Origin of the sequence: Saccharopolyspora soli (genome assembly GCF_022678645.1) — a bacterium.
Taxonomy (GTDB): domain Bacteria; phylum Actinomycetota; class Actinomycetes; order Mycobacteriales; family Pseudonocardiaceae; genus Saccharopolyspora; species Saccharopolyspora soli.
Genome location: NZ_JALBWV010000047.1, coordinates 1 through 56,550, shown reverse-complemented (window position 1 = coordinate 56,550; position 56,550 = coordinate 1). Strand labels below are relative to the sequence as shown.

Below are 56,550 nucleotides of genomic sequence, written 5' to 3'. Positions count from 1 at the left end.
CTGCTGCTCACGCTGGCCCGCTACGGCATGCAGATCCGACGTCGAGGAGGGCGGCCCGAGCATGGCTGAACAGGTGCTGACCAGGTCGCGGCGGCTGCCCGGCATCGGGACGCTGATCCTGCTGCTGTTCACGATCGCGTTGGCCGCGGTGTGGCTGCTGCCCTTCGCGTGGACGCTGTTGACGTCGTTGAAGCCGGAGAGCGAGACGACGGATGTGCCCCTGCACTGGTTGCCGCGCGACGTCACCCTGGACGCCTACCGGAGCGTGCTGTCCACGAACGACATCTGGGTGTGGCTGTTCAACAGCGTGTTCACCGCCAGCGCCGTCACCTTCCTGGTCGTCCTGCTGTCGAGCACGGCAGCCTACGGCTTCGCCCGCACCGGATTCCGGGGCCGCAGGGTGCTTTTCGCGCTGGTGGTCGCGGGAATCCTGGTGCCGACGGAGGTGGTGGTCGTGCCGCTGTTCCAGGAGATGGTCTTCCTCGGCCTGGTGGACACGCCGTGGGGCGTCATCCTCCCGCAGGTGGTGCTGCCCGCGATGGTCTACATCCTAAAGATCTTCTTCGACGGCGTACCGCGCGAGCTCGAAGAGGCTGCCCTCATGGACGGCGCGAGTCGGTGGCGGATCTACTGGCAGATCATCCTGCCCCTGTCCCGCCCGGTGCTCGCCGCGGTCGCGATCTTCACGTTCATCACGACCTGGAACAACTTCCTCTGGCCATTCATCGTCACCGCCGATCCGGGGTCGATGACCCTGCCAGTCGGCCTGGCGACGGTCCAGGGCAGCTACGGCGTGCGGTACGCCGAGATCATGGCCACCGTGATCATCGCGGGTCTGCCGCTGCTGCTCGTCTTCGTGCTGTTCCAACGGCACATCGTCCGAGGTGTCGCCCACACCGGCATGGCCGGACGTTGAAAACCCGCAGCAAATGGAAGGACGCCATGAGCACCCACTTGGACCGAGCCGAAGCCAAGCTGACCGTCGACCCGGCTTTCGAGATCGGTGAGGTCAATCCGCGCCTGTTCGGTTCGTTCGTCGAGCACCTGGGCCGATGTGTCTACACCGGAGTTCACGAACCGGACCACCCCGCGGCGCGTGCCGACGGCCTGCGTCAGGACGTGCTGGACCTGGTGCGCGAACTGGGCGTGACGCTCATCCGGTATCCGGGCGGCAACTTCGTGTCCGGCTACCGGTGGGAGGACGGCGTCGGGCCGGTGGCCGAGCGGCCGCGCCGCCTGGATCCGGCGTGGTGCTCGATCGAGACCAACGAGTTCGGGCTCCACGAGTTCATGCGGTTCACCGAAGTCGCCGGGGTGGAGCCGATGATGGCGCTGAACCTGGGCACCCGCGGCCCGCAGGAGGCGCGCGAGCTGCTGGAGTACTGCAACCACCCCGGCGGCACTGCCTGGTCGGAGCTGCGCCGCTCGCACGGCGTGGACAAACCGCACGGAATCCGCTTGTGGTGCTTGGGAAACGAGCTGGACGGACCGTGGCAGATGGGCCACAAGACCGCCGACGAATACGGCCGGGTGGCCGCGGAGGCGGCGCGCGTCATGCGGATGACGGACCCGGACGTCCGGTTGGTCGCCTGCGGTAGCTCGAACTCGTCGATGCCGACCTTCGCGGCATGGGAAGGCACCGTGCTTGAGCACACGTACGAGCACGTGGACTACATCTCGTTGCACGCCTACTACGAAGAGATCGACGGCGATGTGGACAGCTTCCTCGCGGTGGCCGAGGACATGGAGCACTTCATCGACTCCGTGGTCGCCACCTGCGACCACGTCCGCGCCAAGCTGCGCGGTAAGAAGCGCATCGAGCTGTCCTTCGACGAGTGGAACGTCTGGTATCGCAGGCTGCGCGACCGGGCGACCGAGCCGGACTGGGAGATCGGGCCACGTCTGCTGGAGGACAACTACACGGTTACCGACGCGGTCGTGGTGGGGAGTCTGCTGGTGACCCTGCTGCGGCACTGCGACCGGGTAACCGCCGCCTGCCTCGCCCAACTGGTCAACGTGATCGCGCCGATCATGACCGAACCCGGCGGCCTGGCGTGGCGGCAAACCAGCTTCTACCCCTTCTCGGACGCGGCGCGGCACGGACGGGGTCGCGTCCTGCGGATCGAACCGCATTCCACCCGCCACCAGACCGCGGACTACGGCGAGGTGAATCTGCTGCACTCCGTTGCGGTGCAAGAAGACGAGGACACGATCACGCTGTTCGCGGTGAACCGCGACACTGACCGCCCGCTCGACCTGGTGGCCGACGTCCGAGCGACCGGTGCCGTGCGCGTGCTGGAGCACCGCGTGCTCGCGGACGCCGACCGACACGCCCGCAACACCGCGCAGCAACCCGACCGAGTCCAGCCGAGGCAGCACACCGGCGCGACCATCGACAGCGGCGTCCTCGCCGCAGAACTCCCGCCACTGTCCTGGAACGTCCTCCGCGTCACCGCAGCGAGCTGACAGATCCAGGGCGAGTTCATGTCGACTCACTCGACATGTCGAGTGAGTCGACATATACTGAAGTCATGTCTGAGGACCATGAACACGAACGCCTTGCGGCCCTCGCCGCGCTCATCTCCTGGGCTGACCGTCGAGAACGCCTCGCCGAGGAGCGTGCCGACCTCGTCGCTGCCGCGTGGCGCAGCGGCTCACGCAACGTCGCGGAACTCGCCCGGCTGGCACGGGTTTCGCGCGACACCATCTACGCGGACCTCAAGGCCCGCAGCATCAACACGTCGGCTCGGGTGCAGGATCCGATCGGCACGGAGGCGATCCCGCGCGAACAGCTGACAGCGGAGTCCGTGCGCCCGCTCGCGCGGCTGGTCGACGCGGTGGCCCGTCCGGCGTTCGGCCGCACCCCGAACGACCCGCTCACGCGAGTCACCACCAGTGCGGGCCGAGCGCTGGAGACGGTGGCGGACGTCCTGGACCCGCCCACCGACCAGGGGCCGGGCTGGACGAAGGAGGAATTGTTGCCCGGTTTGGCGGCAGAGGGCGCCGCGATCACCCACCACGCGCACCGGGAACTAGCTGCGAGCGCGGCGCCCGATGAGCTCGCGGCGCAGACGGATTACCTCCACCGCGCGATGTTGCATCGCGGCAGGCACGCGTCGGCGCAGCGAGTCGATGTGGTCGTCGCGTTGCCGATCGGCGGATCGCTCACCGTCCGGTTGGACCGCGACGAGCGGGGATGGACCACCCTCAGCGGCGACAGCCCGCTGCTCACCGGCGAGATCGACGGGCTGGACCACTTGGAAGTGCAGCACGCGCTCACCGTCCTGAGCCAGGTGATCACCCGCAACCTCGACGAAGGTGCCTTCGTCGAGAAGCGCAAAGACGCACTTCCCGGCGGGCCAGCGATCCGGCATCGCCTCGTTCCGTCCAATGAGGACTGATCTCACCCGCGCAGCGTGACCAGAGCCCGGTCCGGTGGCCGCAACCACCAGGAGGTGACGGTCAGTCCGAGGAGGGGAACCAGGAAGGCCAGTTCGCCGAGTCCGTAGCCGACGGTGAGGTGGGAGGCGATGGCCCCGGTGTAGGTGAAGATCACACCGGCGTAGGCCCACTCCTTGAGCAGGGGAAAGCGCGGGGCGAGCAGTGCGACGGCGCCGAGCAGCTTCCAGACGCCCAGGATGACGAGGAAGTACGACGGGTAGCCGAGGTGCTCGACGACCACTTGAACCTGCGTTATCCGCAGCACACCCCATATCCCGCCGACAGCTAGCTCGGCGGTGACGAGCACGGTGGTGACCCAGTAGCCGACTCTCATCCCTGCGGCCCTGCCGCCGCTGGTACCGGTCATGAAGTGCTCCTCCTCACTGCTGTCGGCCGCTTTCCAGGAGTTTCTTGAGATTGCGATAGCTGAGCTGAGCGCCCTTGGCCGCCTGCCTGCGCACCAGCGGCACGAGTGGCACACCGACGCCGTGGCCTTCGAAGTCGAGGGTGAAGGTGATGCGCGACCCGGCGCCGTCGTTCATCGGCTCGACCGTGACCGTGGCGTGCGGACGAAGCGGCCCGTCCGTGCCCCGCGCCGCCCAGCTGCGAGGCTGATCGTTGCGGACGATCTGCTGTGTCATCGTGCGTTCGGCGCCGCCGAACCGGCGGGTCGTGGCGAACTCGCGTTGTCCGAGCATCCGGACAGCTACCACGTCGCGTTGCCACTCGGCGAAGCGCAGCGGGTCGGTGACGAAGGCGAAGACCTCCTCCGGCGAGCGCGCGATCTCGATGGTGGATACCAGCGGTGCCACTCGGACCTCCTTGTTACCTCTGCGTGCCTTCACACGTCAGAGTTATGACGGAGGCTTGGGCAGAAAGGTAACCGTGGACGACTTCGAAGCGCACCGAGACCACCTGCGGGCAGTGGCCTACCGCATGCTCGGTTCGGCGAGCGAGGCCGACGACGCGGTCCAAGAGGCATGGCTGCGGCTGGCCCGCGCTCGCGACGCCGAAGACATCGAGAACACCCGCGCCTGGCTGACAACCGTGGTGGCCCGCGTGTGCCTGGACATGCTGCGCTCGCGCACGGCACGGCGCGAGGTGCAGCTCGACACCCCGCTGCCAGCGGACAGTCCCGACCCCGAGCAGGAGGCGATGCTGGCCGACTCCATCGGGCTCGCCCTGCTGGTCGTGCTCGACGCGCTAACTCCCGCCGAACGGATTGCCCTGGTCCTGCACGACATGTTCACCATGCCCTTCCAGGAGATCGCACCGATCCTCGGACGCTCCGTCCCGGCGACCAAGATGCTGGCCAGCCGCGCACGCCGCCGGGTGCGCGAGGCCCAGGCGTCCGACACCGATCAGGCCCGGAAGCGCAAAGTCGTGGACGCCTTCCTCGACGCCTCCCGCAACGGCAACTTCGCTGGCCTGCTCGATCTGCTGGATCCCGACGTCACAGTGCGCGCCGACGCCGCAGCCGCACCCGGCGGAGCCCCCGCGCTCCTGCGCGGTGCCCAGGCCGCCGCGCGACAGGCGATGGCGTTCTCCCAACGCGCCAAGCACGCTCGCGTCGGCGTCGCCGACGGGGCCCCCGCAATCCTGGTAATGCCAGGCGGAAGCCTTGTCACCGTGCTGACCTTCACCATCACCGACGGCAAGATCACGGCCGTCGACATCATCGCCGACCCCCAGCGGTTGAACCAACTCGTCGTCGAGTCCCCCGCCTAGGCGCACAGACACCGCCGTTGGCTTGTCCGCCGCTCAGCGGAGTTCGAAACCTCGCTCGTGGAACGCCTCCCGCAATCGGTCCCGACCGCGCAGTCCCGCGACGCTGCCGAAGCGGGCCGCGACCCGCTTCACCCAGCTCGACTCCAGCCCGACCTCGGCGTAGAAGTCGCTGATCAGCTCCTCGTAGCGTTCGACGTGCGACGGCTGGACGTCGAGGTCGTAGCGCTCGTGGTGCAGCACCACCTGCTGCGGCAACCGCGGCTTCACGGTTGTTTCCCGCGCCGGATCGGGATGGCCGACGACCAGCCCGAAAAGCGGGAACACGTTCGACGGCAGCCCCAGTTCCGCCGCGACTTCCAGCGGCCGGTTGCGCAACGCTCCGATGAACACCGTGCCCAGCCCCAGGGATTCTGCGGCGAGCGAGGCGTTCTGCGCGGCCAGCGCCGCATCCACCACCGCGACCAGCGCGCTCTCCAGGTAGTCCGCACCGTCGGTGGCCGACGCCAATTCCTCGGTGACCCGCCGCGCCCTGGCCAGATCCGCCAGCCAGACCAGCAGGACCGGGGCGTCCACGATGTGTTGCTGACCGCCAGCAACGTCCGCCAACCGCGCCCGCCGCTGCGCGTCGCGCACCACCACGACGCTCCACAGTTGCAGATTGCTGGAAGTTGGCGCCGACTGCGCGGCGGCCACCAAAGCCGTGATAGTCGCATCCGGAACCGGATCGGGCAGGTAGGACCGCACCGACCGGTGGGCGAGTTGGCGGGCGAGCACCTCGTTCCACGGCGCGAACGAGTCGGCGGCGACTTCCTGTCCGTAACGATTGCGATAGCCGACTTCGGGAGACGTCGTCATCCAGACTCCAAACAGATCCGCCAACACCGGGACACCCAGCGCCAACCGGCGCCCACCAAAGCCTATTCCACCGCCCACCAGCTGGGACGAACCGAAGCATCCGGCCCGCGCGATTCCGCGGTGGGCTACTCGCGGCGGAGCCGCGGCCTGGCCTGCTAGGCGGCAGGGCCCTGGAACTCGTCGGCGACGCCAGTCCGCTGCCCTGGATCACCGCGGCCCTCGCCTTCCTGGCCCTCGTGGTCACGGCGACCTCGACAGCACGCTGAGCCGCGGAAATCCTGTTGGGCGCCCAAACTCCTCCGGCTGGTGTTGAGGGCCTGGGCCAAGCCGGTTCGCAGCAGTTGGCCGTCCGGAGCTGCGATTCGGACCGCCCATCCGGCTGCGCCCGGCAGCGACGTGGCGGCGAGATAGGCAGGGGCGTCGTGTTCAAGGCGCGTCAGCTCCTCCCCCACTCGCCCGTCCGTCGGATCGGGGGTCACGACGAAGAGCGTGCCGAATGCGCGTAGTCCTGCCGTGCGGGGCAGCGCGGCGAGGGATTGGGCGTCGACGGCGCGTGGTGCCGTTTCGCCTGGGACGGAGATGACGACAGTCGAGGTGCAGCTGCCGAACGTCCCGTCGTCGCCGTCGGGGTGAATCACCACCGCGTCGACCAAGATCGCGATCGAACCCACCGCGACGGACACGTTGATGTGCTGGCGGAAGTTCGCGTTCGGCAGGAGCAGTCTCGGCTCGGGGCGGTGCACGAGCGTGCTGCCGGTGACCGCGTTCAGCTCGGTCTCCTCGCGCGCCGGTGGCCGACCGGGCCGCCCGGTCACCGGCATCGCACCCTGACCCACCACGTCCACCACTGCCCCGTCGGCCGCGGTGAGGCGCTGCCGGATGATGTCGCCGGGCTGCAGCGCGGCACCCGCGTTCTGCACGATCACCTGTCCGGCGAACTCGTCGCCGGTCGGGCGGAACATCCGCCCAACTGACTGCGGCCATCGAAAGCGCTTGCGGGCGAACACGGTTCGACCGCCATAGCGCGAGAATACGAGGTCCAGACACCGCCTGGGTTCGTCGGCAGCTGTCACACGAACAGCACCTCGCGGTCCAGAACGTCGATCAACTCGTCGGTGCCCAGTCCTGTTCGTGCGTTGGTGCACACCACCGGCCGTCCCGACCGGACCTGCCGCGCCTCCCGCAGCAGCCGATCCAGGTCCGCGCCCGCCAGCGGCGCCAGGTCGATCTTGTTCACCACCAGCAGGTCGCAGCGCACCACGCCCGGCCCGCGCTTGCGCGGGATGTCGTCGCCGCTGGCCGCGTCGATGACGAAGATCCAGTAGTCCACGAGGTCCCGCGAGAACGTCGAGGCCAGGTTGTCGCCGCCGCTTTCCAGCAGGATGACCTCGGTGTCCGGGAATTCGGCCTCCAACGCATCCATGGCGGCCAGGTTCAGCGACGGGTCCTCCCTGATGACGGTGTGCGGGCAGCCACCGGCCTCGACCGCGCGGACCCGTCGCGGATCGATCAGCCCGGAGCGGCGGATCCGCTCGGCGTCCTCAGCGGTGACCAGATCGTTGGTGATCACCGACACCGACCGGCCGCGCCCGCCGAGTCCGCTGATCAGCTGCTCGACCAGCGCGGTCTTGCCGGAACCCACCGGACCACCGACCCCGATCCGAGCTGTCCTCACCGTGGTCATCGCAACAGGTACCGCCGGGAGAAGGGAACCCGGGTGGCGGGCTCGCCGGTGAGCAGTTCACCATCCGCGCGCACCTCGAAGGTCCGCGGGTCGACCTCGACGTGCGGCAACGCCGTGTTGCGGACCATGTCGGCCTTGCGCAGCCCGCGCACCGAGTCGATCTGCCGCACCTGCTTGCGCAGCCCGAGCCGCTCGGCGATCCCCGCGCGCACCGCCAGCTCGGACATGAACACGAACCCCAGCTCGGCCGGGGCGGTGCCCCGCGCACCCCAGTTGGCGCGTTGCACCACCGGTTCGGAGGTGGCGATGCTGCCCGCCGCATCGCCCAGCGCCGCCCACGCGGGGAAACCGTTCTTGAGCACGAACTTCGGTTTGACACCGAAGAACGCGGGTGCCCAGACCACCAGGTCGGCGGTCTTGCCGACCTCGATCGAGCCGATGTGCCGGGCGGCGCCGATCGAGATCGCTGGGTTGATGGTCAGCTTCGCGATGTAGCGCTTGACGCGTTCGTTGTCGGACGTCGCGGTCTTCTCCTCCGGCAGCCGACCCACTCGCTGCTTCATGACCGCGGCGAGTTGCCAGCAGTTGGCGATGTTCTCGGCGACGCGGCCCATGCCCTGGGTGTCGCTGCCGAAGATCGAGATCGCCCCCATGTCGTGCAGGTGGTCCTCGGCGAGCATGGTCTGCGGGCGGATGCGCGCCTCGGCGAACGCGACGTCCTCCGGCGCTTCCCAGTTCATGTTGTGCGCCGTCATCGTCATCGGCACGCCCTCGTCGAGGGCGTGCGGGGTGAACGGGTTGGTCGGATTCGTGGAGGCCGGGATGACGTTGGCGCGGCCGACGCAGCGGATCAGGTCCGGCGCGTGCCCGCCACCGGCGCCTTCCACGTGGTACATGTGGATGGTCCGGTCCCCGATCGTTTCGAGGGTCCGTTCGGCGAAGCCGAATTCGTTGATCGAATCGGTGTGCAGGTGGACGGCGAAGTCAGCGGAATCGGCAGCGCGCAGGGTCGCGTCGATGACCGCCGGGGACGAACCGAAGTCCTCGTGGATCTTCACCGCCCCGGCGCCCGCCGCGACCGACTCCAGCACGGCGTCCACATCGGACGCTCCGCGGCCGAAGGCGACGTAGTTCATGGCGGCGTGCTCTCCACCGCGCAGGAACATCCCGAGGTTGCGGGCGCTACCGGTACCGACTTCGAACGCGGGTCCCAGCGAACCACCGATCAACGTCGTGGTGCCGGTCGACAGCGCGTGTTCGGTCTGCTGCGGGGAGATCAGGTGCGCGTGCGTTTCGATCGCACCAGCGGTGACGATCAGGCCCTCGGCCGGGATGGGTGTGGTCATGTGCCCCACGACCATTCCCGGCGCGACATCGGGCATGATGTCCGGGTTGCCCGCCTTGCCGATCCCGACGATTCGGCCGTCGCGAATTCCGATGTCGGCCTTGATGATGCCGGTGACGGCGTCGATGATCGTGGCGTTGGCCAGCACGTAGTCCAGGGCGCCGTCCGAGGACTTCGCGGTGGGGCGGTAACCCTCGCCGTCCCGAACGGTCTTCCCTGCCCCGGCGAGCAGTTCGTAGCCGGGGACGGTGCGGTCCTCCTCGACTTCGACGAACAGGTCGGAGTCGGCCAGTCGGATCCGGTCACCGACCGTCGGCCCGAAGACCCTGGCGTATGCCGCGCGATCGATGGAGGTCATTTCGACACCTCCTGTTCGGTCAGCGCGGTGACCGCGGCCTCCTGAACGCCGCGGTCGTCGAGCGGACCGTTCACCAGCCCGGCGAAGCCGCGGGCGATTCGATCTCCTGCCATCGGGACCAGTTCGACGGTCACCGGGATGCCGGGCTCGAAGCGCACCCCTGCCCCGGCGGCGACGGCCAACTTGTGCCCCCAGGCGGCGCGCCGGTCGAATTCCAGCGCTGGGTTGGCTTCGAAGAAGTGGGTTTGGCTGCGCACTTGGACGTCGCGATCGCCCTGGTTGACCACCTTGAGGGTCAACCGCTCAACGCTCGGGAACAGCTGGACCGGTTCATCGCCAACGGCGATCTCACCGGGGCGGATGTCGCCCGCCATCGGCGCGATCGGGTCGACGACGCTCACCAGCTTGGTGCCTTCGGCGAACGGCGCGTCGACCAGCAGCATGCGCAGCATCTCCGGAACCCCGCCCATCACCTGCTCGGCGGTGAGCAGGTGATGGGCATGGTCGACGAGCTCGTCGAACGGCATGTCCTTGCGGGCTGCCAGCATGATCTCGTCGGTCAGGTAGGCCACCGCCTCGGGATGGCTCAGCGGGACGCCTTCGCGGAGGTTCCGCCGTGCCAACTCCGCCGCCGTGAAGATGGTCAGGCGCTCCATTTCCGTGGGTGTGAGATTCACGATCAACCCTTCGTCCGACGGTAGGCGTTCTAACTCGCGAAAAGGCGGGGTTGGGAGGTGCGGCGTTGGGCGGCGATGTCGGCGTAGGCGGTGAACGAGGTCGGCTCGTCCGGCGGTCGCTGGGACAGGAGCGATTCGAGGGTGGGCTGCGCCGCACCGACGACCCGCTGGGCACCGAGGTGTCCGACCAGTCCGAGCCGCAGCGCCGCGCTGGCGACACCCGAGACGACCTGCCAGCCGCTGATCGCTTCGGCAGCCGCCGGGCTGAGGCCGCCGTCCCGGTAGCAGCAGGCCAGCACGACCGGCAGGTGCCCGGGTGCGGCACCGGCGAGCACCGCGCTGCGGTAGGTCTGCGCCGCGGTGCTGCCCAGCGCGGCGAACGTGCCGAGCACTGCCAGACCCGCCCGGCGGGATGCCTCGCGCAGCACCGACATCACCGCGAGCGCCTCGGCCAGCTGGTCCGCTCGCCGCGCCTCCTCCGGACCCGCCCAAGCCCGCCGCAGCAGCACCCGATCGCTGGTGTGCCAGCGGCAGCGCAGTTGTTCGCCGAGGAAGGCGAGCACGTCGGGCTCATCGGTCACCCAACCATCCCGGTGCGCGCCCTCCAGCCCGGAGGAGAACGCGAAACCTCCGTTGGGGAAACCGCTGTCTCCGAAGCGCAACGCGGCGACGAACTCCGCAACGTTCATGACGGCGGTACCGCCACGCACCGCACGTCGCCGGTGGCGATCAGGTCCGCGACCCGGTTGAGGTAATCCTGCTCTGGGCCTTCCAGCAACACCTCAAGCGCTTCCCCGTCGAACGTGCTTCGCCAATGCAGGTGCCCCGCCACGAAACCGAGCCGAAGCGCGGCTGGCACCGATGTCGCACCGAACCGGAGCACCCGACGCGCGCCCGCGCGCACGATCACCGCCCGGTCGCCGTCGAGCACCAGCACCGTTCCGTCGCGCAGCTTTTCGCCGCGCGGCAACGCGATCGCGTAGTCCCGACCCGCGTCCGAGGTCACCCGAAGCCGACTGCGGTCGAGGTCGGCCGAGGACAGGTGGACGTACTCCACCGCCTGGCCGTGGCGCAACGCGTCGAGCGCCGCGGCCAGGTCGGCGCTGGACTCGTGTCCGGCGACGACCTCGACCACGCGCGGCGAGCTGGTCACCGCGCACCAGCGATCGGCACGGGCGCGATCCGCCCCACCACCTCGGTCGCCTGCTCCAACGCGTAGCCGACCTGCAGGATTTCGGCCTCGCAGAAGGGCTTGCCGATGATCTGCACCCCGATCGGCAGGCCCGCGGCGGAGAAAGCAGCTGGAACCTGCAGGGCCGGTAGCCCGGTGACGTTGGCGGGTGCGCACATCCGGCTGTAGGCGCTGGTGGCGCCCTCGACGACACCGTCGTCCCACCGGAAGTGGGGATCTTCGCGCAGCGCCGCGACACCCGGCACCGTCGGGGCGAGCAGCACGTCGATGCCGTCGTACATGTCGCGCCAGGCTTCCTGGATGCGGGTGCGCAGCCGCAGTGCGTTGATGTAGTCGGTGGCGAGCTGGGCCTCGCCCGCCTCGATCAGCGTGCGGACCTCGTCGGTGAACAGCTCGGGCGACTCGCGCATGGCACCCATGTGGTAAGCGCTGGCTTCGGCCGACAGCAGCCCCCACTCGGTGGGCAGCAGGTATTCGGCGAGCGGGATCTCCACCTCGACCAGCTGCGCACCCAAGCCCTCCAGCAGCAGAGCGGTCCGCTTGGCCACGTCGAGGGTTTCCGGCTCGACGTGGTAGGTGAAGTAATTGGTGGGGATACCGATCTTCTTGCCCGCCACCCCGGCGTCGATACCGGTCAGGAAGTCCGGCGCCGGAAGGTCCACCGTGGCCGGATCGCGGCGGTCGTAACCGGACATCGCGGCCATCGCGATCCCGGCGTCGGTGACGTTGCGGGTCAGCGGACCGACGTGGTCCAGCGACCACGACAGCGACGCGACGCCAGCTCGCGAGGCCCGGCCGTAGGTGGGCTTGAGCCCCACCGTTCCGCAGACGCCCGCCGGGATCCGGATCGAGCCGCCCGTGTCGCTGCCCAACGCCACGTGCACGACACCCGCACCCACCGCGGCACCGGAGCCACCGCTGGAACCACCCGGCACCCGGTCGGGGTCCCACGGGTTGCCGGTGGTGGGAGTGGTTGCGCCGTAGGCGAATTCGTGGGTCTCCGTCTTCCCGATGAGCACCATGCCCGCCTCGTGCAGGCGTGCCACGGATGCGCTGTCGGTGCTGGGCACGTTGTCGGCGCGCTGCTTGGAGCTCGACGTGGTCGGCACGCCCGCGGTGTCGTAGAGGTCCTTCACCCCCAGCGGGATGCCGTGCAGCGGACCCCGGTAGTCGCCCGCGCCGATCTCCGACTCGGCCTTGGCGGCCTGGGCGCGCGCGATCTCCTCGGTCACCGTGACGAACGCCGTGATCGCCGGTTCGACCTCCTTGAGCCGGACGAGCGCGGAGTTGACGACCTCGACCGGCGAGATCTCCCTGGTGCGGATCTTCTCGGACACCTCGGCCAACGGCAGTTCATAGAGTTCCACGGTCATCGCCTTTCGTCGTCATCCGCCCGAACGTCACTCCCACGCCGCCTTGAACGCCGTGGCCGGGACGGTTTCGCCGAGTTCCCGAACGCTCGCCTGGCGGATGAGCGCCAGTATCGTGCTGTAGTCCTCGTACTTCTCCGCGAGCCGTTCCGGTGACATCTGCAGTTCCGCGTATTCGAAGACGGTCGCCAGTTGCTCCTGGGTGGGCTTGAAACCTTCCTGCGACATCACGAATCTCCCTTGCATTGGTGGTGTTCCGCCCACTTCAGCGGATCTTGCCGCGGTGGGTCAGCCGACGAATTCGGGTTCCAGGACCGCGTCGACGAGCTTGCGTGTGATGTCGGTGCGCGGTGCGCTCAGCAGCTCGTCCACCGGACCGGACTCCACCAACCGCCCGTGGTCCAGCACACCCGCGTGATCGCACATGTGCTCCACCAGCGCCAGGTTGTGGGTGATGAGCAGCAACGTGAGCCCGCGTTCGGCCTGCAAGTCCTTGAGCAGGTTGAGGATCTGCGCCTGCACCGAGACGTCGAGCGCGGCCGTCGGCTCGTCCAGCACCACGAAGTCCGGGTCGGTGATCAGGGCACGCGCGATGCCCAGGCGTTGCCGCTGGCCGCCGGAGAACTCGTGGATGTGGCGGTCGTAATGGGCGGGTTCCAGGCCGACGCGTTCGAGCATCTCGTTGACCCGCCCGCGAACCTGCTCCGCAGGAACGATCCGGAAGCGTTCCAGCGGGAAGCCGATCTGCGCGCCGACGCTGCGGCGCGGGTTGAACGCCGAGCCCGAATCCTGGAAGACGATCTGCATCCGCTTGCGGTACCGACGCATGTCCAATTCGGACAGCGTGGTCAGCTCGTTTCCCTCGAACTTCACCGATCCGGCGGTGGCCGTCTCGAGCACCAGCACCATGCGCCCGGTGGTGGTCTTGCCCGAACCCGATTCGCCGATGAGACCGTACGTCTGCCCACGGGCGATTTCGAAGCTGATGTCGTCGACTGCGGTGAATCCGGTCGCCTTGCGGCCCGAACCGCGTACCTTGAACACCTTCCGCAGGTCCTTTACGACCAGTAGTGGTTCAGAGTGCGACACGTTCCCTGCCTCCCCCCACCAGCGCGGACTCGCTGAACTCGGTCAACCGGCGCTCGGCGCGTGGTACGGCCCGGTCCTGCGCGCTGAGCCGCAGCCGCGGCACCGCCTTCATCAACCCCTGCGTGTACGGATGTTCGGGACTGGACAGAACCTGTTCGGCGGTGCCGGATTCGAGGACTTCGCCGCGGCGCATCACCGCGACATCGGTGCACAGGTGCGCCACCACACCGAAGTCGTGCGTGACGATGAGGATCGCGGTCCCCAGCTCGCGGTTGATCTCCAGCAGCAGGTCCAGGATCTGCTTCTGCACGGTCGCGTCCAACGCGGTGGTCGGCTCGTCGGCCAGCAGCAACTCCGGGCGGCAGGACAGCGCGATGGCGATCACCACGCGCTGCCGCTGCCCGCCGCTGAGCTCGTGCGGGTAGGACTTCATCCGCCGCTCGGCTTCCGGCAGCGCCACCAGTTCCAGCGCTTCCAGGGCGAGCTTGCGCGCGTTGGCCTTGTCCACCTTCTGGTGGCGCCGGATCACCTCGATCAGCTGCGCCCCGATGGTGAACGACGGGTCCAGGGCGCTGAGCGCGTTCTGCGACACCAGGCCGATGTGTCCGCCGCGGATCCGCCGCAGCTCGGCCTGGCCCTTGCGCAGCAGGTCCGCACCGCGGAACAGGATGCGCCCGCTGGTGATCTCGGCTCGGGTGGTGCCCAGCAGGCCGAGCACGCTCAACGACGTCACGCTCTTGCCGGAACCGGACTCCCCCACCAGCCCGAGGATTCCGCCGTCCCGGACGGTGATGTTCGCGTGCTTGACCGCGTGCACCACGCCACCGTCGGTGTGGAAGTCGACGCTCAGGTCTTCGATGCGCAGCAGATCGTCCGCCATTACCGCCTCCTAGTGGGTCAGCTCGTTCGCTTGCGCGGGTCGAGGGCGTCGCGCACGCCGTCGCCGACCAGGTTGAACGCGAGGGAAACGAGCAGGATCACCAATCCGGGAATGGTCGCGACGTGGTAGATCCCCTCGAGCAGCACGCTTGAGCCGTCCGCGGTCATGATTCCCCAGTCCGGGCTGGGCGGGATGACGCCGACGCCGAGGAAGCTCAGCCCGGCGGCGACCACGATCATCAGCCCGCACAACGTGGTCGCGTACACGGTGAGGTTGGCGACCACGTTCGGCGCGAGCTCCCGCAGCATCAGGTGTCCGGGGTGGGCGCCGTAGGCGCGGGCGGCCTCGATGTATTCCTTGCTGGACTCCTGCACCGTGGCGGTGTAGGCCACCCGAGCCATGTAGGGCACGAGGGTGACGCCGATCGACAACATCACGTTGCCCAGCCCCGCACCCAGCACCGCCGCCAACGCGATGGCCAGCAGCACCAGCGGGAACGCGAACAGCACGTCCAGGATTCGCATCAGCAGGTCGCCCGCCCGGCTGCGCCGGTACCCGGCGAACAGTCCGATCAGCAGCGCGATCGGGAACACCACGGCAACCGGAACCAGCGCCACCAGCAGCGAATTGCGGCCGCCGTAGAGCAGTCGGGTCAGGATGTCGCGGCCTTGCCCGTCCAAGCCCAGCGGGTGGCCGGGCGTGCCGATCCCGGCCAATCGGTTGACCGGATCTCCGCTGGTGGGGCTGTAGGGCGTCAGCAGCGGCGCGAAGATCGCCGCCAACGCCACCAGCAGCAGGAAGATCGCCGAGATCACCGCGCCCCTGTCCCGGGCGAAGGCCCGCAGGGCGAGGCGGAGCTGCGACCGCGGGGCCGGGGGTCGCCTGCTCGGGGTCAGCACCTCGCGGTGGCGCGGGGTCTGCGTGATGGCGCTCATGCGGTCCCTACCTTCTTCCTGGTACGCGGGTCGAGCAGTCCGACCGCGATGTCGGCGAGCAGGTTGATCAGCACGAACGCCGCCGCGATGAACAGCACCCCGGCCTGCACGATGGGCAGGTCGCGCTGCGTGATCGAGGTGTAGAGCTGCTGGCCGAGTCCCGGCCAGCCGAAGACCACCTCGACGAACACGACGCCGCCGAGCAGGTATCCGACCTGCAGGCCCAGCACGGTGACGATGGGCGGCAGGGCGTTGCGCAGTCCGTGCCGCCACAGCACCGAACCTTCCGACAGCCCGGCGGCGCGCAGCGTGCGGATGTAGTCCTGCTGCAGCACTTCCAGCAGCACGCTGCGCGCCATGCGCGCGACCACGGCGAGCGGGACGAGCGCGGCCGCCACCGCGGGCAGCAGCAGGTGCGTCAGCAGGTCCTCGATTCCGCCGGGGTGGCGCGGGTTGTACATGCCCGAGGTCGGGAACCAGCCGAGCTGGATCGAGAACAGGCCGATGAGCACCAGGCCGAACCAGAACACCGGTACGCTCGCCCCGGCCAGCCAGGAGAAGCCCACCACCCGGTCGAACACGCTGTTCGGCTTGCGCGCCGCCAGGATGCCCAGCGGCACGCCGATCACCACGCACAGCAGCAGCGCGGCCGCGGTGAGGATGATGGTGTTCCAGAACCGCGGCACCATGATCTCGGTGACCGGTTTGTTCACCGTCAGGGACCGGCCGAGGTCACCGTGCAGCAGACCGCCCAGGTAGTCCAGGAACTGCACCGGCAGCGGCTTGTCCAGCCCCAGCTCGGCGCGCACCGCGGCGACCGATTCCCCGGTGGCCCCCGAGCCGAGGATGGTTCGCGCCGGATCGCCGGGAACCAGCTGCAACAGCAGGAAGACGATCAGGCTGACCCCGAGGAGCACCAGGACCGTGGAAAGCAGTCTCCTGCCCAGGATGGCTGTCATCGTTCGAGCTTCACTTCCTTGAGGTCGTACCATTCCTCGCTCGCGGAGACGAAGCCAGCGACGTAGGGCGCCAGCACGTACGGCGCCTTGTCGTTGACCACCGGGGCGAGAGCGGCGTCTTCGGTGACGATGTCGTTGGCCTGCCGCCAGTACGCGTTCGCCTCGTCTTCGTCGGTCGCGCGGATGGCCTCGGCCATCACCGCGTCCAGTTGCGGGTTGGAGTAGTAGCCGACGTTGGAGCCCTCCGGCGCCTGCAGCGTCGAGGACGTGACGATGTAGAGCCAGTAGGGCGTCGTCATGCCCCACGACATCTGGGCCATCCCGACCCCCGGCTGCATGCCCTGCGCCCAGGTGCCGAGGTAGGAGATCCACTCCTGGGTCTCGATGTGCACCCGGACGCCGATCTCGGCGAGGTTCTGCTGGATGTACTCGGCCATCTGGGTCGGGATGATCTGACCGGAACCGTCCACTGAGGTGATCAGCGTGGTGTCGAACCCGTTCTGCAGGCCCACCGACGTCAGCAGCCGCTTCGCCTCGGCGACATCCCGGGCGTAGGCGTCGGTGCGCTCGACGTAAGCGTCGTTGGCCGGTGCCTGCACGCCATAGGCCGGGTTGGCGGTGCCGCGCAGCAGGTCCTTGGCCATGCCCTCGCGGTTGAGCGCGAGGTTGATCGCCTGCCGCACCTCCTTGCGGGAGGTGTAGGGGTCCTTCATGTTGAACGACAGGTACCAGACGTGCGGCGGCCGTCCTTCGGAGAGCTGGTAGCCCTCTTCGACGAGGTTGTCGATGCTGTCCGGGCTGGGCACAGCGATGATGTCGACGTCACCGCTGCGCAGCGCGGCGACGCGGGCCGAAGCATCCGGCATCGGGCGGAACACCACACCCCGCACCGAAGGGACCGTGCCCCAGTACTTCTCGTTGCGCACCAAGCTGATCCGCTCACCCCGGATGCGCTGCTCGAAGACGAACGGGCCGGTCCCCACCGGGTGGTCGGCGATGTCCTCGCCGTACTTCCGCAGCGCGGTGGGGCTGATGATCGCGGTCGATCCGTTCCCGCCCTGGGCGAGCATCCGCAGGAACGGGGAGAACGGTTGGGTCAGGTTCACCACCAGGGTGTACTGGTCGACCGTCTGGATCGAACTGGTGTACTGCCAGATGAAGTTGGTCTGACCGGCGGCCTTGGCCGAGTACTGGGGTGCGGCTTTGTCCCACATCCGCCGGAAGTTGTACTCGACCGCGGCCGCGTCCAGCGGGGTGCCGTCGTGGAAGGTCACGCCGCGTCGGATGTGGAAGGTGTAGCTCCGCCCGTCGGGGCTGATTTCCCACGACTCGGCGAGGGCGGGTTGCAGGGCGGGCACCGGGGCCTGCCTGGACGGGGTGCGCAGGTCTTCGGTCACCAGCGGCTCGAAGATCTGCTGGTTGATGCGCCAAGTCACCCATCCACCGGCGACCTGCGGATCGAGCACGTCGGCCTCGGACTCGATGGCGATGACGAGCGTGTTTCCCGTACCGGCGTTGCCGGTACCGCATCCGCTCAACGCCAGGGCCGCGGCTGCGCACAGCGACAACAACCTCCGGAGCCGACGTGATCTCGCGGCACGTGCGCTCGTCTTCCAGGCCCCAGCACGGCCCGCGTCTCGTCCGTCGTCAGGCATGAGTTCCCTTGCAAAATGGCGAATTGGGAGTAACCGAACCGCCGGTTCAGCATTGGACCCGCACGGGATTCCGCAACCCTAGGAAGTCCCGCATCGGCAGGGGAATACGTCGAACGACCCATTCGCGCCAACGGTTTTGCGGCCGCGGGCCGGCCCTAGCAGGCGGACTGGGATCAGCCGTGATATCGCCGTGAACGTCCTGTTACGACGCTCAGGCGGGGCAGGCTATGCCGTCCACGGTCCGTTCGTGGGATCCGAATCCCAGCTCGGTCGCGTAGACGGCCGCCATCACGCGATTGGGCACCCCGAGTTTGTGCAGCACGTTCTCCACGTGCCTGCTCACGGTGCGCGGCGAAAGCACCAGGAACTCGGCGATCTCCGCGTTGGACATGCCTTTGCGGATCAGGTCGAGGATTTGGACCTCGCGGGGGGTGAGCCGGAAATGCGCCTTGCGCCGTTGATCGCGTGCGTACGACGTGAACACCGGCCGCATCTTCTCGATGAGTTCCTTGCCTACGCGGGGGAATTCGCGGTGTTCGACGTTTCCGTGGCACATCCCGATGATTTCCCCGTTGTCATCGTGCAGGAGCATCATGATGCCGTTGTTGAAGCCCGCGGGCCGCAGCACCGATCGCGCGGTGTACGAGGTTTCGAAATCCGGTACTTCCGTCCAGTCGAAGACGTAGTCGAATCGGTTGAATTGCCGTTCGAACTCCGGCCGGAACTCGATGTCACCGGTGAGGAAGGATGCGGCGGCCTCCCCGTAGCCGCGTTCCGCGATCCGCACGAACGCGTCGGTAGCGGCATCCTTGTAGGCAACGAGGAAAGTGTCGCAACGCCCTTCTGCGCGAACGAAGTCGATGGCACCTTCGATGCGCTTGCTGGGGTTCGTCGATGCCATGTCCGCGGCGATCGACGCGAGTGTGCGTACGGACACGATTGCCTGCCTAACCTGCTAGCGAGCACTCGGTGAGCCACTGCGAGATCAGCCAAGTACAGCGCAGAACGCTTTCGGCCGTGTTGCACCGCAGTTTCCGACTGGAATCAGCGAGTCGGGCGGCGGATCGCGGCAGTCCTGGCAATGCTCATGCGTCCGTGGCCGCGGCGCATTGGCCGTCCGGTTCGGTGGGGCGGCCCTTGCGGCGCAGGTAGTCCGGGTTGAGCACGGCCCGCGCCATCGTCTCGATGGCCAGTTGAGCACCCAGTTGCGAGGTCACGTTGGACGCCACGTCGAGCATGGGGTTGATCTCCACGACGTCGAACCCGACGAGTTCGTGTTCCCGGACGATCGCGAAGATCGTCTGCCGCAGTTCCTCGTAGCTCATGCCGTCGGCTTCGGCCGACGCGCACCCGGGGACCAGCGGCATGTCGAGCACGTCGATGTCCACGCTGATGTAGACCTTCTGCCCCTTCGGGATACCGGCGAGCACCCGCTCGATGCCTGCCGCGCGGAACCGCTTCATGGTGTAGACGTCGTTGCCGTTGGCCAGGCTTTCGGCCAGGTCGTCCTGCGCCGCGCGCATGCCCCGGCTGCCGATCTGCACGATCCGATCGACGTGCGGCAGCTTGCCGATCTTGAGCATCGGGCTGCCGTTGCCGTACTCGGCGCCGTGCAGGAACGGCCGGTAGTCCAGGTGCGCGTCGAAATGCACGACGCAAACGGAATCCTGGTACGCGCGCACGACGCCGTAGGTCACCGAGTGCTCGCCGCCGAGCACGATCGGAACGGCCCCCGCCGCGAGGATCTGCGAGGTCGAGTGCGTGATGTTCTTGAACGTCTGCTCCGGGTTCGAGTAGATGATGTCGACGTCACCGCAGTCGACGATCCGCTCGTTCTCGGTTTCGTATTCGAGGAAGCGCCGTTCCTCCTCGATGTCGAAATAGCCGCCGCGGGCCTGCATGCGGCCGTAGCCCGCGTAGCGAACCGATTGCTCCCGGATCGCGCGTGGTGCCATGCGGGCACCGGGGTACCACGGCGCCCCTTCGTCGTTGGGCACCCCGAGGATCGCCAGGTCGGCGTCCAGTTTGGACAGATCCTGCACGATCGGCGATCGCAGGTACGTCGGGATTCCGACGAATGGCAGGTTGAGGCGCATTTCCGTCACGCTTCGCTTCCTTTCAACGATTTGGAATCAGACGTCCAGGCGGAGTTCGAGCCGCTTGGCGACCCGGCTGAGTGCGAAGTTGATGGCGAAATAGCAGAGCGCGGCGAAGCCGAGGACGGCGAAGGGCTCGGTGAGCACCCGCGCGTTGGTGACCTCCACCCGGTGGAAGAACTCGAAGACGCCGATGACGGAGACCAGCGAGGTGTCCTTGATCAGCTTGATGAGTTCCGAGACCAGCGCCGGGGCCATGCGGCGCAACGCCTGCGGCAGGATCACGTAGCGCAGCGTGCTCAGGCCGGACAAGCCGGACGCCCGCGCCGCCTCCCATTGTCCGGAAGGCACCGATGCGATGCCGCCGTGCACGATTTCCGCCAGGTAGGCGCTGGTGAACACGCCGAGGGCGAGCACCCCGGCCCAGTACGGAGTCAGATCGAGGCCGAGATCGGCGAGCACGAAGTAGCTGTACAGGATGAAGACGATCAGCGGTGCGCTGCGGATCAGCTGGATGTAGCCGATCGCCGGATAGCGGACGGTCCTGCGTTGCGCTGCCCGCATGGCGCCGACGCCGATCCCGAGCACCGCGCTCAACGAGATGGCGGCGATCGCCAACTGCGCCGTGTCCAACAGACCGGCCAGCATGAAGGGGAGGTTTTCCAGGACCGCGTTCATCGTGCCTCCAGAGCCTGCGCGCGAGCGATCGCGCGGGGCACCTTGTTGAACAGCAACCGCAGAACCAGTGCCAGCAATGCGGATTCGGCGAGGCACACCACCACGAAGATGACCAGTACCGCGGTGTACGCCTCGAAGGCACCGAACGTGGCCGCCTCGATCTGCTGCGCCTGGAACACCACGTCGGTGACACCGATGGCCATCACGACCGAGGTGTTCTTGGTCGCGCCGATGTACTGGTTGCCGATCGCGGGCAACGCCAGTCGGAACGCTTGCGGGAGGACCACCGTCCACATCGCCGCCCAGTAACCGAGGCCGGATGAACGAGCAGCCTCCAGCTGTCCCTTGGGGACCGACTGGATGCCGCTGCGCAACGCTTCCGCGACGTAGGCCGAGGTGTAGACGGTGAGTCCGAGCACACCGGCGAGGAACTGGTTGGTGTAGACGGAGTTCAGCGGAGCCGCAGCGGACCGCACGAGGTCCAGGCTGAACACGCCGAAGCTCCAGAAGAACAGTTGCACGAGCAGTGGCACGTTGCGGAAGAACTCCACGTATGCGGTGAGCAGCCAGCGCAGCGGCGCCAGTGTCGGCGCGACCGACACCCGGCCGAGCGCTACGAGCGTGCCGATGATGGTCGAGCCGACGATGGCCAGACCGGCCAGTTGCAGCGTCACGCGCAGGCCGAACAGCAGGAAGCTCCGGCCTGGCTCGGCGAGCACGAGGGACCAGTTCAGATCGTCGAGCATCGTCACGAACCCATCGGGATGACCGCGATCCGCAACGGCTCGGGGAGCACGCCGCTCCACCACTTCTGGTAGATCCGCTGGTACGTGCCGTCGTCGGCCATGCTCATCAGGGCGGCGTTGAGCTCGTCGCGCAGCGCGGAGTCGCCCTGCTTGACCGCCATCGCCGTCGGTCCCTGCGCGATGCCCGGAGCGACGATCTGCACCGCTGAGCCGGACTGATCGGCGGTTTGCTTGAGCCCGCTGAGGATGCCCACCGTGGTGCTCAACGCGTCGGCGTCCCCGCGCAGCAGCGCCTGCAACGCGTTCGGCCACGACTGGAAGGTGAGGATCTTCGCGCCAGGCGCGACTTTGCGGAGCACGGTCTCTTCCGTCGAGCCCTGGACGAGCGCGACCGTCTTGCCGTCGAGTTGGCCAACACCGGTGATGTCGGAGCCGCTGCGGACCAGCAACCGTTGGTCGTCTTCGAAGTACACAGCCGAGAAATCGACCTGCTTCTCGCGCGTCCGAGTGGCGATCATGGTCGCCGCGATCACGTCGATCTTCCCGCTGTCCAGATTGGCCACCCGGTTCGTGGCGTTGACCGCGACGAACTTCGGTGTCACGCCCATTCTCCGGGCGATCTCGGTGACCAGGTCGATCTCGAAGCCCTCGGGTTCGGTCCGGCCCTCGGCGATGAAACCGAACGGCGGGGTGTCGTACTTGACCCCGAAGGTGATCGCACCGCTGGCCCTGATCTTCTCCATCGAGTTCACGCCGCCGCCACCGGCCGCGTTGACCGCTGGGGAGAGGTTTCCGCTCGGTCTGTCGCCGCACGCGGTGGCGAGCAGCAGGATGAGCGTCGCGCAGCAGATCCTGTTGATCATCCTTCGCACGGCCGCACCTACCTTCGTGGTTCGTTGTCAGAGGTTCGAGACGCGCTGCAAGAAGTTCCGCGCTCGTTCGGTCTTCGGATCAGCGAAGAAATCGTCGGGTGCCGCACTTTCCAGGATGCGGCCTTCGTCCATGAAGAGGATCCGGTCGGCGACCTGTTGCGCGAACCGCATTTCATGGGTGACGACGACCATCGTCATGCCACCGCCTGCCAGGTCGACCATGACGTCGAGGACCTCCTGGATCATTTCCGGATCCAGGGCGCTGGTCGGCTCGTCGAAGAGCATGATCTTGGGGTCCATCGCCAACGCGCGAGCGATCGCGACCCGCTGCTGCTGACCGCCGGAGAGCTGCGCTGGCAGGCTTCCTGCCTTCTCCGGGATGCCCACCCGTGCGAGGAGTTCGGCCGCGCGCTTCGCGGCAGAACCGCGGGACATCTTCCGGACCCGCATCGGCGCCAGGGTGATGTTCTGCTCGACGGTCTTGTGCGGGTACAGGTTGAAGTGCTGGAAGACGAAGCCGATCTCACTGCGCAACGCGTTGATGTCGGTGTTCTTCGCGTGCAGATCTCGACCGTTGATCACGATGCGACCTGCGGAGATGCTCTCCAGGCCGTTGATGCAGCGCAGCAGGGTGCTTTTCCCGGAGCCGGAGGGCCCGAGCACGACGACGACCTCGCCCCGGCCCACGGACAGCTCGATTCCGTCGAGGACCCGCAGCGGGCCGTAGGACTTCGCCACGCCGGAGAATTCAATGAACGACATCTGGTGCACCTTTCGTCGCGACCGGCATTCCCCAGGTGAGCAACCGCTCCACGATCGGGGCGGTCTCCTCGGTGAGGAAGCGGCGCGCCTCGTCGAGCAACCGATCCAGATGCGTGCGCATCGACTCCTCCGCCGCGACCGCATCTCCGGCCGCGATCGCATCGGCGATCAACTGGTGCTCCGCGACCGCGAGTTCGCCGGAGCGGTGGGATGCGAGTACCACGTCGAGCGCCGCTTCGAGCCGATCCAGCGCCGGGTCGAGCACGACGTCGAGCATCGGCTTGACGATCGGGTTCCGGCTGCAGCGCGCGACCCGCCGGTGGAAGCGGAGCGAGATGTCCCGCGGCACGTCGTCGGCGACCAGGTAGTGCTGTCGGTGCTCGTCGACCAGCATCGACAGCGCTTCCCCAGCGGAGTCGTCGGCCGCCTCCGCGGCATCCCTGGCTGCCTCCGGCTCCACCGCCCGCCTGGCCCGCAGCAGTTGGATGAGACCTTCGGTCGTGCGAATTTCGGTCCCCTGCGCGAACCGCGTCGCAGTCACGCGGCCACGCAGCACCGACGCCACGTGATGACGGCCCGTCGCGGTGAGCATGCGGCCCTTCGCTCCCACCGAAACGGTCAGGCCGCGCCGATCCAGCGCACGCAACCGACGGGCCACGGTGGCTTCGCTGATGTCGAGATCGTCACCACGGAGCACCTGCCGGATCTGCCGTGCACCAAGTGGTTCGAGCACGCCCGCGAGCACTTCGAGGATCGCCTCCGTCGACCGCTCCTCCACATCGCCCTCCACCCTGATCAACGCGATTCATCGCCGACCGGGCACGAGTCAAACTTGACGGACGTCCATCATTGGTAATTGCGGGAAGGCGATCCGGTTACGAGGACATTTCCCAAGCAGGGCAACGTTTTGGACCAAACCCGGTCAGCACGGTGTCCGGTCGACCGGGCCAAGCGCATTTCGGCGAGGCGGTTGGCGAGGAGAGCTCGTTCGGCATCGTTGTCGGCCAGCGCGAACTACGGCCAACCAGACCACCGGTGATCGACACCGCGCACGACACGAATTTCGAGCACGGCCATGTCATCACCCATTTGGGTTATGCCTGATGAATGGTCATATACGCATCGTGTTCGGGTTCACGCTTCACGAGGTGGACAACTGCCCTGTCGCGCGTTGAGACTGGATGCCAGACAGCCGATGGTTACGTGCCGTGATTGCGCGCTGTCCATATTTTCGAGCTTCACTGTATCGATTCACATCCTGCCGCTCCCGCGCGGCGATCACCTACCGCAGCACCAATGCCCACCCGAGAGGAGAACTGTGCCCATCGCGCTGCTCGCACTGGCCATCGGCGCCTTCGGCATCGGCACCACCGAGTTCGTCATGATGGGCGTGCTGCCGCAGGCAGCCGCCGACTTCGGCGTGTCGATCCCCACTGCCGGGAACCTGATTTCGGGCTACGCGCTCGGCGTCGTCGTCGGGGCGCCGACGCTGACGGTGCTGGGCGCGAGGCTGCCCAGGAAGGCCGTGCTCATCGGGATGATGGGCCTGTTCGCCGTCGGCAACGTGCTCTTCGCGCTGTCGCCGAGCGCGGAGGTGGGCACCGTGTTGCGGTTCCTCGCCGGGTTGCCGCACGGCGCTTTCTTCGGTGCTGGCGCCGTCGTGGCCGCCAGTCTCGTCGGCGCGGGAAACCGCGCCAAGGCCGTCTCGATGATGTTCATGGGCCTGACCCTCGCCAACGTCGTCGGTGTGCCGCTGGGCACGCTGCTCGGCCAGCAGGTCGGCTGGCGGGTCACCTTCGCGGTCGTGGCGGCCATCGGCGTCGTCGCGGTCGCCGCCATCGCGTGGCTGGTGCCCGACCAGGGACGTCCGGAGCCGGAGCAGGCCACGGTGCGCGGGCAGTTCGCCGCGTTCCGCTACCCCCAGGTGCACCTGGCGCTGGCGATCGTCACCTTCGGCCTCGGCGGCACGTTCGCGTGCTTGAGCTACCTGACGCCGATCCTCACCGACGTTTCCGGGTACTCGCCGACCGGCGTGACGCTGCTGCTGGTGCTGGCCGGACTGGGCATGACGGTCGGCAACTTCCTGGGCGGCCGGGTCGCCGACAAGGCGCTCATGCCGGGCCTGTACGCCGCGCTGATCGGGACCGCCGCCGTGCTGGGCACCTTCACGATCACCTCCGGCGACAAGGTGGCCGCCGCCGTGACGGTGTTCGTGATCGGCGTCGTCGGCTTCATGGTCGCGCCGATCATGCAGTCGCTGGTGATGGCGAAGGCCGGTGGAGCACCGCTGCTGGTATCGGCGGCGGTGCAGTCCGCCTTCAACATCGCGAACTCGATCGGCGCCTACCTGGGCGGTCTGGTGATCGCCCAGGGACTCGGACTGCTGTCGCCGACCCTGGTCGGCGCCACACTCGCAGTCCTCGGCCTGGTGCTCGCCACCCTGTCCGGAGCCCTGGACCGCACGACGCGGCGCAGGTCGGCCGCCCGAAGCGCCATCGCCACCGAGACCGCACCCGAACCCGCAGCGGTCCCAGCCTGACGGAACTACCGTCCACATGGGACAGAAGAGCCCTATCGCCCAGCGCCAGTGCGGCGGTGTCCGCGTTTCCTCCGCTGTGCCGGGTCATCGATCGTCGGGCACTTCGCGGGTGCTGTGCCGGACGACCAGGTTCGGGATGAGCGCGATGTGCGCCGCGGCCTCCGCGGCTTCGGGGCTGCTCGCCGCGGCGAGCAGCCGGACCGCTTCGGAAGCGATCTTCTTCCGCGGCTGGTCCACTGTGGTCAGAGGTGGCTCGCCGAGCCGGGCGAACTCGATGTTGTCGTAGCCGGTCACCTGGACCTCGTCGGGCACCTTGATGCCGACGGCGCGGCACGCCCGGGTCACACCCAGCGCGATCAGGTCGTCAGCGCACACGATCACATCGGGCATCCGCCCCGTTCCGGTCAACCGCGCCAACGCCTCTTCGCCCCACGCGATGCTGTATTCGCCGAGCAGCAACCAGTCTTCGCGCACGGTCATGCGCAGCGCCGCAGCCCGCTGCTGGAAACCCGCCAGACGTCGTTCCGTCGAGGAATTCGTCAACAGCGACCCGACGAACGCCGCCGAGCGCGCCCCTGCCGCATGCACGTGGTCGACCACCAGCCGCATCGCCGCGATGTCGTCCACCCCCACCCAGTCGGTGCTGGTTCCGCCCACGTAGCGGTCGAGTTGGACCAGCGGAACCGCCCGAGCCGCTTCGAGCACGGCGGGGGCGCTGTCGACGCCGTGCGTGGGACTGACGATGATCCCGTCGACGTTGCGGGCGACCAGCGACCGGAGCCGCTCCGCCTCGATCACCGGATCCGATCGGGCGTCGCAGAGGAACAACTGCTTGCCCGATCCCCCGAGGGCGTGTTCGACGTTCTCCACCAGCGAGGTGAAGAACGGGTTCGAAATGCTCGGCACGACCATGCCGATGGTGTCCGTGCGGTTGCTGCGCAGCGCCCGACCGATCGAGTTCACCGAGTACCCGAGCTCGGCGGCGGCACGTTGAACCCGGCGGACCGTCTCGGCGGCGACCGGTCGGGACCCGGTCAGCGCGCGCGAGACGGTCGCGGTGGACACCCCCGCTCGCTCCGCGACATCGGCGATGGTCACCCCATGCAAACGTTTACCTCTCCCTAACCAACCAAGAACGCGGTTGTCACGATCCAGGGAAAGTCTCCCTTGACCGCCAACGATTTGATCCATACCGTACACCCTCACCATCGATGCAATCGATTACATCGATAACGCTTGGTTTCCGCGCCTCCTAGGGAGTTCCCGATGCCGTCAGCCCCTTCCGGGGTGTTCCCCCCGAAGCCGAACGCCGTGGCGGAGCTGTTCGGGACGAGCAAGGTCGTGATCGGGGTCGTCCACCTGCCAGCCCTGCCGGGCAGCCCGCACTACGCCGGGCAGCCCGTCGACGAGATCTCGGCGTTCGCCGTGGCTGAGGCGCGCGCCTACCTGGACGGCGGCTGCCACGGCGTGATCGTGGAGAACCACTGGGACATCCCGTTCCTCAAGCCCGGCGAACACGGTTACGAGACCGCCGCCGCTATGGCGGTCGTCACGGCCCGGGTGCGCGACGCGGCCGACCGCGCCGTCGGCGTGAGCGTGCTGTCCAACGCCGCCGAGTGCTCGATCGCCTCGGCGTGGTCCGGTGGGGCCGGGTTCGTCCGGGTCAACCAGTGGGCCAACGCCTACATCGCCAACGAGGGCTTCATCGAGGGGCAGGCGGCACGGGCCACCCGCTACCGCAGCCGGGTCGGCGCCAACCCGATCAAGGTGTTCGCCGACGTGCACGTCAAGCACGGCGCGCACGCCATCGTCGCGGACCGGTCCCTGGCGGAGCAGACCGAGGACGCGGAGTTCTTCGATGCCGACGTGCTCATCGCCACCGGGTCGCGCACCGGCGATGCGGCCGCGCTCGACGAGGTGGTGGGCATCAAGGAGCACACCCGGTTGCCGGTGGTGATCGGTTCCGGCATCACCGCGGCCAACATCGGCGAGCTGCTGCCCGCCTGCGACGGCGTGATCGTGGCTTCCTCGTTGAAGGACAACGGGCGCTGGTGGGGTCGGGTGGATCCGGCGAAGGTGCGCGAACTGACCGCCGCGGCACGGAAAGCCGGGGCGGAGCTGCCGTGATCGCCTTCTGCGGCTACGCCAACAGCGATCTCACGATCGGCGTTCCCGCCCTCCCCACCGCGGGCAACCGCGTGCAGGCCACCACCATCGATCGCGGCGACGGCGGGATGGCGGCGAACGCCGCCGTGGCTGCCGCTCGAATGGGCGCCGATGCCCGGTTCGCCGGAGTCGTCGGCAACGACCCGCTCAGCGATGCGTTCCTCGCCGCGCTCGTCGCCGACGGTGTCGACGTCGCTTGGACAGCCCGCACCGGAGGGCTCACGACCTCGGTCATCCTCGTGACGCCCGACGGCGAACGGTCGATCATCAGCCAAGACGACGCGATAACCGCGGAACATCTCGTGGCGGTCGCCACCCGCACCGCCGCGTGCGAGAACTCGTGGCTCTACCTCGACGGATACCGCTTCCCGTGGGCTGCGTCGATGGTGCGGGGCGTGCGCACCATCGTCGACCTCGACGGCTGCACCCGAGCCGAGGGCGCCCGAGCGGCGCTCGACGTCGCCGACCACGTCATCGCGGGTCGTGCCCTCGCCGGTGAACTGCTCGGCGACGACTCCGCACTGGCGCGAGCGGCCGTTCGGACCGCCACCCACCTCGTGGTCACCGACGGCGCACGCGGTTGGCAGATGTACGCACCCGACGGGGCCTGGCACGAGGGCGCGGCCCTGCCCGTGTCGGCGGTCGACGCGACCGGCGCCGGTGACTGCTTCGTCGGGGTCTACGCCGCAGAACTCGAACGCGGCGTCGCCCCGGCGGAGGCCGCCCGCTTCGCCGCCGTCGCAGCGGGCCTGTCCTGCACCGAACCCGGCGCCCGAGCGGGTCTGCCCAGCAGAGACGCCGTCACCAACCACCGCACTGCACCGGCCAATCCGAACCCGGCAGCAAGGAGTACCTGATGAGACGAATGTGCACGGTCCTCGTCTCGCTCGCCCTCGTCATCGCGCTCGGCGGCTGCGATGCGGCGGTGCGGCAACAACAAGCGGCCGAGCAGCGCGCCGCCGAGCAGGGGCCGCCGCCACCCGCGCGGATTCCGCAATCGTGCGCTGTGGACGGTCGGGCGCCGAAGATCGGCATCATCACGATCAACCTGCAGGCGCTGTTCTTCAACCAGATCAACACCGGCGCCCAGCGGGTGGCCGACCAGGCCGGGGTGCAGATCCAGATCGTCAACGGCAACGACGACTCCACGGTCCAGGCCAATGCGATCGACGACCTGGTGGCCAACGACTACGACGCCGTCATCGTCGACGCCGTCGACACCGACGGGATCAAGCCCGCGATCCGCCGGGCCAACGCGGCCGGTGTTCCGGTGGTCGCGGTCGACGCGACGGTCGACGACCCTGCGGTGTCCGCGCAAGTCGGCACGGCCAACGCCGCGGGCGGCAAGCAACTCGGCGAGGCACTGCTCGCAATCTCGGGCGGTCAGGGCGAAATCGGTGTCGTCAGCGCGCTCAACAGCACGATCCAACTGGAACGGCAGAAGGGTTTCGCGGACGAGGTGACCGCGCACGGGATGCGCATCGGCACCGTCGTCGACGGCCGCAACGTCCAGGAGAACGCGCAGGCCGCGGCCGAGAACCTGCTCACCGGCAACCCGAACCTGCCCTACGCGTACGCCACCGGGGAACCCGCCCTGATCGGCTTGGCCGCCGCCGTCGGCAGCCAGGGCCGGGCCGACCGGATCAAGGTCGTCGGCTGGGACCTGTCCGCGCAGGCCATGGACGGCCTGCGGGCGGGTTGGATCAGGGCCGTCGTGCAGCAGAACACCTTCCAGTTCGGCTACGAGTCGATGGCCGCGGCGATCGACCTCGCCTGCGGGCGCCCGGTGCCGCGCGACATCCCGGTGCCCACCCAGATCGTCACGCCCGAGAACGTGGCGCGATACGCGTACTACATGGAGCGCTGATGGCACAGGACACATTGGTCGAACTCCGCGGCATCACCAAGTCGTTCGGCGCGGTGCAGTCGCTGCGCGGCGTGGACCTGACCTTGCGGGCCGGGGAGGTGCTCGGGCTCGTCGGCGACAACGGCGCCGGGAAGTCGACCCTGATGAAGGTGCTCGCCGGGGCGCTCCAACACGACGGCGGCGAGATCACCGTGAACCGCCGCAAGGTCCGGTTCGCCAGCCCCGCCGACGCCCGGCAGGAGAAGATCGGGATCGTCTACCAAGACCTCGCGCTGTGCGACAGCCTCGACGTCGCGAGCAACCTGTTCCTGGGCCGGGAGCCCCGGCGCGGCCCGTTCCTGGACCGGCGCGCGATGCACCGGATGGCGGCCGAAACGCTGTCGAACCTGCACGTGCGGGTCAAGTCGACCTACCAGGAGATCGGCGCGCTCTCCGGCGGGCAGCGCCAGGCCGTCGCGATCGCCCGCGCGGTGTCGTTCGACCCCGCCGTGCTGATCCTGGACGAACCCACGGCGGCCCTCGCCGTCGCCGAGGTCCGCTCGGTGCTGGCGATGATCCGCGACGTCGCCAGCCGGGGCGTCGGCGTCATCCTGATCACCCACCGCCTGCAGGACCTGTTCGAGGTCTGCGACCGGATCACCGTCATGTACGAGGGTCGCAGCGTGGCGGACGCACCGATCTCCGAGCTAGACGTCGAGCGGCTCGTGGCCATGATCACCAGATCCGACACCGAGGAGGTGCCGCAACCTTGAGCGCGCCCGCCGATACGGCACCACGAGCGGTCACCGCCGACACCCCGTCCTGGTGGGAGCGGGTGAACAAGGCGACGTTGGCGATGTTCGGCGTCACCGTCGTGCTCTTCCTGGGCTTCGGGCTCGCCGCGCCCAACTTCCTCACCTTCGACAACCTGTCGAACCTGGCGACCCAGGTGGCCATCACGCTGATGGTCGCCGTCGCCATGACGTTCGTGATCACGACCGGTCAGATCGACCTCTCGGTCGGTTCCACCCTCGCCTTCGTCGCCGCCACCACCGCGCAACTGCTGGAGGCCGGTTGGGACTCCTCGATCGTGATCGTGATCGGGCTGGCCGCGGGACTGTTCTGGGGCGCGATCAACGGCTGGCTGTCGGCATACCAGAAGATCCCGCCGTTCATCGTCACGTTGGCCGCCATGTCGGTGATCCGCGGCCTCGCCCAGCTGTCCACCCAGGGTTTCTCCGTGCCGATCGACAAGCGGTTGTTCGTCGCGCGCATCGGCGAAGCCAAGTTCCTCGGGTTCTCCGCGCTCGCCTGGATCGCCGTGCTGACCGTCGTGATCGGGGTCGTGCTGCTGGCCAAGACCCGGTTCGGCAGCTACATCACCGGAATCGGCTCCCAGGAGGAGTCGGTGCGCCGCGCCGGGGTGAACACCAACCGGATCAAGATGATCGCGCTGATGCTCACCGGGCTCGCCGCCGGGGCGGCTGGCATCCTCACCGCCGCGCGGCTGGGTTCGGGATCCGCGAACTCCGGGGAAGGCTTCGAGCTCACCGTGATCGCCGCGGTCGTGCTCGGCGGCACCAACCTCTTCGGCGGCCGGGGCACCATCACCGGCACCATCGTCGGCGCGTTGATCACCGGGATGATCGCCAACGGGCTGACGCTGCTCGGGGTGAGCCCGTTCCTCACCCCGATCGTGACCGGACTGGTGCTCATCCTCGCGATCTGGGTCAACCTGCGGGGCCGGAGCCTGGCTCAGCTCGTCGGGCACCTGGCGGGTCGATCATGAGCACCGAGGTCATGACCGTCACCGGTCCGGTGCCCAGTAGCGAACTCGGGCTCACGCTCACCCACGAGCACCTGGTCAACGACATCCGGTCGGCGGTGGCCGAGCCGACCGACCCGGACCTCCGGTTCCTCCGGGAAGCGAAGACCTCGGCGGACATCGCGTGGTTGCTGCGCGAGCAGCCCTACTCGTGCCTGGACCACTGCGTGCTGGACGAGCCGGAGCCCATGCTCACCGACCTCATGGCCTTCGCGACCGTCGGCGGGAAGTCCATTGTGGACGTAACCCCCGCGGGCATCGGTCGGGATCCCCAGCGGTTGCGGATGTTCGCCGAACGCACCGGGCTGCGGATCGTCATGGGGTCGGGGTGGTACCTGCAACGGTTCCACCCGCGCCACTTGTCCTCGACCGGTGAGCGGGATTTGGCCGCCGAGCTGATCGGCGAGTTCACCTCGGGCGTGGGCGGAACCGGGATTCGGCCGGGCGTGATCGGGGAAATCGGCGTCTCCCCGGACTTCACCGCCGACGAGCGGAAGGCGCTGCGAGCGGCGGCCAGGGCGCAGCGGGACATCGGTGTGCCGCTCTACGTCCACCTGCCGGGCTGGCAACGCCGCGGTCACCAGGTGCTGGACATCGTCCTCGGCGAGTACGGCGTGCGTCCCGGTGCGGTCGTGCTCTGCCACCTGGATCCCTCCGGCTCCGACCCGGACTACCAGGGCTCGTTGGCGGATCGCGGTGTCCGGCTCGAATTCGACATGATCGGCATGCCGTTCCGGTACCCCGGCGAAGGGCAGTCCCCCGCGCCCGAGCAGACCGCCGTCGCGGTCGCCGACCTGATCCGGCGCGGGCACGCCGACCAGCTCCTGCTCAGCCACGACGTGTTCCTCAAGAGCATGCTGACCGCCTACGGGGGCAACGGGTTCTGCTACGTGCCCCAGTTGTTCGCCAAGCGGCTCGTCGAGCACGGCGTTGCCGAACACACCGCTTCCGAGCTGTTGCGCACCAACCCGGCCCGGCTGTTCGAGTCCGCGGCCGTTGGAAAGGAGTTCTCGTGAGCCGCGTCCTGATCGCAGGTGAGAGTTGGGTGACCCATGCCACGCACATCAAGGGCATGGACACCTTCACCACGAGTTCGTACCAGGTCGGGGTGGAGCAGCTGCGCCGGGCGCTCGAAGATCGCGGCCACGACGTGACGCACCTGCCCGCGCATTCGGTTCCAGCGGAATTCCCCGCGGACGACCGGGAATTGTCGCGGTACGACGTCGTGATCCTCTCCGACATCGGAGCGAACTCCATCCAGCTCGCCCCGGCCGTGTTCGAGCGCGCCCAGCGGGGTGCCGACCGGTTGGCGGCCCTGCGGGGGTGGATCGGTGGCGGCGGGGGCCTGCTCATGATCGGCGGGTACCTCTCGTTCACCGGATTCGAGGGAAAAGCCGCCTACCGCAACACCGTGCTGCACGACGTCCTGCCCGTCGAACTGCTCGCCGAGGACGACCGGGTGGAGCTCCCCGCCGGAGCGCGGGCCACCGTCGAAATCCCCGACCACCCCGCGCTCGGCGGGGCGAACACGCCGTGGCCGCACCTGCTCGGTTACAACCGGGTGCTCCCCCGACCCGGCGCGACGACGCTGGCCACCATCAACGGCGACCCGCTGGTGGTCGTCGGCGAGCACGGGAGCGGACGAGCCGCGGCATTCACCTCGGACTGCTCGCCGCACTGGGCGCCGACCGCTTTCTGCGAAGACTGGTCCGGGTACGGCCAGGTCTTCGGCGGCCTGATCGAGTGGTTGGCCCGGTGAAGCGTTCGTCCTGGCTCGTCGAATCTGGTGCCGACGCCCTTTCCGAAGCACTGGACGCGCGGTTCGTCCGCGAGGTCTCCAACGGCACCATCGGCGTTCAGTCCTACGCGAACTACCTGGAGATCGAAGAGTCCTTCGTGGCGAGCGCGTGCCGCCTGCACGGTCTGGCGGTGTGGCAGGCTCCGTCCTGGGCCGCGATGCAGCGGCACGCCCGAGCGGTCCACGGCCTGACCACCGAGCAGTCCCAGTACTTCCGAACCGCCCGAGCAGCGTGGCCGGTGGCGGCGCGGATGGACGACGCCGCCCGCCGCCGAGCTGACCGGCTGTCAGAATTCGCGCTGTCGGCTGCGGAAATCGGCGGCTACCCGGCCGTGGTGACCGTGATGTTCGCGGCCGAACACCTCTACCGCACCTGGTGTTCTCGCGCGGTCGCGGCACCGGCCGGACCGATCGCCGACTGGGTGGCGCTGCACACCCGCGCGCCGTTCACCACCCAGGTCGATGCACTCGCCGCCGAGGTCGACGACCTGCCCCGCTCGGTGCCCGACGAACAGCTGCACGAATGGTTCACCGGGATGCTAGGAGCCGAAATCCACTTCCACGACGCGATCTATTGAGTGCCTGTCGTTGTTCTTGTTCTTGTTTTGAAGCGCCGAAGGCGCTTAGCCCACGTACGGCGCTTGCACCGCCGCGGGTTCTCAGACTGCGCCCACTGGCGTTCTCCGCGAGGACCGCCACGACGTGGTGTATCGGACATACATGATGTCGGGGATCCCGGAGTCGAGACGGCGTCTGAGGTTCCGCCTGCACCGCCACGCGAAACGAGTTCGAAGACAGGCTCTGAGCGCGCTCGCGCACCTGGATCAGGCCCGTTCGTGCACGACCCGGCCGCCGACGATGGTCATGTCGACTCCGATGTCCCGGATCGACCGGGGCTCGACCGTCAACGGGTCGGCGTCCAGCACGACGAGGTCGGCGAGCTTGCCCGACTCGATCGTCCCGAGATCGCGTTCGGCGAACTGCGTTCGCGCGCTGCCGAGGGTGTAGAGGTGCAGGGCTTCGCGCGGGGTGATGCCCTGCTCAGGGCCGAGCACATCACCGCGCAGCGTCTCCCGCGTCACCATCCAGCCGAGCGACCACAGCGGGTTCGGCGGCACCACCGGCGCATCGGTGCCACCACCGGCGATCAAACCGGCGTCCAGGATTTCCCGGATCGGGATCGCGCGTGCCGCGCGTTCCTTCCCCCACCAGCGCACCTGGTTGGCACCGAGCAGGACCGGGTGGTCCTGCACGCTGGCGAGCAGCCCCATCTCGCGCATGCGCGCCATGTTGTGGCCGGTCGGCAGGAACAGGTGCATCAGCACCCAGCGCAAGGGCGCGAGCGGGGTGTCCCGGTTCACCGCGTCCAGCACATCCACGATGAAGTCCATCGCCGCGTCACCGACCACGTGCGTCTGCGCCTGGAACCCGTGCCGCGCGGCGCGCCGGTACATCTCCGCCAGCTCCTCCGCCCCGCCGGGCGGTAGCAGTTGGACGCCGTGGTAGCCCGGGCTGGGCTGCTCACCGGGCACGATCTGGTAGGGGTCGCGCAGGAACCCTCCCTCGACACCGCCGTCGGAGAGGTACTTCAGCCCGTCGAAGCGGAGCAGGTCGTCGCCCGCGCGCGGCTGGAACGCCCCGACGGCCGCGTCCACGTCGGCGAGGCTGGCGATCCGCCACAGCAGGTGCGCCCTGGTGGTCAGCTCGCCGTCGTGCCACAGCCCGGTGTAGATCTCGATCTGCTCGGGCGTCAGCCCCGGTTCGGTCAGGCTGGTGATGCCGAGCGCGTTGTGTTCGGCCATCTGCTCGCGCAACAGCCGCCGCTGTTCGTCGGCCGACGGCTGCGGGGGCAGCACGGCCTGCGCCAGCGAGCGGGCGCGTTCCAGCAGAACGCCGGTGGGTTCGCCGTTCGCGTCCCGGACGATGACCCCGCCGACGGGATCGGGCGTGTCCCGCGTGATGCCCGCCAGCGCCAGCGCACGCCCGTTGACGGTCGCCACGTGGCCGCCACGCGGGATGAAGACCGGATTGTCCGGTGAGACCGAATCGAGCTCGTTGCGGGTCGGCAACCGCCCCTCGGCGAGCAGGCTTTCGTGCCAGCCGGAACGCGCCTGGACCCACGCGCCGGAAGCGCTGGAAGCGACCCTTTCGCCGATGCGCGTGACCACCTCGGCGATGCTGCGCGCCTCCAGCAGCGACACGTTGGGCCGGTCGAGCGCGGCGTTGAACTGGTGGAAGTGGCTGTCGATGAGTCCGGGCACGACGGTGCGACCGCGCAGGTCGACCGTGCGCGTCCCGCGCCGACCGAGGCGCATGATCTGGTTCGTGCTGCCCACCGCCAGGATGCGCTTGCCGCTGATGGCCACGGCCTGCGCGGAGCGTCCGGGCAGCGCACGCGTGACGATGTGGCCGTTGTGGAGGATGAGGTCGACACCGTCACCGGGAAATGCCTCAGCCGCCGCTGGCGATCCCAGCACCGCGGGCGTCAGGGCAAGCCCGGCCGCGGCGGCGAACAGCACCCGGCGCGAGACCGCGGAGTCCTCGACCGTTGCAAACCGCGCCTCGGCACCGCATAGCTGGCACATGAACCGACCTCCCGGATGCGGGGAATCCTCGCGAAATGCAATCGCGCATTCGTAACGGTCGTAACAATATCAACATAAGACGCCGAAGAGCAGCTCGAAGATCCAACCCGCCCGGAATCGACATCTGTGGACTACGTCTACTCCTGCGACCCGACCGACCTCAAGCCCGGCGGCTGTCGCGCCCGATGTGGACAGCTGACCAGGAGTACGAGTGGAAGGCGGGCATCCCGCTGGCGCACGCCACGAAATCGCGCTCAATTCTTGACCTTCCGGGCGTTTCGTCGCCAAAAACCGATATGCCGATTTCGTTTTCGGGCATTCCGGGGCAAAGGCGTGATCGGTTGCCGGAATGCGCGTCGCGCGCCCCTTGACAGCCCAGGAGCGGGATTGCAGGCTTTCGAGCCACAGCTGGTTGAGTGGCTGAGCCAATGGAGGCTGCCATGCCGAACGGCACCAATTCCCATCGGACCCATCGTCGTCGCGCCGTGGTCGCCAGCACGGTCGGCACGACGATCGAGTGGTACGACTTCTTCCTCTACGGGACTGTGGCCGCGCTCGTGTTCCCCAAGCTCTTCTTCCCCGGCAGCTCGACGAGCGCCGGTGTGCTGGAATCCTTCAGCACCTTGTTCGTGGGCTTCGCCGCGCGGCCGGTCGGCGCCGCGATCTTCGGGCACTACGGCGACCGGATCGGACGCAAGGCCACCCTGGTCACCACGCTGATGCTGATGGGTGTGGCCACTGTGCTCATCGGTCTGCTGCCCGGCTACGCCACGCTCGGCGTCGGGGCACCACTGCTGCTGGTCGTGCTGCGCGTCGTCCAGGGCATCGGCGTCGGCGGCGAATGGGGCGGTTCGGTGCTGATGTCCATGGAGTGGGGATCGACGTCCCGCCGCGGTCTGATGGCGAGCATGCCGCAGCTCGGCGTGCCGCTCGGCTTGTTGCTGTCCACCGCCGCGGTGACGGTGTGCAGCTCGATGAGCGGCGACGCGTTCGAGTCCTGGGGATGGCGGGTGCCGTTCCTGCTCAGCGTCGTCCTGATCGCGATCGGGCTGTGGGTGCGCCTGCGGGTGTTGGAGAGCCCCGACTTCGCCGAGGTCAAGAAGCAGCAGGCCGTCGAACGGCAGCCGGTGTGGGCCGCCATCCGCAGCCACCCGAGGGAGATCCTGACCTCCGCCTTCGTGCGACTGTCCGAGCAGGCACCGTTCTACCTGTTCATCACGTTCGTGCTGACCTACGGCACGAAGCACCTGCAGATGTCGCGCGCCGACCTGCTCAACGACACGCTGATCGCCGCCGCGGTCGGCCTGATCACCGTTCCGCTGTTCGGCCACCTGTCGGACCGCTACGGCCGACGGCTCATCTACGGCATCGGCATCGTGTGCACCGGCTTGTACGCCTTCCCGTACTTCGCCTTGCTGGACACCAGATCTTCGGGCATGGCGCTGCTGGCCATCGTCGTGTCGCTGATCGTGCACGACATCCAGTACGGCCCGCAGGCGGCGCTGATCGCGGAGAGCTTCGGCACCAACATCCGCTACAGCGGCGCCGGACTCGGATACCAGCTCGCCTCGGTCATCGCCGGTGGTCCCGCACCGCTGATCGCCGCCGCCCTGCTGCAGTCCACCGGTTCGAGCACGGGGATCAGCTGGTACATCGTGCTCTGCTGCGTGATCTCGCTGATCGCCCTGGTGCTGATGCCCCGACAAACAGCGGCGGCAACAGCGCCCTCGAAGCCCGACGCACACCACATGGAGGCGTGAACCCCAGCGGTAGCGGATTCGTTTCTCGGGACGGTCTGGATCAGCGATGCTGATCGGGCTGCTTCGCGGTCGGGCGGTCGGCTGGTCGCGGGAAATGGCGCATGAGCAGCCGGTGGGCGGGTTGTTCCACCGCGCGGGTGAGCAGCCAGCCGAGCGCGGTGCCGCTCGCCAGTTCCTCTACCCGGCCGCGGTGACCGCGCTCATCCGCAGCTACCTCGACCGCGCCGAGCAGGGCGACGGTTTCCCGGCAAGGCCATCACCACGCGCGAGGAGGAAATCCTCAAACTCGTCGCCGAAGGGCACTCGTTCAAGGCGATCGCCGACCTGCTGGTCATCAGCGTCAAGACCGTCGAACGGCACCGGGCCAACCTGATGCAGAAACTCGGCCTGCGAGACCGCCTGGAGCTAACCCGCTACGCCATCCGCACCGGCCTGATCGAACCCTAACGGCCTGTCTTCGAACTAGTTTTGCGTGGCGGTTCGGATGGTGCCTAAGAACTGACCACGTCCCCGACATGCCGGGGACGGATTGAGGACAGGCGCTCAGATCGCGGGACGTTCCGCGGCCGGGTCGCGGAAACCCATCGCTCTGGAGGCTTCCGCCGCCGCTTCCTTGAGATGGCGGAGGTGGATGGGGCGTTCGGACTCGGGCAGGTGGGAGGACAGGCCGCTCAGGCTCAGGGCCGCGGTGATCTTGCCGAGGTGGTCGCGCACTCCGACGCTCAGCGCCGTGACGCCTTCCTCTACGTCGTCGCGGCTCACCGAATAGCCGTCGCGGTGGATTTCCCTTACCTGCTCCCGAAGTTGCGCTTCACCAGGCCCCCCGATACGCCGCTGGAACGGCCCCGCCAGGTAGCTCTCGAACTGGCCTTCCGGCAGGTGTGCCAGCAGCAGCCGGGGACCGGCACCCAGGTACAACGGCAAGGCGCCACCCACCCGCAGCGTGTGGGTCGCCGCATACCGGCCGTCGAGGCGTTCGAGGCATACCGCCTCGTCGCCGCGCAGCACGATCAGGAAAACCGTCTCCCCCGTCTTCCGGTAGACATCCCGCATCGCGGTCAGGGCTCGGTCGCGAATGCTGAGCCGCCGCGCCATCGCGCTGCCGATCCGGAACGCGCCGATGCCCAGCCGGTAGGACCCGGCGGCGGGCCGCTCCACGAAGTCACCGGCCGCGAGGGTGGTCAGGATCCGGTGGCAGGTGCTCTTGTTGAGGTCGAGCCGACTCGCGATCTCACCGAGGCCCAACTCGTCCGTCTCCTCGGCGAGCAGTTCGAGCACCGCCATCGCCTTCACCAGCACCCGAACGCCACCGGCGCCCGCCTTGTCCTCGTGCACTGTCTCGTCTGGCCCGGCCACAGTTGGCGACATCCTCCTAGTTCCGGCGAAGCCTTCAGACATCCGTTGCCAGCCGCGATTCGGGCAGGGTCGAACCGCCCAGCTCAGCCTGCCGCTCGGACCAGAAGCGTAACGTCCGGGCCAGATCGACGATTCCGGCATCGGAACCGAGGCCCTGCGCCACCAACGCCGACGCGGCGGTGCCGAGGCGGGCCGCGGACAGCAGATCCCAGCCGCGGCCCAGCCCGACGATGACCCCGGCCGTGTACCCGTCGCCGCACCCGGTGGTGTCGACGACCGGGATCCGGAACGCGGGGACCTCCTCGACCAGCGCCTCCCCCACGACCAGCGAACCTTCGCCGCCCCGGGTCACCAGGACGGTGCCCACGCCGTGCGCCCGCATCGTCTTGGCGGCCAGCCGAAGATCCTCGGTCCGCGTGATCGCACGGATCTGGTCGTCGTTGGGCAGCAAGTACTGCGTGTGCGCCCAGCACGGCCGCAAGACCTCGACGAGCTCCGGCTGCACGCTCGACCTGAGCAAGTCCATCGTGGTGACAGCGCCGTGCTCGCGCGCGAACCGGAGCAGCTCCGGCAGCACGGCGACGGCGAAGTCCCCGAGCGCGTCCGGTCCGCCGACGTGCAGCACATCCGCCCCGGCGATGAGTTCCCAGTCGATGTCGTCCGCGGTGAGCGCGTCCATCGCGCCGGAAGCGTGCAGCGAGGGGCGTTCCCCGTTGGGCCTGATCGGCAGGATCGTCGACGGCGTCGCCCGGCCCGGCTTGACCGCGAGGCGTTCGTCGACACCGTGCTCGGCGAGCAGGAGCCGCAGCACGCGCCCAGCCGTGTCATCGCCGATCGCGCCGATGCTGACCACTTCGGCGCCCAGCTTGGCGAGATCGACCGCGGTGCCACCGGCGGTGCCCGCCGCTGTCACCCTGATCTCCTCCAGCTCCAACCGCCCCTGACCGGGCGGGATCTCGGCCACGGGACGGCCGAGCACGTCGAAGATGTGCGCGCCGACGCAGACGACCTTCATCGTGCCGCCCTCTCCGCCTTGTGCCGGGTGACGTCCGCCAGCTCCGCAGCTGTGAGCACCCGCGGTCTGCCCAGCTGGTGGGCCTGGATGTGCAAGGCGCACAACCATTCGAGCAACCGCGCCCGGTCGTAGGCGCGGTCGAGGGTGTCGCCGTACGCGACGGCGCCGTGGTTCTGCATCAGCGCCGCCGTGCGGTCTTCGAGCGCGTCGTGAACGGACCGGGCGAGCTCGTCGGTCCCGAACGTGGCGTACTCGGCGACGCGCGTCGGGCCGCCGAGTTGCAGCGCGTAGTAGTGCAGCGGCGGGAGCTCATCGACCACTGTGGACACCGCAGCGCTGCTGAGGCCGTGGTGGTGCACCACGGCTGCCGCGTGGGTATCGGCGTAGATGGCCAGATGCATCGGGGTTTCGGACGAGGGCGGCGGGGTTTCGAGGTCGGCGAGCGGTTCGCCCGTCAGGTCGACCACGCAGACGTCGTCGGCGTTCACCAGGTGGTACGGGATGCTCGACGGCGAGATGGCGACCAGTTCGCCGACGCGGACGCTGACGTTGCCAGCGGTGCCGAGCACCAGACCGTCGGCGACCATGCGGCGACCGGCCTCGGCGACTTGGCGGCGTGCAGCTTCGAGTTCGCCGTTCATCGCGCGGTCACCGGCGAAGCCGCCACCTGTGTTTCGGCCACCCCGTCACTCGGTACGAGCACACCGGCGTCGCCAGGCCAGTGCACCTCGATTCGCTGTCCCGTGGTCACCGGCGTGGTCGAGGTGGTGTCCCGGATCTGGCCGGTGGTGCCGCCGTCGAACTCGACGAGCACCCGGCGGAACGCGCCCTGGTACACGACGTCCGTCACACTCGCGGAGAGCACGTTGGCGCCCGGCTCGGTCGGCGCGCCGATGCGGAGCCGCTCCGGGCGCACCACGAGCGCGACCGGCCCGGTTCGGGCTTTGTCCGCCGCGCGCAGTTCGCACCAGCCGGTGTCGATGACGCCGTCGCGGGCGTGCCCGGCGAACACGTTGGAGTCGCCGAGGAAGGTGGCCACGAAATGGGAAGCCGGTGTCTCGTAGAGCTCATCCGGTGTCCCGACCTGCTCGATCCGGCCGTCGCGGAAGACGGCGATGCGATCGGAGAGCGCGAGCGCCTCCTCCTGGTCGTGGGTGACGAACACGAAGGTGATCCCGAGTTCCTTGTGCAGCCGGGAAATCTCCAGTTGCAGCGACTCGCGCAGCTTCTTGTCCAGCGCGCCGAGCGGTTCGTCGAGCAGCAGGGCCCGCGGCGCGAACACGACAGCGCGGGCCAGGGCGACGCGCTGCTGCTGGCCGCCGGAGAGCTGGGACGGCAGCCGGTTCCCGTGCTCGCCGAGGTGGACCAGTTCCAGCGCCTCGGCGACGCGCCGAGTGATCTCCTTCTTGCCCACTTTGCGCTGGCGCAACGGGAAAGCGATGTTGTCAGCCGCGGTCATGTGCGGGAACAGCGCGTAGTTCTGGAACACCATGCCGAGATTGCGCCGGTACGGCGGCACCCGTGCGATGTCGGCGTCGTCGAGCAGGATCTGGCCCGAAGTCACGTCTTCGAACCCGGCGATCATGTTGAGCGTGGTGGTCTTGCCCGAGCCGCTGGGCCCGAGCAGCGTCATGAACTCGCCCGCCTCGATCATCAGGTCGGCGGCGTCGACCGCCGGTCGGGACGAGCCCCGGAACACCTTGCACAGGTCGCGGGTCTCGATGCGCGCACCACCGTGGCGGTCAGGCTGCACTGCGGTTCCTCCTCGTGATGGTGGCGAGTCCCAGCAACGCGGTGGAGACCACGAGCACGACGGTCGAGGCCGCCGCGATGGTCGGGTCGACCTCGTTGGTCACCGAGGTGAACATCCGGACCGGCAGGGTCTGCAGCGTCGGGGACTGGATGAACAGGGACACGACGACCTCGTCGAACGAGGTGACGAACGCGAACAGGGCCCCGGCCAGCACGCCGGGCCGGATCAGCGGGAACGTGACAGACCGGAACGTCGTCCACGGGGACGCGCCCAAACTCGCCGAGGCGCGCTCCAGCACGCGGTCGAAGCCAGCCAGCGCAGCGGTCACGTTGATCGTCACGAAAGGCAGGGCGAGCACGGTGTGCGCCGCGACGAACCCCGCTGGCGTGCCGATCAGTCCCCAACCGAGGAAAGCCGCGTACATCGCCACGGCGACCACGATCCCCGGCACGATCAGCGGCGCCATGAACAGCCCGTCGATGGCTCCCTTACCGACGAATTTCCTCCTGGCGAGGGCGAATGCGGCCATCGTGCCGAGCACGGTCGCCACCGCGGTCACGATCAGCGCGAGCTGGACCGACACGAGCAGCGCGGTCAGCCAGCTGGACTCGGTGAAGAACGTGACGTAGTGCTGGAGGCTCCACGATCTCGGCGGGAACGCGAAGCTGTCCTCACCGGAGAAGCTGATCGGCACCACGATCAGGGTCGGCACGACGAGCCACGCCCCGATCAGGACGCCCAACGCGATCAGCACGGCGCGCAGGCCGCGTCCAGTTCTCACAGCGGCGCACCTCCGGTCATGGCGGCGCCGGTCACCCGCGCGCCCCTCGTCCGCGTGGCGAACTGGACACCGCCGACCAGCAGGAGGGTGAGCACCAGCAACGCGACCGCGAGCGCACCGGCCCCGCCGAAGTCCACGAGTTGGTTGACCTGCACGGAGATGAACTGGGCGAGCATGGACTGCTGGGGCGACCCGACCAGCGACGGCGTCACGTAGAAACCGAGGGACAGCACCATCACCAAGGTCGCGCCCGCGGCGACGCCCGGCAGGGACAGCGGGAGGTAGACCCGTAGGAAGGCGATGGCGGGGCGAGCACCGAGCGAGAGCGCCGCGTCGACCAGGCGGCGGTCGATCCCGCGCATCGTCGTGTACACGGGAAGCACCACGAACGGCAGCATGACCTGGGCCATCGCCAGCGTGACGCCAGCCGTGGTGCCCAGCAGGCGGACCTGCCCGAGCCCCACCGAGCGCAGCAGTTCGTTGACGATCCCGTTGTCCTGCAACAGAACCACCCACGCGAAGGTGCGGGCCATCAGCGAGGTCCAGAACGGGAGGAGGACCACGCCGAGCAGGACCGCGCGCCAGCGAGGTGCGGCGATCGTCATCAGATACGCGTAGGGATAGGCGAAAACCAGGCAGACGACCGTCACGATCGCTGCCATGCCGAGGGTGCGCAGCACGACGGTGAGCGCCACGTCGTCGGTGACGATCGCCGCGTAGTTGCCGAAGCCGGGCTCCGGGTCGGTCACCGACAGCCAGAGCAGCCGCAGCGCGGGCACGACGAAGAACACGACGAGCACCACCACCGCGGGCGCCGCGAAGAGCAGGCCCAGGCGGCGGGCGTTTCTCCCACTGGGAGGCGATGTTTGGCGGGCCGTGGAGCGGTTGGTCGCGCTCGGCGGGGACGTCACGACCATCGGCGACGGCTCCTTCCGATCGGTCGAACCTCAGAGGCGATGTCTCGCCAATCGATACTCATTTCACGAAGTGAAATGAACAATGCCGCCCGAGAAGCCCGGTGTCAACCGTCGTTTTCAGCTTTTACGGTCGAGAAACATCTGAGTTTGCTTCCCGGTGGGACTTGACTCGGATGGAATCCGCACTCAATGCTGTTCCTCAATACGCCTTTCGTTTCACATCACGAAATCTCAAATCGCCGATCGCGGTGGCGAGAGAGGTGGTTCCCGGTGCGGCACAACAGACATCTCGGTACGGCACTTGCGCTGGCCAGCCTGGTGGGGCTGACGACGACGGCATGTTTCGGGCCGGTCGGCAATTCCGCCGGTGGTGGCGGGCAGTCCGTGGTGTTCAGCAACACCGGAGGGGCGCTGGCGGAGGTGTTCAAGCAGAACGCGTACGCCGAGCTGTCCGCCAAGGGCATCACGGTGTCCGAGGAATCGCCGAACAACGAGGCGAAGCTGACCGCGATGGTGCAGGGCGGCAAGCCCACCTGGGACGTCTTCTACTCCACGCCGTACACCGCGATGGGCAAGTGCGGCACGCTCTTCGAGAAGATCGACTACACGAAGATCGACACCACCGGGCTCGACAAGGCGCAGCTGTCCGACTGCGGTGTCCCGGTGCTGAACTCCTACTTCGTGCTCGTCTACAACAAGGACAAGTACGGCGCGAATCCGCCCACGAGCTGGGCGGACTTCTACGACCCGGTGAAGTTCCCCGGCACCCGCGGCATCATGAACTCCCCGAAGGACGCCGGCATGGAAACCGCGCTGCTGGCCAGCGGAACACCGGGCGACCAGCTCTACCCGCTGGACTACGACAAGGCGTTCGCGACGCTGGACAAGATCCGCCCGAACGTCCGGTTCTACGACACCGGCGCGCAGCAGACCCAGGGCCTGCAGTCGGGCGAGATCGACATGATGCTCGCGTGGCCCGGCCGCGCCTACGACGCCGCCAAGAGCGGCGCGCACCTCGGTGTGGTCTACGACAAACCGCTGAAGTACTACGACGTGCTGACGATCGTCAAGGGCGCCCAGCACCGGGACCAGGCTTACGCCCTGATCAACGCCCTGATCGGGGCCAAGAACCAGCAGGCCATCGTCGACCGGCTGCCCTACGGTGCGACCAACTCGCAGATTCCGAGGAGCAGCAATCCCGATATCGACGCCTTCGTCGCCGATGACGCCAAGGCGAAGGGCACGATCGTGGTGCGGGACAACGACTGGTGGGCGAAGAACCTCGACGACGCCACGCGGCGGTGGACGAAGTGGGTCAACGGATGAGGCTGGTCGGATACGCCGACCGGCTTTCGGTCCGGGCTGGCGAACGCGTGACCTTCCACCTGAGCTCCGAGCACGCCGAGGTTCGACCGCAGATCGTCCGCCTGCGCAAGCCCGGTTCACCGCGGCACGGCGCACCACTGGTCGAGGAGCCGGTGGACGCGGACCTCCCGGATGTCCGCGAAGGGCGGAGGCAGGTCACGACGTCTGGTTCGCACGCCGTTGCCTCGGTACAGCGGAACTTCGACTCGGTCGGCCTGGCGGTGTGGTTCCAGCCGACCCTGCCTGGGTCTGATCCGCGCCCGCTGCTGGCTCTCGGAGATCTCGCCCTCGATGTGTCGGCCGGAGGTCTGATGTTGCGGCGGGGCGAGCACGTCCTCGCCGAGCTGGCCACTCCGGTCGAGGAACGCAGCTGGGCGTTCGCGGCCGCGACCATCGACCAGGCTGGCGCGGTGCGGTTGTCCCTGCACCGGCCTGGTCGGCAGGAGCTCTCCGCGTCGCGCTGGGCAGAGCCGATCCACCTGGATCGCCCAGCGCTGCGCTTGGGCAGCGACGGCCGGAGCACTGGCGGTCTCGGGCACACGTTCAACGGCAAGGTGGCTCGCCCGGTCGTGTCCGCGATGGCGTGGCCGGAGAGCACGACCATCGCGCTCGCGGAAAGCGCCGATCCCCTCGTGCTGCTCTCCGCCGCCACCAGCAGCGTGCTCGACCTCGCGGCTGATCCCGCCGGTACCTGGGTTCCCGATCGCGGCGGTCTCACCGCCGGGGCGGAGATCCGCCACCTGCCCGGACGTGGCGTTCCCGGTCCATTTTGGACCGGCGGCGAGACCGACTTCCGCCGGGCACCGGCCGAGTTCGACGCGCTGCACCTGCACGACGACGATCTCGCCGACGCCGGATGGGAACCCGACCTCACCTGGACCATCCCAGCCGACCTGCCCAGCGGCGTCTACGCGCTGAAGGTCACCGCCGACGACGACGTGGACCGCATCCCGTTCGTCGTCACCCCGGCCGCGCACCGGGCTCCCGTGCTGGTCGTCCTGCCGACCTGGACCTACCTCGCGTACGCGAACTGGCGCACCTACGCGGAGTACCAGGAAGAGCGGCTCGCCCTCTACGGGGAGCGGCGCGGCTTCGACGAGCGCGACCAGTGGCTGGTCGAGCATCCCGAGTTCGGCCGTTCGCTCTACGACGTCCACACCGACGGCAGCGGCGTGTGCTGCTCGACGCGCCTCCGTCCGATCATCAACATCCGCCCCGACTACTACACGCCCACCACACGGGGCTTCCGGCACTTCGCCCAGGACCTGCTGCTGCTCGCGTGGCTCGACGAGCGCGGCGAGCGCTACGCGGTGGTGACCGACGACGAGGTCGAACGCGAGGGCACCGCGCTGCTCAGCCAATACCGGGTGGTGCTGACCGGCTCGCATCCCGAGTACTGCTCGGCGGGGATGCTCGACTCCTACCTCGCCCACACCCGCTCCGGCGGACGGCTGATGTACCTGGGCGGCAACGGTTTCTACCAGGTCACCGCGAGGCATCCAGGACATCCCGACGCGATCGAGATCCGCCGCGGGCACGCGGGCGTCGCCACCTGGGTGTCCGATCCGGGTGAGGAGAACCTGTCCGCGACCGGCGAACCGGGCGGGCTGTGGCGGCTGCGCGGGCGGGCGCCGAACGTGCTGGCCGGTGTCGGTTTCACGGCGCAGGGACACGACCGCGCGAGTGGCTACCGCCGGTCCGAGGCCAGTGCCAGCCCCGCCGTGTCCTGGGTGTTCGACGGCATCGACGTCGGCGTCGGCGAGGTGTTCGGCGACGAGGGGCCCGGTCTCGGCGGTGCTGCTGGCGACGAGCTCGACCGGGCCGATGTCACCCTCGGCACTCCGCCCGATGCGGTCGTGCTCGCCTCCTCGGTGGGGCATTCGGAGAAGATCGTGCTGGTGCCGGAGGAGGTCGACCACGGCTACGCCGCACCGCCGCCCGGCATCCACCCCAAGGTCCGGGCGGACATCGTCCTCTTCGGACGGCCCGGTGGTGGCGCGGTCTTCTCGGTCGGCTCCATCGCCTGGTCGACAGCCATGACCCACAACGGCGGCGACAACGACACCGCCCGCGTTACGGCCAACGTCCTGGACCGCTTCAGAGACACCGACGGTCCTGTCCTCGAACCCGGCGCATGACTAGCCCTGTGTCAACCCCAGTGGCCGTCAACCGCACCTCAGGGGACCGTGACGCAAACCAGCCACAAGAAACCACGAAACGCGAGATTCGTGTGGACGCACCACAACTGTGAATCGCGGAGAGGCGGAACTGGCATGAGCAGCCCTGTGTCAACCCGAGTCCTCCTAAACCGCACCTCAGGGGACCGTGACGCAAACCAGCCACAAGCAACGACGAAACGCAAGATTCGTGCTCGACGCAACCACCACTGAAAAACACGGAGAGGCGGTACAGCGGAACAGTGCAGCTCAGACAGCTCGCCGACCGCGCGAAGTTCGTGCGCACCGAGACCGTGCGGCTCACCCGCATCGCGGGCGCAGGCCACTACAGCGCGGTGTTCTCCTGCGCCGAGCTCTTCGCCGTCCTCTACTACGGCCAGCTCCGCATCGACCCGACCCGGCCGGACTGGCCCGAGCGCGACCGGTTCGTGCTGAGCAAGGGCCACGCCGCGATCGGCCTCTACCCGTTGCTGGCCGACCTGGGCTATTTCGATCCGTCCGAATTGGACGCCTACACGCGGCTGGGCAGCCCGTTCGGCGACCACCCCGACATGAAGAAGATCCCGGGCGTCGACTTCTCCTCCGGCTCGCTGGGGCACGGCCTGTCGGTGTCCGTGGGGATGGCGCTGGCCGGTCGGATGTCCGAGCTGGACTACCGCACCTACTGCATGCTCGGCGACGGCGAGCTCGCCGAGGGGCAGGTCTGGGAAGCCGCGATGTCCGCGGGCCATTTCGGGCTCGGCAACCTCGTCGCGATCGTCGACGCGAACCAGCTCGGCATCGACGGGTTCGTCCGGGACGTCATGCCCGCCGAGCCGATCGAGAACCGGTTCGCGGCCTTCGGCTGGCAGACCCACCGCGTGGACGGTCACGACCTGGCGGCATTGCTCGACGTGTTCGCGGCGCTGCCCGCTCCGGATGGACGGCGCCCGCAGCTGATCGTCGCCGACACGGTGAAGGGCAAGGGCGTCCAGCGCATGGAGCTGAGTCCGGACTGGCACGTGGGCAACCTCGTCGGCACCGACTACGACGATGTGATGGCGGAGCTCGGTCGCGAGGAGGCGAAATGACCACGCAGGCGCAGGACCAGTCCGAGATCTTCAACGGGACCGCGAGTGCCGGACTCAAGGACGCGCGCTCGGTCGACGGCACCGACACGCGGGCGATCCCGGCGTTCGTCTTCGGGGAGGAACTGGCCGAGCTGGCCGAGGGCGACCCGCGGATCGTCGTGCTCACCGCCGATCTCGGCCGCTCGAACCGCGCGTTGGACTTCGCGGCGCGCCACCCCGGTCGCTTCGTCAACGTCGGCATCGCCGAGAAGAACATGATCACGATCGCAGCGGGTATGGCGTCGTGCGGGTACCTGCCGTTCGCCGCCACGTTCGGCTCGTTCGCCGCGCTGCTGTGCGCCGAGCAGATCCGCACCGACTGCGCGTACCCGGACCTCCCGGTGCGGATCGTGGGCCACCACTCCGGCATGTCGATGGGGTTCTACGGCACCAGCCACCACAGTCTCGAAGACCTCGGCATGATGCGGACCATCGCGGGCCTCACCGTCGTGTGCGCGACCGACGCCAACCACCTGCGCGCCCTGCTGCGCCTGTCCCTGCACCATCCGGGCGCGATGTACCTGCGCTTGGGCCGCGGGCGGGACCCCGAGGTCTACGACGCGGTCCCGGACCTGGTGGCCGGACGCGCCCAGACCGTCCGCGACGGCACGGATCTGACGATCATCGCCACCGGCTCCGAGGTGCACCCAGCACTCGGGGCGGCCGAACTCCTCGCCGAGCAAGGGTTTTCTACCCGAGTCGTGGACATGTGGACGATCTCACCGCTCGACCGCGACGCCGTGCTCGACGCGGCGAACGCGACAGGCGCGATCCTCACCGTCGAGGAGGGGAACATCACTGGCGGCCTCGGCACCGCCGTCGCGGAAGTGCTGTTCGAGGCCGGTGCCCACATTGCGTTCCGGCGCCACGGCGTGCCGGACGAGCACGTGCCCGTCGGACCGCCCGCAGGCCTCTACGCCCACTACCGGCTCGACGCGCCCGGCATCGCCGCCGTCGCCCGGGAACTGCTCACCAACAAGGGGAACCGAGCATGACCACAGCACCGACCGCCGTACTCGGAGAGCGGGAGCTCGCCCTGCGCGACCGCGCCCGCCAGGTCATCCCCGGCGGCATGTACGGCCACATGCGCGTGGAATCCTTCAGCAGCGCCCACCCGCAGTTCATGGTGTCCGGCAACGGATGCCGCATCACCGACGCCGATGGCCGCGAGTACCTCGACCTCATGTGCGGCTGGGGACCGGTCGTGCTGGGCCACCGGCATCCCGGTGTCACCGCGGCGATCCTGGACCAGCTCGAACGCGGCGACTGCCTCGACGGCACGAGTCCCATCGCGGTCGACTACGCCGAACTGCTCGTGGACACGGTGCCGTCCGCGGACTGGGCCGTGTTCTGCAAGAACGGCACCGACGCCACCACCACCTGCGTCACCACCGCGCGGGCGGCCACCGGCAAGCGGAAGGTCCTGGTCGCAACCGGCGCCTACCACGGCTCGGCGCCCTGGTGTTCGCTGCGTGGCGCCGGTGTCACCGCGGAGGACCAAGCCCACCTGATCCACTACGAGTACAACGACCTGGCTTCGGCGCAGCGGGCTGCGGCCGAGGCGGGCGACGACCTCGCCGCGATCATCGTCTGCCCGATGCGCCACGACGTGCGGCGCGATCAGGAGCTCGCCGACCCGGCGTTCGCCCGCGGCCTGCGCGCGCTGGCCGATCGCACCGGCGCCGTGCTGATCCTCGACGACGTCCGCTGCGGACACCGACTGGACCTCGCGGGGAGCTGGGAGCCGCTCGGCGTCCGCCCCGACCTGACGGCCTGGTCCAAGGCGCTGGCCAACGGGCAACCGCTCGGCGCCGTCACGGGCATTGACGCCCTGCGCGAGGCCGCGCGCTCGATCTACGTCACCGGATCGTTCTGGTACGCCGCGGTGCCGCTCGCGGCAGGTCTGGCCACCCTGCGCGAATTGCGCAAGGGACAGGCGCTGCCGGACATGCTCCGCACCGGCACCCGGCTGCGGGAGGGGCTGGCGGCCCAGGCGGCCGCGCACGGGTACGAGGTCCGCCAGACCGGCCCGGTGCAGATGCCCGTCCTGTACTTCGCAGGCGACGACGACCTGAGCCTGGGCACCGCGTGGGCGCAGGCCGCAGTCCAGCGAGGCGTGTACCTGCACCCGTGGCACAACTGGTTCCTCTCCGCCGCGCACACCGACGCCGATATCGACGCCATCCTCGACCGCACCGACGAGGCGTTCGCGGACCTGCGCCGCGCTGGCCGCTGACGGCCCGTTCCGGTTCGGGTGGCGCTGATACCTCCTTTGGTTCGGCGCTGACCGATGCTTTTCGACTCGGAATCCGGTCTGTACGTGTGACGGGCGGAGTCGAGCCGAGGAGTGGTCATGTCGGACAGCGGGGAGTTCGCGCGCGTCGCCGAGCCTTTCCGGCGCGAGTTGCTGGCGCATTGCTACCGCATGCTCGGCTCGGTGGACGACGCAGAAGACCTGGTCCAGGAGACGTACCTGCGGGCCTGGCGTTCCTTCGCCGGGTTCGAGGGCCGCGCTTCGCTGCGCACCTGGCTGTACCGGATCGCGACCAATGCCTGTCTAACCGTGCTTGAGCAGCGTGAACGGCGTCCGCTGCCCGCTGGACTCGGCGGCCCGAGCGACGACCCGGCCGTGTCCGTGGCCGAGCCGCCTGGAATCGCGTGGTTGCAGCCGATGCCCGACGCGCTGGTGGACTCGTCGAAGACCGACCCCGCGGCGATCGTGACGTCGCGCAGCAGCATGCGGCTCGCGTTCGTCGCCGCACTCCAGCACCTGCCAGCGCGACAACGAGCGGTGTTGATCCTGCGGGATGTCCTGGGCTGGCGGGCGCGGGAGGTCGCTGATCTGCTCGGCACCACCAGCATGGCTGTCAAGAGCACGCTGCAGCGCGCCCGTGCCCAAATAGCACAGGTCGCGCCGGTCGAGGAGGAACTCGTCGAGCCCACCGGTCCCGATCTTCGCAGACTCCTCGACCAGTACATCACCGCCTTCGAAAACGCCGACGCCACCGCCCTGATGCGGCTGCTGCGGGAGGACGCCACCTTGGAGATGCCGCCGCTGGCGACCTGGTTCACCGGACGCGAGGCCATCGGCAGCTTCGCCGCCGCACGGATCTTCGGCCCGCCAGGCGGGGTGCGGATGATTCCAACCGGCGCCAACGGTCAACCGGCGATGGCGGCGTACCGGCGCGACGACGACGGCCGCTACTGGGCGCACGCCATCCACGTGCTCACCGCCGCCACCACCGGGATCGTCCGAATCGTCGCCTTCCTCGACCCGGACCTGTTCGCCGCGTTCGGTCTCCCCCAGGTTCATGCCGCCGCCGAGTCGGCGCTCGCCGCCGGGCTGGACGGGCGCCCGTGACCTTCCCCGCCAACGGATTCGACCTGCTGGACCGGGCGATCAGCTATGCACTCGTCCAGGTCGCGGCCGTTCGCCCGAGGTTCCTCTCGCGTCCGACTCCCTGTGCGGACTGGGACCTGCGGACGTTGCTGAACCACGTCAACGACTCCCTCGCGGCGCTCGACGAAGGAATCGGGACCGGGTGCATCGGCGCAGCGCTGGAGCCCACCGCTGATCGGGCGGCGGATCTCGTGCGGATCTTCCGCGATCGGGCCAACCGGCTCCGCAGCGCGAGGACGACCGGTCGAATGATCAGCATCGGAGACCTCCCGTTGCTGGCGGACCTGGTTGCCGCTACCGGAGCGGTCGAGATCGCCGTGCACGGCTGGGACATCGGCAAGTCATGCGGCACCGCCCCACCGATCCCGCCTCCGCTGGCCAGCGAAATGCTGCGGGCCGTCCCGTTCGTGGTCCCCGAATCAACCCGACACCCGCAGTTCGCCGCCCCGGTCGCCGTGCCACCGCAAGCGAGCCCCGGTGACCGGTTGGTCGCCTTCCTGGGTCGCGTCCCCGATGCGGTGATGTAGTTCGCCGGACCGGATCGCGTTGTGGGGCCACATGATCTATCAGGTCCGCGATTCCTTTCCAGTTCCTGCCGGGTCTGTATTCATATGCGGAGACAGCCAGCTTCGCCCGACCGGGTCCGGATCGTGGACCGCCCGATTCCACCGGGCTGGAATGAAACATTCGAAAGGCACAACATGACCGAGGCAGCCAAGAGCAAGGCGCTCAAAATCATCTTGCGCGTGTGGGGAGCAGGATCGATCGCGATATTCGGAACCATCTTCACCGGCTACGCGATCCAGGCTCCCGCTTTCCGGATGGGCGGAGTCCTGCACTGGCTGGTGTGGGACGACCTGCCCGGCCACGTGGCCCTGATGCTCTCCGGGATGTACCTCGTGTGGGCCGTTTACGTCCTGGTGGCCTCCCGACGCCCCGAGGAGTACAGGTCGTTCCTCGACTTCTCGATGTGGGTCAACCTCATCCACGCGCTGATCATGATCCCCGGGGCTTTCGAGTCGCCGTACCACAGCAAATTCTTCACGGACATTCCATGGATCTTGCTGCTCGCCGGTGCGGTGTACTTCCTGCGGCCGTCCGCGAAAATCGCAAGCCACCCCTGATCGCCCTCCGCGACAGATTCCCCGAACAACAACGACGAAAAACGCAACAGGCCGGTAGCCGTTGCCGTCCCTGGAGGAGCAAGAATGTCAACCGATGCGGCAGAACCACTCCCAGGATCAACAGCGCTCGTAACCGGCGCCAGCCGAGGATTCGGCCGCAGCATCGCCGCCGCATTGTCCGAGGCTGGTGCCAACGTCATCGGAGTCGCCCGCGACCGCGCCCAACTCGAAGACGTGCAGGCACAGCTGGGCACGGCATTCGAACCGGTAGTCGCCGATGCGGCCGACCCCACCGCGGTCGCGCGGCTCATCGACACCTACCGCCCGCGCACGCTGGTCCTCAACGCCGGAGCGATCCCGGTGACCCAGCCGATCCAACACCACACCTGGCGGACGTTCAGCCGCAATTGGGAGGTCGATGTCCAGCACGTCTTCCACTGGACGCGAGAAGCTCTGGTGCGTCCGCTTTCCCCGGGCAGCGTCGTCGTGGCGTTGTCCAGCGGAGCAGCGTTGGGCGGTTCACCGCTCAGCGGCGGTTACGCGGGAGCCAAGGCCACCATTCGGTTCCTCACCTCCTACGCCGCCCACGAGGCGGCCCGAGAGGCACTCGGCATCAGGTTCACCTCGGTGCTCCCCACGCTGACGCCGACCACTGACCTCGGTTCGGCTGCCGTGACCGCATACGCCAACCGGCAGGGCGTGGACATCGCCACGTTCTTGGAAGGTCTCGGCCCGGCGCTCACCCCGGAGCGAGTAGGAAAGGCCATCGTCGAGCTCGCCAGCGACCCCGGTCACGACGAGGACGCCTACCTGCTCACCGCAGCTGGCCTGACCCCGGTCGAATAGTCCAACCACCCGGACCATGCCCTCGAACACGGCGAACGTGATCGAGGGCATGGCACGTCAGTTTCGCGTCTGCACCGTCACGACGTCTTCGGCCGAGTCCGTGACGGTCAGGCGAATCCGGGTCCGGCCCGACAACCCGTCGCTGATCGTGGGGAACTCGGCTTCCAGTTCGGCTGTGGGTGCGGCCTGTTCCGCAGGTGTCGTCGGATGCTGGAGGCCGTGCACGGCCTCCAGCACGGCGTCCACAACGGACCGAATCCGGGCAGCCTGGCAGACGAACCGCAATGACCGCGAACCGTTGACGTGGGCGACGTGCAATTCGATGGCCTCGTTGCGGTATCCGGCCGAAACGAACTCCTGCACGTCACCGTGCGCCAGCGTCAGCGGCGTCTCGAAGATCAGGTCGTACTCCGGCAATTGCAGCACCGCGCGCACCATCCCGTACCGGCCGAGACGGTGGCCCTGGAGGAACAGGTCGGCGCCCTTGCGCCGGATCAGCTCGTCGAGGCCGTCGAGGTCCCGGCGCATCTGGCCGGACAGGCACAGCAGGATCGCGGGCCTACCGGTCACCCCGACGTAGAGCGGCGAGTCGTACCTGTCCCGCAGCAGCTCGGGGTACGAAAAGACCTGGGTGTGCGTCCAGTGCTCGTCCGCCGGGCGGTGCTGGCGCGCGAACTCCTCGAACTGCGCGGTCTTGCTGGGCTCGGTGACCGGCGGCAGCCGCGCCAGCACATCGGAGTCGCTGGGACTTGCCGAGCGCTTCGTGCGGAACCATGCCATGCGCAGCACGCTAGACGAGCGGCTGGGGACCCCTCCCGGCTCAACCGGTGACCGGACCAGAACGTCTTGGTCGGCGGGTTCGGGCGTCGCTTGGTCGAAGCCGCCTCAGAACCAGAACACGATCGGGACGCCAGCGGCATCGCCGAACACGCCGACATCTTCGCCGAGAGCACCTTGCTCGTCGCCTGGGAAGTGTTAGCTCTCCTCGGTTGGGTTGGCCGGTGCTTCGGAGGTGAACCCCGACAGGGTCGCCGTCAGTATCCGGATCAGTCGGGGACCGACCTCGACGACCGCGTGCGCGAGGCGCGGGTCGCTGCGGTAGAGCGCCTGCACCTGGGGGCCCGGCGTCGCCATCTGCCACAGCGCCCCGGCGAGACTCGTCGCGGTTGCGATCACGTCAACGCATTCCCGCTCGGCGAGCGGGAGCAGGCGCTGCAGCCCGGCACTGATCGCGACAACCTCGTCGAGGGTGACCAACTTGAAGGCGCGCACCGATTCAAGTGACACGTTGCGCTCCAGGTTGAGCGGTGCCTGGGCGAGCAGATCGCAGAACATGGGGCGCGCGACGAGCGAATCGGCGAAGGCCCGAGCGATGACCGCAGCCGAGGCGCCCGGCCGCAGTCGACCCAGTCGCGCACGCAACTCCGCCGACCAATCGCGCCAGCCCGCGGCAGTGAGTTTGAGGAAGATCTGCTCGCGCGTCTCGAAGTAGCGCAACATCGCCGACTTGTGCATGCCGACCGCCTCGGCGATGTCGGTCAGCGTGACCTGGCGGATGCCGCGCTCCGCACCCAGCCGCGTCGCAGCATCCAGGATGGCCTGCTCACGCTGCTGCTTCGCCTCGGCAGAGCGAGCGCGTTGGAATCCCGACGTCACACCACGATCATAGCGCAACCAGGTTGCACAAATAACACAACCGTGTTTCACTAGAAACCATGCAACAGGTTTGGTTCATCACCGGTTCCTCGCGCGGCTTCGGCCGCGCCCTCGTCCAGACCGCCCTCGACGTGGGCGATCAGGTCGTCGCCACCGCGCGGAAGCCCGAGCAACTCACCGAATTCACCGAGCGGTACGGCGACCAGGTGCTGACGCTCGCGCTCGACGTGACCGACGCCGACGGCGTGCGCGCGGCTGTCGCAGCTGGCGTCGAGCGGTTCGGACGGCTCGACGTCGTCGTCAACAACGCTGGCTACGCGAACCTCGCGCCGATCGAGACAGGCGACGAAGCCGACTTCCGCACCCAGTTCGAGACCAACTTCTGGGGCGTGCACCACGTGTCGAAAGCGGTCATCCCCCAGTTGCGCGCCCAAGGCGGCGGCACCATCGTGCAGTTCTCCTCGGTCGGCGGCCGCGTCGGCGGGTCACCGGGAATCGCCAGCTACCAGGCGGCCAAGTTCGCCGTCGACGGGTTCAGCCGGGTGCTCGCCGTCGAAACCGCACCCTTCGGCGTCAAGGTCGTAGTCGTCGAGCCCAGCGGCTTCGCCACCGACTGGGCCGGATCCTCCATGACCATCCACGACATCCCGGCTGACTACGACGCCACGATCGGAGCCATGCACCGGGTCGTCCGCGCCAACGAAGCCGTTGCCGCAGGAGACCCGGTCCGCGCAGCCGAGATCATCGTGCGAGCGGTCAAGCGGGACAACCCGCCTTCCCACCTGCTGCTGGGCGTGAACGCTGTCGAGATGTCACTCGCCTACTCCCAGCAGCAGATCGCCGAAGCGACTTCCTGGGAAGACGTCAGCAGGTCAGCCGACTACAACCAGCCGTATCCGGCCAACTTCCCAGCCGACGAACCCCTGGCACAACCCGCTTCGTAAGCGATCACAACGGAACTGCGCGAGCGGCACCGCGGCCGAGGCGGTCGAGATTGCAAGGTGCCTGCTCGTGCGGCAGACCCAGGTGCACAGCCGGAATCCGGGTGAGGCAATCGCCTGAGCGTGCAAGGACGCCCGCTGCTACCTGGTCGTGGGGGGGGGGGGCGGGGGGGGGGGGGGGGGGGGGGGGCGGCCCGCGGGGGGGGGGGGGGGGGGGGGGGGGTGGCGGGGGGTGGGCGGGGGGGGGGGGGGGGGGGAGGCCCCCCCCC

At 68.5% G+C, this 56,550-nt stretch carries 60 protein-coding genes (1 of these 60 only partly in view); 27 read left to right on the top strand and 33 right to left on the bottom strand.

From position 1 onward, the window contains the following. From MOQ72_RS30105 to MOQ72_RS30090, 4 genes are all read left to right on the top strand, one after another. Positions 1-69, top strand: the 3' end of a protein-coding gene (locus MOQ72_RS30105) for a carbohydrate ABC transporter permease (protein ID WP_242189120.1). Its footprint begins 831 nt before the window's first position; only the last 69 of its 900 coding nucleotides appear in the window; its start codon lies off the left edge, out of view; the stop codon is at positions 67-69. Beyond that, positions 62-916 (top strand): carbohydrate ABC transporter permease, encoded by an 855-nt coding sequence (locus MOQ72_RS30100; RefSeq protein ID WP_242189119.1) that lies wholly within the window; start codon positions 62-64, stop codon positions 914-916. Before MOQ72_RS30105 ends, MOQ72_RS30100 begins: the two co-directional genes overlap by 8 nt. 26 nt (positions 917-942) lie before the next feature. Then, positions 943-2,466 (top strand): arabinosylfuranosidase ArfA, encoded by a 1,524-nt coding sequence (gene arfA / locus MOQ72_RS30095; RefSeq protein WP_242189118.1) that lies wholly within the window; start codon positions 943-945, stop codon positions 2,464-2,466. A gap of 65 nt (positions 2,467-2,531) precedes the next feature. After that, on the top strand, positions 2,532-3,401 hold the full coding sequence (locus tag MOQ72_RS30090; protein ID WP_242189117.1) for a hypothetical protein: 870 nt from the start codon (positions 2,532-2,534) through the stop codon (positions 3,399-3,401). A gap of 2 nt (positions 3,402-3,403) precedes the next feature. On the opposite strand, the gene MOQ72_RS30085 is transcribed toward MOQ72_RS30090, so the two are convergent. Both MOQ72_RS30085 and MOQ72_RS30080 read right to left on the bottom strand, forming a co-directional pair. Then, positions 3,404-3,808 (bottom strand): DoxX family protein, encoded by a 405-nt coding sequence (locus MOQ72_RS30085; RefSeq protein ID WP_242189116.1) that lies wholly within the window; start codon positions 3,806-3,808, stop codon positions 3,404-3,406. 13 nt (positions 3,809-3,821) lie between these two features. Beyond that, positions 3,822-4,253: an SRPBCC family protein gene (locus tag MOQ72_RS30080; protein WP_242189115.1), complete on the bottom strand. Its 432-nt coding sequence runs from the start codon at positions 4,251-4,253 to the stop codon at positions 3,822-3,824. 73 nt (positions 4,254-4,326) lie between these two features. Between MOQ72_RS30080 and MOQ72_RS30075 the strand changes: the two genes are divergently transcribed. After that, on the top strand, positions 4,327-5,169 hold the full coding sequence (locus tag MOQ72_RS30075; protein WP_308197989.1) for a sigma-70 family RNA polymerase sigma factor: 843 nt from the start codon (positions 4,327-4,329) through the stop codon (positions 5,167-5,169). A gap of 33 nt (positions 5,170-5,202) precedes the next feature. Here MOQ72_RS30075 and MOQ72_RS30070 read toward each other — a convergent pair whose 3' ends face one another. The 21 genes from MOQ72_RS30070 to MOQ72_RS29970 form a co-directional block, all read right to left on the bottom strand. Beyond that, entirely contained in the window at positions 5,203-6,024 is an 822-nt protein-coding gene (locus MOQ72_RS30070) for an NADPH-dependent oxidoreductase (protein ID WP_242189114.1), read from the bottom strand. Positions 6,025-6,179: 155 nt separating this feature from the next. Beyond that, positions 6,180-7,097 (bottom strand): urease accessory protein UreD, encoded by a 918-nt coding sequence (locus tag MOQ72_RS30065; protein ID WP_504981200.1) that lies wholly within the window; start codon positions 7,095-7,097, stop codon positions 6,180-6,182. After that, positions 7,094-7,708: an urease accessory protein UreG gene (gene ureG / locus MOQ72_RS30060; protein WP_277954882.1), complete on the bottom strand. Its 615-nt coding sequence runs from the start codon at positions 7,706-7,708 to the stop codon at positions 7,094-7,096. Before ureG ends, MOQ72_RS30065 begins: the two co-directional genes overlap by 4 nt. Then, positions 7,705-9,411 carry an urease subunit alpha gene (gene ureC / locus MOQ72_RS30055; protein WP_242189111.1) on the bottom strand — a complete coding sequence of 569 codons (1,707 nt, stop codon included), beginning with the start codon at positions 9,409-9,411 and terminating at the stop codon, positions 7,705-7,707. Before ureC ends, ureG begins: the two co-directional genes overlap by 4 nt. Further along, positions 9,408-10,088: an urease subunit beta gene (ureB, locus tag MOQ72_RS30050; RefSeq protein ID WP_308197988.1), complete on the bottom strand. Its 681-nt coding sequence runs from the start codon at positions 10,086-10,088 to the stop codon at positions 9,408-9,410. Before ureB ends, ureC begins: the two co-directional genes overlap by 4 nt. A gap of 29 nt (positions 10,089-10,117) precedes the next feature. After that, positions 10,118-10,777 (bottom strand): urease accessory protein UreF, encoded by a 660-nt coding sequence (locus MOQ72_RS30045; RefSeq protein WP_242189109.1) that lies wholly within the window; start codon positions 10,775-10,777, stop codon positions 10,118-10,120. Beyond that, entirely contained in the window at positions 10,774-11,241 is a 468-nt protein-coding gene (locus MOQ72_RS30040) for an urease accessory protein UreE (RefSeq protein ID WP_242189108.1), read from the bottom strand. The genes MOQ72_RS30045 and MOQ72_RS30040 overlap by 4 nt, the downstream gene beginning before the upstream one ends. After that, on the bottom strand, positions 11,238-12,653 hold the full coding sequence (locus MOQ72_RS30035) for an amidase (protein ID WP_242189107.1): 1,416 nt from the start codon (positions 12,651-12,653) through the stop codon (positions 11,238-11,240). The genes MOQ72_RS30040 and MOQ72_RS30035 overlap by 4 nt, the downstream gene beginning before the upstream one ends. Positions 12,654-12,680: 27 nt before the next feature. After that, a complete protein-coding gene (locus MOQ72_RS30030; protein ID WP_242189106.1) occupies positions 12,681-12,878 on the bottom strand; it encodes a hypothetical protein in 198 nt (65 codons plus the stop codon). A gap of 60 nt (positions 12,879-12,938) precedes the next feature. After that, positions 12,939-13,739, bottom strand: coding sequence for an ATP-binding cassette domain-containing protein (locus MOQ72_RS30025; protein ID WP_242189105.1), 801 nt, complete (start codon positions 13,737-13,739; stop codon positions 12,939-12,941). Then, a complete protein-coding gene (locus tag MOQ72_RS30020; RefSeq protein ID WP_242189104.1) occupies positions 13,726-14,619 on the bottom strand; it encodes an ABC transporter ATP-binding protein in 894 nt (297 codons plus the stop codon). The genes MOQ72_RS30025 and MOQ72_RS30020 overlap by 14 nt, the downstream gene beginning before the upstream one ends. Before the next feature lie 17 nt (positions 14,620-14,636). After that, positions 14,637-15,554, bottom strand: coding sequence for an ABC transporter permease (locus MOQ72_RS30015; RefSeq protein ID WP_242189103.1), 918 nt, complete (start codon positions 15,552-15,554; stop codon positions 14,637-14,639). Next, on the bottom strand, positions 15,551-16,513 hold the full coding sequence (locus MOQ72_RS30010; RefSeq protein WP_242189102.1) for an ABC transporter permease: 963 nt from the start codon (positions 16,511-16,513) through the stop codon (positions 15,551-15,553). Before MOQ72_RS30010 ends, MOQ72_RS30015 begins: the two co-directional genes overlap by 4 nt. Then, positions 16,510-18,081, bottom strand: a complete 1,572-nt coding sequence (locus MOQ72_RS30005) for an ABC transporter substrate-binding protein (protein ID WP_242189101.1) — start codon at positions 18,079-18,081, stop codon at positions 16,510-16,512. Before MOQ72_RS30005 ends, MOQ72_RS30010 begins: the two co-directional genes overlap by 4 nt. A gap of 298 nt (positions 18,082-18,379) precedes the next feature. Beyond that, the gene (locus MOQ72_RS45320; RefSeq protein ID WP_242189100.1) at positions 18,380-19,105 is read right to left on the bottom strand and encodes a response regulator transcription factor; all 726 of its coding nucleotides are present in this window, start codon (positions 19,103-19,105) and stop codon (positions 18,380-18,382) included. A gap of 148 nt (positions 19,106-19,253) precedes the next feature. Beyond that, positions 19,254-20,264 carry an arginase family protein gene (locus MOQ72_RS29995; RefSeq protein ID WP_242189136.1) on the bottom strand — a complete coding sequence of 337 codons (1,011 nt, stop codon included), beginning with the start codon at positions 20,262-20,264 and terminating at the stop codon, positions 19,254-19,256. 36 nt (positions 20,265-20,300) lie between these two features. Then, positions 20,301-20,942, bottom strand: a complete 642-nt coding sequence (locus tag MOQ72_RS29990) for an amino acid ABC transporter permease (RefSeq protein WP_242189099.1) — start codon at positions 20,940-20,942, stop codon at positions 20,301-20,303. After that, on the bottom strand, positions 20,939-21,688 hold the full coding sequence (locus MOQ72_RS29985; RefSeq protein WP_242189135.1) for an amino acid ABC transporter permease: 750 nt from the start codon (positions 21,686-21,688) through the stop codon (positions 20,939-20,941). The genes MOQ72_RS29990 and MOQ72_RS29985 overlap by 4 nt, the downstream gene beginning before the upstream one ends. Positions 21,689-21,690: 2 nt before the next feature. Further along, entirely contained in the window at positions 21,691-22,551 is an 861-nt protein-coding gene (locus MOQ72_RS29980; RefSeq protein ID WP_242189098.1) for a transporter substrate-binding domain-containing protein, read from the bottom strand. Between the two features lie 36 nt (positions 22,552-22,587). Continuing rightward, positions 22,588-23,322: an amino acid ABC transporter ATP-binding protein gene (locus MOQ72_RS29975; RefSeq protein WP_242189097.1), complete on the bottom strand. Its 735-nt coding sequence runs from the start codon at positions 23,320-23,322 to the stop codon at positions 22,588-22,590. Further along, on the bottom strand, positions 23,309-24,112 hold the full coding sequence (locus MOQ72_RS29970) for an FCD domain-containing protein (RefSeq protein ID WP_242189134.1): 804 nt from the start codon (positions 24,110-24,112) through the stop codon (positions 23,309-23,311). The genes MOQ72_RS29975 and MOQ72_RS29970 overlap by 14 nt, the downstream gene beginning before the upstream one ends. Before the next feature lie 140 nt (positions 24,113-24,252). Between MOQ72_RS29970 and MOQ72_RS29965 the strand changes: the two genes are divergently transcribed. Both MOQ72_RS29965 and MOQ72_RS29960 read left to right on the top strand, forming a co-directional pair. Then, positions 24,253-24,426: a hypothetical protein gene (locus MOQ72_RS29965; RefSeq protein ID WP_242189096.1), complete on the top strand. Its 174-nt coding sequence runs from the start codon at positions 24,253-24,255 to the stop codon at positions 24,424-24,426. A 214-nt stretch (positions 24,427-24,640) separates the two neighbouring features. Continuing rightward, the gene (locus MOQ72_RS29960; RefSeq protein WP_242189095.1) at positions 24,641-25,861 is read left to right on the top strand and encodes an MFS transporter; all 1,221 of its coding nucleotides are present in this window, start codon (positions 24,641-24,643) and stop codon (positions 25,859-25,861) included. An 84-nt stretch (positions 25,862-25,945) separates the two neighbouring features. Here the strand turns inward: MOQ72_RS29960 and MOQ72_RS29955 are convergent, their stop codons facing one another. Then, positions 25,946-26,959, bottom strand: coding sequence for a LacI family DNA-binding transcriptional regulator (locus tag MOQ72_RS29955; RefSeq protein ID WP_242189094.1), 1,014 nt, complete (start codon positions 26,957-26,959; stop codon positions 25,946-25,948). A 168-nt stretch (positions 26,960-27,127) separates the two neighbouring features. Here MOQ72_RS29955 and MOQ72_RS29950 point away from each other — a divergent pair, with 168 nt between their 5' ends. The 8 genes from MOQ72_RS29950 to MOQ72_RS29915 are packed head-to-tail and all read left to right on the top strand — an operon-like array spanning position 27,128 to position 34,074. Further along, a complete protein-coding gene (locus MOQ72_RS29950; protein ID WP_242189093.1) occupies positions 27,128-27,988 on the top strand; it encodes a BtpA/SgcQ family protein in 861 nt (286 codons plus the stop codon). Further along, positions 27,985-28,884, top strand: a complete 900-nt coding sequence (locus tag MOQ72_RS29945; protein ID WP_242189092.1) for a carbohydrate kinase family protein — start codon at positions 27,985-27,987, stop codon at positions 28,882-28,884. Before MOQ72_RS29950 ends, MOQ72_RS29945 begins: the two co-directional genes overlap by 4 nt. Beyond that, complete coding sequence (locus tag MOQ72_RS29940; RefSeq protein ID WP_242189091.1) at positions 28,884-29,894, top strand: substrate-binding domain-containing protein; 1,011 nt, start codon at positions 28,884-28,886, stop codon at positions 29,892-29,894. The genes MOQ72_RS29945 and MOQ72_RS29940 overlap by 1 nt, the downstream gene beginning before the upstream one ends. Beyond that, on the top strand, positions 29,894-30,646 hold the full coding sequence (locus MOQ72_RS29935) for an ATP-binding cassette domain-containing protein (protein ID WP_242189090.1): 753 nt from the start codon (positions 29,894-29,896) through the stop codon (positions 30,644-30,646). The genes MOQ72_RS29940 and MOQ72_RS29935 overlap by 1 nt, the downstream gene beginning before the upstream one ends. Next, positions 30,643-31,662, top strand: coding sequence for an ABC transporter permease (locus tag MOQ72_RS29930; RefSeq protein ID WP_242189089.1), 1,020 nt, complete (start codon positions 30,643-30,645; stop codon positions 31,660-31,662). The genes MOQ72_RS29935 and MOQ72_RS29930 overlap by 4 nt, the downstream gene beginning before the upstream one ends. Further along, positions 31,659-32,714: a phosphotriesterase family protein gene (locus MOQ72_RS29925; protein WP_242189088.1), complete on the top strand. Its 1,056-nt coding sequence runs from the start codon at positions 31,659-31,661 to the stop codon at positions 32,712-32,714. The genes MOQ72_RS29930 and MOQ72_RS29925 overlap by 4 nt, the downstream gene beginning before the upstream one ends. Beyond that, positions 32,711-33,457: a glutamine amidotransferase gene (locus tag MOQ72_RS29920; protein WP_242189087.1), complete on the top strand. Its 747-nt coding sequence runs from the start codon at positions 32,711-32,713 to the stop codon at positions 33,455-33,457. The genes MOQ72_RS29925 and MOQ72_RS29920 overlap by 4 nt, the downstream gene beginning before the upstream one ends. Continuing rightward, entirely contained in the window at positions 33,454-34,074 is a 621-nt protein-coding gene (locus MOQ72_RS29915) for a TenA family protein (protein ID WP_242189086.1), read from the top strand. The genes MOQ72_RS29920 and MOQ72_RS29915 overlap by 4 nt, the downstream gene beginning before the upstream one ends. 246 nt (positions 34,075-34,320) lie before the next feature. Here MOQ72_RS29915 and MOQ72_RS29910 read toward each other — a convergent pair whose 3' ends face one another. Continuing rightward, a complete protein-coding gene (locus MOQ72_RS29910) occupies positions 34,321-36,081 on the bottom strand; it encodes an amidohydrolase (RefSeq protein WP_242189085.1) in 1,761 nt (586 codons plus the stop codon). 440 nt (positions 36,082-36,521) lie between these two features. On the opposite strand from MOQ72_RS29910, the gene MOQ72_RS29905 reads away from it, so the two are divergent. Beyond that, the gene (locus MOQ72_RS29905) at positions 36,522-37,841 is read left to right on the top strand and encodes an MFS transporter (RefSeq protein WP_242189084.1); all 1,320 of its coding nucleotides are present in this window, start codon (positions 36,522-36,524) and stop codon (positions 37,839-37,841) included. A 255-nt stretch (positions 37,842-38,096) separates the two neighbouring features. Further along, complete coding sequence (locus MOQ72_RS29900) at positions 38,097-38,288, top strand: response regulator transcription factor (RefSeq protein ID WP_308197992.1); 192 nt, start codon at positions 38,097-38,099, stop codon at positions 38,286-38,288. Positions 38,289-38,384: 96 nt separating this feature from the next. Here the strand turns inward: MOQ72_RS29900 and MOQ72_RS29895 are convergent, their stop codons facing one another. The 6 genes from MOQ72_RS29895 to MOQ72_RS29870 are packed head-to-tail and all read right to left on the bottom strand — an operon-like array spanning position 38,385 to position 43,663. After that, complete coding sequence (locus tag MOQ72_RS29895; RefSeq protein ID WP_242189083.1) at positions 38,385-39,197, bottom strand: IclR family transcriptional regulator; 813 nt, start codon at positions 39,195-39,197, stop codon at positions 38,385-38,387. A 34-nt stretch (positions 39,198-39,231) separates the two neighbouring features. After that, positions 39,232-40,212, bottom strand: a complete 981-nt coding sequence (locus MOQ72_RS29890) for a carbohydrate kinase family protein (protein ID WP_242189082.1) — start codon at positions 40,210-40,212, stop codon at positions 39,232-39,234. Next, complete coding sequence (locus MOQ72_RS29885; protein ID WP_242189081.1) at positions 40,209-40,853, bottom strand: class II aldolase/adducin family protein; 645 nt, start codon at positions 40,851-40,853, stop codon at positions 40,209-40,211. The genes MOQ72_RS29890 and MOQ72_RS29885 overlap by 4 nt, the downstream gene beginning before the upstream one ends. Then, complete coding sequence (locus MOQ72_RS29880; RefSeq protein ID WP_242189080.1) at positions 40,850-41,965, bottom strand: ABC transporter ATP-binding protein; 1,116 nt, start codon at positions 41,963-41,965, stop codon at positions 40,850-40,852. Before MOQ72_RS29880 ends, MOQ72_RS29885 begins: the two co-directional genes overlap by 4 nt. Further along, positions 41,955-42,746, bottom strand: coding sequence for an ABC transporter permease (locus tag MOQ72_RS29875; protein ID WP_242189079.1), 792 nt, complete (start codon positions 42,744-42,746; stop codon positions 41,955-41,957). Before MOQ72_RS29875 ends, MOQ72_RS29880 begins: the two co-directional genes overlap by 11 nt. Continuing rightward, entirely contained in the window at positions 42,743-43,663 is a 921-nt protein-coding gene (locus MOQ72_RS29870; RefSeq protein WP_242189078.1) for an ABC transporter permease, read from the bottom strand. Before MOQ72_RS29870 ends, MOQ72_RS29875 begins: the two co-directional genes overlap by 4 nt. A gap of 270 nt (positions 43,664-43,933) precedes the next feature. On the opposite strand from MOQ72_RS29870, the gene MOQ72_RS29865 reads away from it, so the two are divergent. The 9 genes from MOQ72_RS29865 (at position 43,934) to MOQ72_RS29825 (ending at position 53,684) form a co-directional block, all read left to right on the top strand. Next, positions 43,934-44,989, top strand: a complete 1,056-nt coding sequence (locus MOQ72_RS29865; RefSeq protein ID WP_242189077.1) for an ABC transporter substrate-binding protein — start codon at positions 43,934-43,936, stop codon at positions 44,987-44,989. After that, entirely contained in the window at positions 44,986-47,166 is a 2,181-nt protein-coding gene (locus MOQ72_RS29860; protein WP_242189076.1) for a N,N-dimethylformamidase beta subunit family domain-containing protein, read from the top strand. Before MOQ72_RS29865 ends, MOQ72_RS29860 begins: the two co-directional genes overlap by 4 nt. A gap of 281 nt (positions 47,167-47,447) precedes the next feature. Continuing rightward, positions 47,448-48,275, top strand: a complete 828-nt coding sequence (locus MOQ72_RS29855) for a transketolase (RefSeq protein WP_242189075.1) — start codon at positions 47,448-47,450, stop codon at positions 48,273-48,275. Next, a complete protein-coding gene (locus MOQ72_RS29850; RefSeq protein WP_242189074.1) occupies positions 48,272-49,309 on the top strand; it encodes a transketolase family protein in 1,038 nt (345 codons plus the stop codon). Before MOQ72_RS29855 ends, MOQ72_RS29850 begins: the two co-directional genes overlap by 4 nt. After that, a complete protein-coding gene (locus MOQ72_RS29845; RefSeq protein ID WP_242189073.1) occupies positions 49,306-50,550 on the top strand; it encodes an aminotransferase class III-fold pyridoxal phosphate-dependent enzyme in 1,245 nt (414 codons plus the stop codon). Before MOQ72_RS29850 ends, MOQ72_RS29845 begins: the two co-directional genes overlap by 4 nt. A gap of 117 nt (positions 50,551-50,667) precedes the next feature. Further along, on the top strand, positions 50,668-51,675 hold the full coding sequence (locus tag MOQ72_RS29840; protein ID WP_242189072.1) for a sigma-70 family RNA polymerase sigma factor: 1,008 nt from the start codon (positions 50,668-50,670) through the stop codon (positions 51,673-51,675). Continuing rightward, positions 51,672-52,241 (top strand): TIGR03086 family metal-binding protein, encoded by a 570-nt coding sequence (locus tag MOQ72_RS29835; RefSeq protein WP_242189071.1) that lies wholly within the window; start codon positions 51,672-51,674, stop codon positions 52,239-52,241. The genes MOQ72_RS29840 and MOQ72_RS29835 overlap by 4 nt, the downstream gene beginning before the upstream one ends. Before the next feature lie 174 nt (positions 52,242-52,415). After that, a complete protein-coding gene (locus MOQ72_RS29830; protein ID WP_242189070.1) occupies positions 52,416-52,838 on the top strand; it encodes a DUF6632 domain-containing protein in 423 nt (140 codons plus the stop codon). 84 nt (positions 52,839-52,922) lie between these two features. Beyond that, on the top strand, positions 52,923-53,684 hold the full coding sequence (locus tag MOQ72_RS29825) for an SDR family oxidoreductase (protein WP_242189069.1): 762 nt from the start codon (positions 52,923-52,925) through the stop codon (positions 53,682-53,684). A 57-nt stretch (positions 53,685-53,741) separates the two neighbouring features. Here the strand turns inward: MOQ72_RS29825 and MOQ72_RS29820 are convergent, their stop codons facing one another. Further along, positions 53,742-54,464: a hypothetical protein gene (locus tag MOQ72_RS29820; protein WP_242189068.1), complete on the bottom strand. Its 723-nt coding sequence runs from the start codon at positions 54,462-54,464 to the stop codon at positions 53,742-53,744. 195 nt (positions 54,465-54,659) lie between these two features. Continuing rightward, positions 54,660-55,340: a TetR/AcrR family transcriptional regulator gene (locus tag MOQ72_RS29815; RefSeq protein ID WP_242189067.1), complete on the bottom strand. Its 681-nt coding sequence runs from the start codon at positions 55,338-55,340 to the stop codon at positions 54,660-54,662. 59 nt (positions 55,341-55,399) lie between these two features. Here MOQ72_RS29815 and MOQ72_RS29810 point away from each other — a divergent pair, with 59 nt between their 5' ends. Then, the gene (locus MOQ72_RS29810; RefSeq protein WP_242189066.1) at positions 55,400-56,284 is read left to right on the top strand and encodes an SDR family NAD(P)-dependent oxidoreductase; all 885 of its coding nucleotides are present in this window, start codon (positions 55,400-55,402) and stop codon (positions 56,282-56,284) included. The last annotated feature ends 266 nt before the right edge of the window (positions 56,285-56,550 follow it).

Bases quoted from the DNA above. Each gene is read 5' to 3' on its own strand.
- MOQ72_RS30100 (WP_242189119.1), top strand. From the start codon at position 62: ATGGCTGAACAGGTGCTGACCAGGTCGCGGCGGCTGCCCGGCATCGGG.
- arfA (WP_242189118.1), top strand. From the start codon at position 943: ATGAGCACCCACTTGGACCGAGCCGAAGCCAAGCTGACCGTCGACCCG.
- MOQ72_RS30090 (WP_242189117.1), top strand. From the start codon at position 2,532: ATGTCTGAGGACCATGAACACGAACGCCTTGCGGCCCTCGCCGCGCTC.
- MOQ72_RS30085 (WP_242189116.1), bottom strand. From the start codon at position 3,808: ATGACCGGTACCAGCGGCGGCAGGGCCGCAGGGATGAGAGTCGGCTAC.
- MOQ72_RS30070 (WP_242189114.1), bottom strand. From the start codon at position 6,024: ATGACGACGTCTCCCGAAGTCGGCTATCGCAATCGTTACGGACAGGAA.
- ureG (WP_277954882.1), bottom strand. From the start codon at position 7,708: ATGACCACGGTGAGGACAGCTCGGATCGGGGTCGGTGGTCCGGTGGGT.
- ureC (WP_242189111.1), bottom strand. From the start codon at position 9,411: ATGACCTCCATCGATCGCGCGGCATACGCCAGGGTCTTCGGGCCGACG.
- MOQ72_RS30045 (WP_242189109.1), bottom strand. From the start codon at position 10,777: ATGAACGTTGCGGAGTTCGTCGCCGCGTTGCGCTTCGGAGACAGCGGT.
- MOQ72_RS30035 (WP_242189107.1), bottom strand. From the start codon at position 12,653: ATGACCGTGGAACTCTATGAACTGCCGTTGGCCGAGGTGTCCGAGAAG.
- MOQ72_RS30030 (WP_242189106.1), bottom strand. From the start codon at position 12,878: ATGTCGCAGGAAGGTTTCAAGCCCACCCAGGAGCAACTGGCGACCGTC.
- MOQ72_RS30020 (WP_242189104.1), bottom strand. From the start codon at position 14,619: ATGGCGGACGATCTGCTGCGCATCGAAGACCTGAGCGTCGACTTCCAC.
- MOQ72_RS30015 (WP_242189103.1), bottom strand. From the start codon at position 15,554: ATGAGCGCCATCACGCAGACCCCGCGCCACCGCGAGGTGCTGACCCCG.
- MOQ72_RS30010 (WP_242189102.1), bottom strand. From the start codon at position 16,513: ATGACAGCCATCCTGGGCAGGAGACTGCTTTCCACGGTCCTGGTGCTC.
- MOQ72_RS29995 (WP_242189136.1), bottom strand. From the start codon at position 20,264: ATGCGCCTCAACCTGCCATTCGTCGGAATCCCGACGTACCTGCGATCG.
- MOQ72_RS29990 (WP_242189099.1), bottom strand. From the start codon at position 20,942: ATGAACGCGGTCCTGGAAAACCTCCCCTTCATGCTGGCCGGTCTGTTG.
- MOQ72_RS29985 (WP_242189135.1), bottom strand. From the start codon at position 21,688: ATGCTCGACGATCTGAACTGGTCCCTCGTGCTCGCCGAGCCAGGCCGG.
- MOQ72_RS29980 (WP_242189098.1), bottom strand. From the start codon at position 22,551: ATGATCAACAGGATCTGCTGCGCGACGCTCATCCTGCTGCTCGCCACC.
- MOQ72_RS29975 (WP_242189097.1), bottom strand. From the start codon at position 23,322: ATGTCGTTCATTGAATTCTCCGGCGTGGCGAAGTCCTACGGCCCGCTG.
- MOQ72_RS29950 (WP_242189093.1), top strand. From the start codon at position 27,128: ATGCCGTCAGCCCCTTCCGGGGTGTTCCCCCCGAAGCCGAACGCCGTG.
- MOQ72_RS29940 (WP_242189091.1), top strand. From the start codon at position 28,884: ATGAGACGAATGTGCACGGTCCTCGTCTCGCTCGCCCTCGTCATCGCG.
- MOQ72_RS29935 (WP_242189090.1), top strand. From the start codon at position 29,894: ATGGCACAGGACACATTGGTCGAACTCCGCGGCATCACCAAGTCGTTC.
- MOQ72_RS29925 (WP_242189088.1), top strand. From the start codon at position 31,659: ATGAGCACCGAGGTCATGACCGTCACCGGTCCGGTGCCCAGTAGCGAA.
- MOQ72_RS29910 (WP_242189085.1), bottom strand. From the start codon at position 36,081: ATGTGCCAGCTATGCGGTGCCGAGGCGCGGTTTGCAACGGTCGAGGAC.
- MOQ72_RS29905 (WP_242189084.1), top strand. From the start codon at position 36,522: ATGCCGAACGGCACCAATTCCCATCGGACCCATCGTCGTCGCGCCGTG.
- MOQ72_RS29890 (WP_242189082.1), bottom strand. From the start codon at position 40,212: ATGAAGGTCGTCTGCGTCGGCGCGCACATCTTCGACGTGCTCGGCCGT.
- MOQ72_RS29885 (WP_242189081.1), bottom strand. From the start codon at position 40,853: ATGAACGGCGAACTCGAAGCTGCACGCCGCCAAGTCGCCGAGGCCGGT.
- MOQ72_RS29870 (WP_242189078.1), bottom strand. From the start codon at position 43,663: ATGGTCGTGACGTCCCCGCCGAGCGCGACCAACCGCTCCACGGCCCGC.
- MOQ72_RS29860 (WP_242189076.1), top strand. From the start codon at position 44,986: ATGAGGCTGGTCGGATACGCCGACCGGCTTTCGGTCCGGGCTGGCGAA.
- MOQ72_RS29850 (WP_242189074.1), top strand. From the start codon at position 48,272: ATGACCACGCAGGCGCAGGACCAGTCCGAGATCTTCAACGGGACCGCG.
- MOQ72_RS29845 (WP_242189073.1), top strand. From the start codon at position 49,306: ATGACCACAGCACCGACCGCCGTACTCGGAGAGCGGGAGCTCGCCCTG.
- MOQ72_RS29840 (WP_242189072.1), top strand. From the start codon at position 50,668: ATGTCGGACAGCGGGGAGTTCGCGCGCGTCGCCGAGCCTTTCCGGCGC.
- MOQ72_RS29830 (WP_242189070.1), top strand. From the start codon at position 52,416: ATGACCGAGGCAGCCAAGAGCAAGGCGCTCAAAATCATCTTGCGCGTG.
- MOQ72_RS29825 (WP_242189069.1), top strand. From the start codon at position 52,923: ATGTCAACCGATGCGGCAGAACCACTCCCAGGATCAACAGCGCTCGTA.
- MOQ72_RS29820 (WP_242189068.1), bottom strand. From the start codon at position 54,464: ATGGCATGGTTCCGCACGAAGCGCTCGGCAAGTCCCAGCGACTCCGAT.
- MOQ72_RS29810 (WP_242189066.1), top strand. From the start codon at position 55,400: ATGCAACAGGTTTGGTTCATCACCGGTTCCTCGCGCGGCTTCGGCCGC.